Below are 57,671 nucleotides of genomic sequence, written 5' to 3' on the forward strand. Positions count from 1 at the left end.
GGTGCAAGTCACCCTTGGCAATCTTGCTGATAAACTGGGCATCTTTGATGATGCGCTCGCTGAGTGCCTGATGTTGTTCATCATCGCTTGACGCATTCACTGCCGCTAGAATAGCGCCACCAACCAACCATTTGTGGTCTTTCACCAATAATAATGGTGTAGGGCACTTGCGAATAAGGTGCCAGTCGGTGGGGGTAAAGATCACAGATTTTAGGGCATGATGTTGATGTGTGCCCTTGATCACCAAGTCGTACTCATGCTCTAACACCTCACGAATAATGGCTTCAAAAGGACGGTTATGCCACACCACCTTGGTATCGAAGCTGATATCCTGATGCTGCGCCGCCAAAGATTGCAGCCATTGCTCTTTATCGGCTATTACTGCTCTGCGCATGGCTTCGCGCTCATCGCCGCTGAGCATGGTAGTCATTTCATAAGAGAAATCGTAGATGGATAAGAAGGCGGTAATGTTTGCGCCTGTGTTACGCGCTATTTCCGCGGCTCGAGATAAGCTCTGCTGTGCCTCGACGGATGGGTCAACAACTGCAAGTATACGTTTAATTTTATCCATAATGCGCCTCCTTAATACCTAATTTTAAGAGTATTTCAATACAACTATGAGTGTAATAGAAATCCCTGATATTAAAAGGCGCGAATGGATTTAGTTTGAGTCAGATCAACTGCTTGGCGTAGAAATGGCTGCAGCCTGAGCGAGTTGCTGATGATCATTGATGGTAATAAATTTACCGTCGACGCTAATAAAGCCACTTTTCTGAAAACGACTTAATAAACGGCTGATGGTTTCAACGGTTAAACCCAGGTAATTGCCGATTTCGCCCCGGGTCATGGTGAGGCGGAATTCACGAGCCGAGAAGCCGCGCTCGCTAAAGCGACGAGAAAGCGTATGTAAGAAGGACGCCAGACGTTGCTCGGCGGTCTTTTTATTCAATAACAGCAGCATTTCCTGATCATAGTTAATCTCGTTGCTCATCAGGCGCATGATCTGTTGGCGTAACTTGGGCAGGCGTCCGGCCAAATCATCCAAGGTTTCAAAAGGAATTTCACAAACCATGGAGGTTTCCATAGCCTGGGCAAAACTTTGGTGAGTAGCGGTATGAATACCATCGAATCCCACTAAATCTCCTGCCAGGTGGAAGCCGGTGATCTGCTCTTCACCCTGCTCTGAAAGGGTAAAAGACTTAAATGAGCCGCTGCGTACCGCGAAAATGGATTTTAGCTTAGTGCCAGACTCGAACAGGTAATCGCCCTTGTGCAGTGGCTTTTTGCGCTCGATGATTTCATCAAGGCGGTCCATTTCTTCGCCATTTAAGCTAAAAGGAAGGCACAACTGAGAGATAGAGCAGTTGGTACAGCTAATGGTGCAATTCGATTTACCAGCGAATTTACCAGAAAGTTGTGTTTTTACGTCCATTTTACATTCCAAGGTAAGCAAGAGATGAAGTTAAATCTACGTGACTAGCGAGGCACTTGCAATAACCAAGCTATAGAGCCCATACCAAAGTAATAGATTACCCAAGACCAGGCGCACCCACGTTTGGTTAAGTATACCCTTAATGGCGTTGGCACCCAAGCCCAAGGCGAGCAGTGCCGGCAAGGTGCCAAGGGCAAACAAGGCCATAAATAAGGCGCCATCGGCGGCGCTTTGGCTAAAAATAGCCCAGGTTAACGCGCTGTAGACCAAGCCGCAGGGTAACCAGCCCCACAGGGCGCCGTATAACAGGGCTTTTGGGTAGCTGTTAACCGGCATCAGATGACGATTCAACTTGACGATATGGCGCCAAATTGCCCAGTTGCCCAGCTTTTCTATGCCGCCCAAAGGATTAAACAGGCGCATAACGTAGAGGCCAACGAGGATCATAAAGACAGCACTTAGCAGGCTTAGGCCCAGGCTGATATGGTTGTTTTGACTGGCAAATGCGGCGCTAAAGCCGCCGACTAGAGCACCGGCTAAAGCATAGCTGCTTAAGCGCCCGACATTATAGGCAAGCGTGGCGCCGAGCGGCGGCAGATCGCGGCTGGCGAGCTGAAACGTGCCAGCGATACCACCACACATGGCGACGCAATGGCCACTGCCGGCCAAGCCCATTAACAGGGCGGCGGCAAAGTTAATCTCGTTCATTGCTCTTGTCGTGTTCCTCTTTGTCGTCTTCAAAGAGAATACTGTGACCTTGCTTTTCCAAATCGGAAAACTGCTCGCTTCTTACCGCCCAGAAAAAGATACCAATGGCGATAAGCACAAACAAAATGGCAATGGGGATTAGGACGTAGATGATACTCATAAGCGCAGCAACCGTAATGAATTGGTGATAACAATAATCGAGCTTGCCGACATGCCGATCACCGCCATCCAGGGGGCAACCCAGCCCAAGGCGGCAAGGGGTAGAATAGCCCCGTTATAACACAAAGACAGGGTTAAGTTCTGCCTAATAATACGGCGCGTTTGTTTGGCCACGCGGATAAGTTGCGCCACCGAGCGTAAATCGCTGTTGAGCAGCACCACATCGGCGGTGTTTTTAGAAATATCGGCTCCGCTGTCCATGGCGATAGACAGGTGAGCGGCATTAAATACTGGGCTGTCATTGACACCATCACCTATCATGGCGCATACCTGACCTTCGCCATGCCATTTTTGCATTAACGCCAGCTTGTCTTCGGGCAGCAAGGCGCCGTGGTAGGCATCAAGTTCAAGTTGCTCCGCTAGCTGTTTGCCGGCAGTTGAAGGGTCGCCGGTAAGCATCACACGGCTGATGTTTTGCTCTTTCAGCTCAGCTTGCAGTGCCTCGGCATGGTCGCGTACCTGATCTTGCAGATCAAAGGCGGCCACAGGTTTTTGGTCGATAAAAAGCACGGCCTGAGCATTGAGTGCCAACTCATGGGAAAACCAGTTGGCCTTGCCAATATGCACCTTATGCGCTTGCCAGATGCCAGCAACACCAAAGCCGGTATGCACCTCAACCTGCTCGGGCTGCGGGTGAATGGGGGTGATCTCACTAAAGGCTTTGGCGATCGGGTGCTCGGAATAACGCTCTAAACTGGCGGCTAAGGATTTTAATTCCTGTTCGCTGTAGCCGCTATCGAGAATGTCCATTTTGGCGATGGCGAAGCGGCCATAGGTGAGGGTACCGGTTTTATCAAAACCCACCTTGGTTAACTTGGTGGCGGTTTCCAGCACATGTGCCTGCTTTATCAAGACCCCACGCTTGGTGAGGTTGGCCACGGCGCAGGTTAGGGCTGTTGGAATTGCCAGACTTAAAGCACAGGGGCAGGTGGCAACCAATACGGCTATGGTTATCCAAAACGCGTGCTCCGGGTCGATTTGGTACCAGGATAAGGCGGTAATGGAGGCAAAGATCAACAAGCAAGCGACAAACCATTGTGCCACCTTGTCGGTGATTTGGGCGATTTTAGGGCGTTGGCTTAGGGCACTGTGTTGCAGGCGAATAATCTGATTGACCAGGGTATTTTGACCAACCTTGTTCACTTTCAGGGTTAATACCCCGTCATGGTTCACCGTGCCGGCATGGACCTGATCGCCCAATGTCTTGTTAACCGGGTGATGTTCACCCGTCATCATGGACTCATCGACGCTGGAACGCCCGCTGATAACCTGGCCGTCGGCGGCTATGGTTTCACCGGCTTTGACTCGCACCGTATCACCTAGCTTTAACAGCTTGGCGCTAATTAACTGCTCCTCGTTGTCGCCATCGACCACGCGGGCAGTGAGCGGCAGTAGTTGCTGCAGGTTTGCAGTGAACTCGCTGGCTTTAAGGCGAGCACGAAACTCTAAATATTTGCCCAGCAGCAGCAAGAAGGTAAACATACAGATGGACTCAAAATACACCTCGCCGGTGCCAGTGAAGGTGGCATAACCACTGGCAAAATAGGCGCCAAAAATGGCCAGGGAGACGGGCACATCCATATTTAATTTTTTGGCTTTTAAGCCGGTAATGGCGTTACTTAAGAACGGCAGTGCCGAGTAGAAGATCACCGGCGTGGCCAGCGTCAGGCTGATCCAGCGGAAATACTGTTCAAAGTTATCTTCCATGCCTGAGAACATGCCAAAGTACATGGCAAAGGCAAACATCATCACCTGCATGGTCATCAAGCCGGCTACACCGAGACGGCGGACAAAGCTCTTGGCCTGCACCTGCTTTTGTGCCGCTTCGTTATCGGCCTGGAAGGGGTAAGATTTATAACCGATTTCTGCAAGGCTGGTGATCAAGGTACTGAGTTTGGCCTGGGTGTCGTCCCATACGATCATAGCGCGGTGGGTGGAGGTGTTTACATCAACCCGCTTCACCCCGGAGTGAGCCAATAGCTGCTTTTCAATCAGCCAAGCACAGGCGGCGCAGCTTATACCTTCAACGCTGAGCAGCACCTCTTTGTCATTACCCTGATGGGAAATAAATTCCTGCTGGATAGACTCGTTGTCATAACTTTGGATCAGCGCCAGTTGCTCTGGCACCAACTGCTGCACCTTGCCGGCTGATTCGGTGCGGAATTTGTAATAGTCGCTCATACCCTGAGCGATAATGGTCTCGGCCACTGCCTTACAGCCGATACAACACATGGGTTCAGGTTTATTGTTAACCACAACCGATTCATTAAAACCCTTGGGAATGGGCTCAAGGCAATGAAAGCAGGACTGCACACTCATTTAATTATACTCGGGCATTTATTTATACTCGGGGCTCACTTTAATCGTGTCCGCTTGTGGCAGTTGAATGTTTTCTTTCAACTTCCAGCTGTCATCAAATGGAGTGATAAATACCGTATAGGCGCCTTGTTCGATAGGCGTGTCGAGTAGGGTGGTGAACTGGCCATGGGCATTTTTGGTCAGGCGAAAGCTCACGTCTTTATCGCTTAGAGTGCGGTGGTATAAACCTATGTTGAGCGCTGCGACTTTTGAGTCATCGCCCTTGGTAAAGGCAAAGCTGATACGCTCATCCGTGAATTGTAAATCACCGTGCAAATACAAGGCCTTAGCCTTGTCGAACTTGGTTAACTCGAGGTTGATGGCTTTGCCTTTTTTATAATAGTCATCGACCACCATATCAGGGCCATTGCCCACCGCCATGGTGATAAGGCCAATACAGGCAATAATGGTTGTAAGAGGGAAGAAAAGTAAAAACCAAGGCCAAAACTGCTTATACCAGGGAGTAGTGTTCATAATACCAAGTTAGTTGCCATTAAGTTGCGGCTATTTTACGGCATTGGCGGATAAAAACCTAAAAAAAAAGCCTCCAAATAGGAGGCTTTTTTGATTTCGATTAAATTCGTATGCTTACTTGTCTTGCGACAGGCTGTATACGTAGGCGGTTAACAGGTGAACCTTGTCTTCGCCTAGGATATCTTTCCATGCTGGCATCACACCGGCACGACCGTTAGCGATAGATTCTTCTACCGAACGAGCTGAACCGCTGCCGTATAACCAGGTGTTGTCGGTTAGGTTAGGCGCACCGAAAGGTAGGTTGTGAGCCACCGAGCCTTTACCATCTGCACCGTGACAGGCAGCACACATGGCAAACTTAGCTTTACCTGCGTCCGCATCACGTTGGTTAACCGTACGACCAGAAAGGCTTAGTACAAAGGCAGTCATTTCTTTTACGCCTTGCTCGCCACCAAGGGCTGCTTCCCAGCTAGGCATAGCAGCGATACGGCCGTGTAGTATTGTTTCTTTGATCTTGTCTGGCGTACCACCGTATAACCAATCTTTGTCGGTTAGGTTAGGGAAGCCGTCACCACCACGGGCGTCAGAGCCGTGACACTGAGCACAGTTTTGTAGATAAAGGCGTTGACCGATTTCTAGTGCTTGCTCATCTGATGCTAGATCCAATACGTCACGCTGGGCGAAAGATTTGAACATAGGTCCGAATTTTTCGTCTGCCGCACGGTACTCACCATCCAACTGGATGCGGTAGCCATCAGCGTGCATGTCTTCAACCGCTTTCTTAGACTCTTCTAGTGATGTTACGCCCTGGTTAGAGCTCTTCCACTTTAAGAAGCCTTCAAAGTTACCTAGGCCAGGGTAGGCAGCAAGGTAGTACACAGCCCACGCGAAGGTCGCGAAGAACATGTAGGTCCACCACTTAGGTAGCGGGTTGTTAATTTCTTCAATGCCATCAAATTCATGGCCACAGCTCTCGCCTTCTTTAACACCTACGAAGTTCTTTAAGTTCCAAACCAGTAGGCCGAAGAGCAGAACTAGACAGGCCAAGGTTAGAACGATGACCCAAATACTCCAAAAGCTAGTCATTTCTCAGACTCCTTTTCCTCATTAGTGATTGTGCTTTGGTGTTTCTTTTCGTCTTCAAACACCGCGTTGGCGGCATCATCGAAGCGCTTTTTGCTGCGCTTGCTGAAGGCCCACAACACAATCACGATAAAAAGTACCATTATTACCAGAGTTAAAATGCCTCTGAACGTGCCGTAATCCATAATAATTACTTCAAGTGTGTACCAAGTTGCTGTAAGTAAGCGATAAGCGCTTGCATCTCAGTCGCACCTTGGCCGTCGTTCATAGCATTAATCTCGTCAACCTGAGTTTGTAACTCTTCATCTGTACCGTAGCCTAAGCCATTATAGCGGTCAGTATTTTTATCAATACCAAAGCTATCACGGAAGATTTGTAGTTTTTTCAGGGTGTACTCTGTGTCTACTCGATTTTCATCTAACCAAGGGAAGGCTGGCATATTCGACTCAGGAACCACTGAGCGTGGGTCCATTAAGTGCGCATATTGCCAATCGTCAGAGTAACGTCCGCCAACACGAGCCAGATCTGGACCGGTACGCTTAGAACCCCACTGGAATGGGTGATCCCAAACGCTTTCACCGGCTACCGAGTAGTGGCCATAGCGTTCAACTTCGTCACGGAAAGGACGGATCATCTGTGAGTGACAGTTATAACAACCTTCACGTACATAGATATCGCGGCCTTCAAGTTCTAGCGCCGTTAGGGGGCGTAGACCGTCTACCGGCTCAGTGGTGTCTTTTTGGAACATCAAGGGAGTGATTTCCACTAGGGCACCAAAGCTGATAGCAAATACCGTAAGGATGGCCATTAGGCCAACGTTCTTTTCAACAATTTCATGTTTGTTGCTAGAGTTTTTATTGCTCATCATCCTACCCCTTAAGCTACTTGTGCTTGCGCATCGTCTGCAATTGAGCCTTTCTTAGCTGCAATAGTGCGATAGCTGTTGTAGGCCATTACCAGCATACCCGCTACGATGAATACACCGCCTAGGAAACGCATGACGTAGAATGGGAATGAAGCTTCTAGCGATTGTACGAAGCTGTACATAAGCGTACCGTCTTCGTTAACTGCGCGCCACATAAGACCTTGCATTACACCAGAGATCCACATAGCAACTATGTACAGTACAACACCTACAGTGTGTAGCCAGAAGTGGGTGTTAACCAGTTTCACGCTGTACATGCGGCTGTGGCCGAATAGTGCAGGGATCAGGTGGTAAGTCGCACCGATTGAAATCATAGCAACCCAACCTAGGGCACCCGAGTGTACGTGACCTACGGTCCAGTCAGTGTAGTGAGAAAGCGCGTTAACTGACTTGATAGCCATCATTGGGCCTTCGAACGTCGACATACCGTAGAAAGAAAGAGATACAACTAGGAAACGCAGTACCGGGTCGGTACGTAGTTTGTGCCACGCGCCAGATAGCGTCATGATACCGTTGATCATACCACCCCAAGAAGGTACGAATAGAATGACCGACATTACCATACCTAGTGACTGAGTCCAGTCAGGTAGAGCTGTGTAGTGTAGGTGGTGCGGACCAGCCCAGATGTATAGAGAGATAAGTGCCCAGAAGTGAACAACCGATAGACGGTAAGAGTAAACAGGGCGACCCGCTTGCTTAGGTACGAAGTAGTACATCATACCAAGGAAACCAGCAGTCAGTAGGAAACCTACCGCATTGTGGCCATACCACCACTGTACCATGGCATCAACGGCACCAGCATAGATAGAGTATGACTTAGTCAGTGAAACAGGCACTGCCATGCTGTTAACAATGTGCAATACCGCAACCGTAAGAATGAAGCCGGCATAGAACCAGTTGGCAACATAGATATGCGATACTTTAGCTTAACCAAGGTACCAAAGAAAACAACAGCGTAAGAAACCCAAACGACGGCGATTAGGATATCGATTGGCCACTCAAGCTCGGCATATTCTTTCGAGCTGGTAATACCCAAAGGCAGGGTAATGGCGGCTAATACGATAACCAGTTGCCAGCCCCAGAAGGTGAAAGCTGCAAGTTTATCGGAGAAAAGGCGCGTTTGGCAGGTACGCTGCACAACGTAGTAAGACGTTGCGAACAAGGCGCTGGTGCCGAATGCGAAGATAACAGCGTTCGTGTGTAACGGACGCAGTCGAGAGTATGTTAGCCATGGGGTATCGAAGTTCAATGCTGGCCAGGCAAGCTGGGCAGCAATTAATACACCAACACTCATGCCAACGATGCCCCAAATCACTGTCATAATAGCGAATTGGCGAACAACTTTATAGTTGTACTCAGTTTGTGATGCTACTGTTTGGCTCATTGTCAGGTTTCCGCTGCATTATTATGCGATTAGAAATGAAATACCTACTCTTGCGAATAGGGCCTACTGATGGTGTCAAAGCCGGCTACCTAAAACTCTCATTTTACGAAGCGTTTCAGAAAGCAGACTCACAACACTCTTATTATTTGCGGTCGAAATAATAAAATTTTTGACCTCAAAAAGATAGCGCAAATGGCTAAAATAATGACTTCAATCAAATTATCACGTGAAGTTGGGGAATTTTTAACTCATGCCTAGTCAGGACGGATCCCATTGGTTAATATTGGCGCTAAATTAACGTTCAATAAATAACCATGTTGCAGTCGTACCACACCCGTCACTCTCTTGTTTTGCTTTCCCTGTTCACGGCGCTGCTGTCACTGACTGCGTGTAACGACAGCAACCTAAGTATAAACAAAGAGAGTATAGACAAAGATACGCAGCTCACCCATTGTTGTGATTCTCATCCCTTGCATATCGAGCCATTCCACTTTGCGCTCAGTGCTGAGTATGTTCACCCAGAGTCGCCTTTTTCAGTGTCTTTACATATGCCAAACGATGCTCAGATTGAAGGCGCAAAGATGCGGGGTGTGACCATGTACATGGGTACTATTCCGGTGTTTTTTAAGCAAATAGACAAGCATTTATGGCAAGCGGATATCATGGTCGGTGCCTGCTCAGAAGCTCAGATGATTTGGCAACTGAGCGTCGATATTAGCCGTAACGGGCAAATTCGCAGGTTAACTTATCCCATTAAGGTCACTCATCCCTAACACTCATCGCTGATATAACGCTCTGGCCTTGTTGGAAAAAATAAGTTCCTAGTAGATAACCGGGTGAATTTCTAACGCATGTTTTCTTGAATGCTGTGGCAATACCACAGCACGCCGGGGTAATCTTTTTTGCATATAAATTCACCGTATTTGGTTTGAATTATAATCAACTCCCTTGATTTCTTTTTTGACAAGCCCAAAGCCGTATTAGCTCGGCTATTAATTTAACCTGTCTATTTTAAATGTATGAATAACGGCCTGTGTATAAGTTGTAAATTTTCGATTAAGTAAACTTACTCACGATTGATTACATCGGGTTACAAAGTTGTCGCATATAGTTTCAGGTATCAAAAATTGTCGTTTTATTAGTTCCTCACCCCGCATTTTTAAAGGCGTTTTGACGTAAACATTTATAACAAGTGGTTACATGAGTTTAAGCGAGAAGGTGGAGTATTTCATGGTGTTTAATCCCTGGTCGCTCATTCAGTTTTCATTCAGTTAATTAAACCTAAGTTGCTCGGCGTTATGCAGTAACTTCATAAAAATATGAACTGTATAACCACCCTAAACGGGTGAAAATTCAACAAGTAGGGTTTAATATGAAAAAGACACAACTAGGGCTAGCTGTTTTAGCAGCATTGCCTATGTTCTCAAGTGTTCAAGCAATTGCTGCGGATTCTTCAGCCGATGCAATTGAAAAGATTCAAGTAACAGGCTCACGCATCAAGCGTTCTGATATGGAAACCGCTTCTCCGGTTACCCTAATCGGCGCCGATGATATCAAAGCCATGGGTGCGACCAGCATCGACAGTGTTTTACAGAAAATGACCGCAACTGGCGGTGCCATGACTAACCCTGGTGTCAACAATGGTTCAGGTGGTAATGCGCGTATTGACTTACGTGGTTTAGGTGCAAATCGCACCTTGGTACTTGTAAACGGTCGTCGTATGATCGCCTCAGGTACTGGTGCTGCGTCTACAGTTGACCTTAACACCATCCCAGTTTCAATGATCAAGCAAGTTGAAGTACTAAAAGACGGTGCTTCTGCCGTTTACGGTACCGACGCGGTAGCGGGTGTTGTGAACATCATCCTAAAAGATGACTTTGAAGGCCTGGACATGAACCTAAGCGGTGCCATCACAGGTGAAGGCGATGCAGAAGAAACGTCTTTTGATATTACACTTGGTAGCTCATTTGACCGTGGTAACGTGGTTATTGGCCTTCAGTACACAGACCGTGGCGATGCTTCTCAAGCCGACCGTGATTTCTCTAAATGTCCTATTTCAGAAGGTGCTAATGGCCTAAACTGTAATGGTGGCTCAGTTTATTCTGAGGGTGGTCACATTTGGCAAGATGGTATCATTGGCGACATAGACAAGAATGGGAATACTGTAGATAAAGACGGTAACCCAATTACTTCTGGCTTAGCATACAAAGATTCAGGTTTAAGTGGTTTAGGAGGTTTACATCCCTATACCGATGCAGACCGTTATAACTTTGCTCCAGCTAGTTATCTGTACACTCCTATGGAGCGTTTAAATCTAACTGGTGTGGCAAACTTCGAGCTTAACGACGATACGCGCTTGTTTACTGAATTTACTTATACCAAGCGTTGGTCAGAGCAGCAAATGGCACCTCAACCAGTATGGTTCGGCTTCCAGTACACAGAAGCAATGGGGGACTCACTTTTGGATCAAACTTACGTAAGTAAAGTTGATCGTGATGGTGATGGCATTGCTGACCGTGATGCTGACGGAAAGTACATTACAGAAACTGCAAATTACGCTTACGGTGATGATATCTTCTATGGCCGTCGTATGGGCGACACTGGACCTCGATTCTTTGAGCAGTCTGTAGACACTGTTCGTGCGGTAATCGGTGCTGAAGGTTTTGTTGGCGAATATGCTTGGGATGTGTCAGCTAACTTTGGTCGTAATGATTCAGTAGATAAGCTAAGCAATCTTCATAATATGGGAGCTATTCAGGATCAGATCACTGCCGGTACGTTTAATCCTTTAAATCAGAATGACTGGGTATCAGATTCTTTCCGCAAAAATGTATATACCGAAGTAAACAATGGCGGTAGTCAGCTGTTTATTCTTGCTGCATCAGTGTCGGGTGAAATGTTTGAAATGCCCGCAGGCTACTCAGCTTTTGCTGCAGGTATTGAACGTCGTCAAGAAAAAGCTTGGTATACACCAGACTCTTTAACCGCTCAGGGTCTAGCTAATGATCCACCAGTTGAGCCAACGTCGGGTGGTTTCGACGTCAACGAAGCGTATGTAGAGTTTGCACTACCATTACTTGCGGATCTGCCATTTGCACAAATGGTTGATTTAAGCGCTGCGATTCGTGCATTTGATTACAGCACATTTGGTAGCGATGAAACGTGGAAACTTGGTCTAACGTGGAAAGTGAATGATGAGCTAATGTTTCGAGGCGTAGCTTCAACAGCTTTCCGTGCACCTACGGTTTCAGAGCTATACTCAGGCAACTCACCTTCGTTCGAGCAAATAGATTATCCAGGTGCTCAAGACCAAGCAGAAGTTACTGTAGGTGGTAACCAGGATCTAATGCCTGAAGAAGCTGATACGCTAACCGCTGGGATCGTATACGAGCCACAGTGGTTCGAAGGCTTCTCAATGACATTAGATTACTACGATATTGAAATCGAAAATGCCATCACAGAAGTAGATAATCAGTATATTGTTGATACCTGCTTGGCGAACCAAGAGCAGAATGCAGACTTAGCATTATGTAAGTCTGCAGGTGTGACTATAGACTCGACCGGTCGTATTATCTTTAACAACCAATTGCAGAACATTGGTTCTGAGAAAACTAAAGGTTATGACTTAAATCTTGCTTATAGCTTTGAAGCTGCTGGTTTGAACTGGCGCTCTAGCTTAGATACGACTTTCCTAGACGAGTATGTTGTTCAAGCGACTGAAGAGCCAGTAGACTATGCCGGCCTTATCACTTCAGGTACTGGTGGTTACGCAGATATTAAGTCTAACTTCACGCTAAATGTTGCTGGCGACGATTGGGATGCTCAATACCAGGCTCGTTACATTGCTGGGATGGATAGCTTTAGCTGTATTGGTAAAGAAGAAACTTGCTACGCGCCAACTACGCCAAGTATTGTTTATCATGACATCAGTGGTTCATACATTATCAACGATACTGTTAAACTAAGCGGTGGTGTAAACAACTTGTTCGATAAGCAGCCCCCTTACTACACAGGTAATAACGATTCTAACACTGACCCGTACACTTATGACGTACTAGGTCGTCGCTTCTTCGCGAGTGTGAACGTTAAGTTCTAATTGGCCTTAGTGCCTTAGCATTAAAATGCCTGTCAGCGTGCTGATGGGCATTTTTTTTATCCCTGAAAAATAGGTTATACTTTTATTATCAATAAAATATGGGGGTTAATCATTGCACGAAATTGCTACGCTCAAACTTGATGAAGGCTTGCGTTTGGCGTTGGGGCAGTCATTGCACCCTAAATCCCACACCCGTATCGAATTGTTTTTTTGTATCCCCAACGAAATGGGCATTAACCCCAATACCCTGAGTGAAGAGAGCTTTTACTATAACCATATAAAAAGTCATCTGGCCTATAACGCCAGTGGTATACATTTACCCTTGGTTCGTAGTCGTTATGTGAGTAAGGTGCGGGGGGATGATCAAGAATACCGGCAAAATCTGAACTTATATTGCTATCAGGTACGCCTGGCTGTAGATGCTGATATTGCCGAGGCGCTGAGTATTAGTGAGGCTGATGAGTTTTATATACGTTCTCTGGCATTAATGCATGAAACTCAACGGCTTTTAAAACGCTTACGTCGTTATAAACCACAAGATAGAAAGCTATTATCCTTTTATCACAATGCCGATAATTTTCTTAGTTGGTATATAGAGCAAGGACTATTAAAGTTGCTCGATAAGGCACCAAAAACCACCGACTTTGGCCTGGAGCGCTCGCAATTACTACAATATTGCCAAGATGAAAACGAGCACCGCGAAAATGCCCGCTATAATTCTTCTCCGACCTTGGAAGATCCCAACCGCCTTGCCAACAAGATGTTGCTACTACAGCGCTTAATTGAGCATGGCGTGGTGTTGAAAAGGGAGGCAAAAAATCTCGATGCCGTACTTAAACGTATGGTGAAGGGCTTGGTTACCGCAGTGATTATGGCCTTTGTGATGGTGCTGGTGCTCAATACGCGCACCAATTTCACTCAGGTCACGGTAGGCCTGGTGGCTTTATTGGGTGCTATTTATGGTTTGCGGGAAATTTTTAAGGAAGATCTCACCTATTTTATTTGGCGCCGTATTATTCGTGGCCGTGCTAAGTGGCTGAACATATTCTACAACAACACCACACGTACGCGGATAGGTAAACAAAAAGTCTGGCTTGAATATATTCGACCTAAGCGTATACCAAAAGATGTGGCTGCTATATTTTCAAAGCGTCGTCAGCAAAATAAACAGGCGGCTAAGTGGTTATATATGCAGTTTGAAAATGAAATTTTGGTGAATGAGTTCCTGCCTGGCTATGATGCCTTAAATCAAACAACTAGTATTAGTCTGGCACCCATGGTGCGTTATTTACGTAAAGGGGAAGGGAAACTGTATGAATATACCGGCAAGGGGATCCGCAAACATACGGTAGAGCGGCGCTACCAAATTAACCTGGTATTGGTCACTCATACTAGCGCTGGCGAAAAATATGCCCAGCGCTATAAGATCACGGTAAATCGCTCTGCTGTAGTGGCCTTAGAGCCTATAGGTGAGGTGCAACAGAGCTAATGGGTAGCAGCGCCACCGGGCCTGTATTACAGGCCTTTTTCAGAATAAAGGGTTACTTTGTCTGATACCAGAGTAACCTGGATGTTTTTACTTTCTGAGCCCCAGACGCAGTTGGTGTGTAGGGCTTTGTCTTCACAGGCCGATGGGCTGCCTAATAGCGCTTCTACTTCTGCGCGGTCCATGCCCACCTTGATTTGTTCATAGTTTTCCAAGGTTACTTTAGAACAAGCGCTTAAAGTAAGACCTGCAGTGATGGCTAAAAGTAGAGATTTTTTCATGTTATTTTCCTTTTCACTCATTAGTGATTAAAACGTCTAATTTGCACCAGCATGCCAATTTGCGGGTGATCGAAATAATGAATCTCGCCGGAAATGACGCGGCGAAATTGTGAAAACTCACCACTGACCGAGGTATCTGTGTCGCCAATGGCACGGGTTACTAGGTTAGAGGTGATGTATAGATAATGATTCAGGTGCACCTTTAAAAAACCGTCCAGTTGCCACTGCGGTTCATAATGGGTGCTTGGCGATAATAATAGACTATCTTCTGTCAGCTGCTCGGGAAGCTCACTCAAGGTGGCAACCTGCTCGCCGCCGAAAAGGCGAAAACGTGGTGCCGCACGCTTAGATTGCCCAGCGAAACGCCAACCTGTGTGCAACAGAAGTTGCTTACCTTTGCGGCTGAGAGCTTGGCGCTGCTCTTTAAATTGCAGTTGCTCCGGCGCCAACACATAGGGGCTGGCGGTATGGCTTTGGGTTTCGGCATTGGGGATCTTGGGCAAGCGCTGCAGATTTACCAGGTCGGCATTATTGTAATCACAGCCCTCGCTTTGCGTTTGCCCTGAATTTGTAAAAGCGTCTGTAGTACGCTGTGGTGGGCTGATCTGGCCATTATCACATTGATTATTAAGAGTGCGCAGATAAGCTGGGGTCAGCAGGTCGTTATCGTATTGATACTTGTCTAACTCGAGTTCTTCATTACGCAGGGTTTCCGTACTGCCAGTCTGACCTTGTTCAAAAACCAGTATCTCGATTTCAAACCAACGACCGTCCGCGTAACTTGGGGCACTGAGCATGGCCGCCAATATAACTAACATTTTTCTTATCATTAATTTCCTACCTTGGCTTCAAATTCAGTGATCATTGCCGTAATTAATTTAAGTCGCTCTTTGGCGTTGGCTTCACTGATCATAAAGCGTAACCGATTCGCGCCTTCCATTCTATAGTGTTTTGGATCCGCTTGAATTAAACCAATAATAAAGCCCGGACTGACCTTGGTTTGCTGGCTAAATTCAAAATAACCGCCCTTAGGATTGGCTTCAACCTTGGTTATTCCTATTGCACCGGCACGTTGTTTCAACTCCTGCAGGGCGAATAAGTGCTGTGTGGCATCGGGTAACAGGCCAAAACGGTCAATAAGCTCTACCTTAAGCTCGTCCAGAGTTTCCGTATCACCGGCACTGGCGATGCGCTTATAAAGGCCTAAACGCAGATTTACATCGCCTATATAATCATTAGGCAGCAGGGCGGGCAGCTTTAAATCCACTTCTGTGTGGGATTTAAGCAGCTTGTCCAAGGTGGGCTCCTGGCCATTTTTTAATGCTTCAACGGCCTGCTCCAGCATTTCCATATACATGCTAAAGCCGATAGTTTGAATTTGCCCGCTTTGCTCATCGCCCAGCAGTTCACCGGCGCCACGGATTTCCAAATCATGGGTGGCCAGGGTAAAGCCAGCGCCTAGGTCTTCCAGCGAGGCGATGGCCTCGAGACGTTTTTGCGCATCTTTAGACATGGCTTTGGGCGGTGGCGTTAACAAATAGGCGTAGGCCTGGTGATGGCTGCGACCAACACGGCCCCTTAGCTGATGCAGTTGCGCCAGACCAAGGCGATCGGCTCTGTCCATAATAATGGTATTGGCGCTGGGAATATCTATACCGGTTTCGATTATGGTGGTACAGACCAGCACGTTGAAGCGCTGATGATAGAAATCGCTCATCAGGGATTCCAGCTCGCGCTCACGCATTTGTCCGTGGGCTACGGCCACCGTTGCTTCTGGCACGATAGTGCGGATGTCTTCGGCGGTGCGCTCTATGGTTTCAACATTATTGTGCAGGAAGTAAACCTGACCCCCGCGCTTAATTTCCCGCAAAATGGCTTCACGGATCATTTCATCATCGCGCTGACGAACAAAGGTTTTTACCGCCAGGCGTTTTGCCGGCGGGGTGGCGATAATGGAGAGATCGCGCATGCCACTCATGGCCATGTTCAGCGTTCTTGGAATTGGGGTTGCGGTCAGGGTGAGAATATCGACATCGGCACGCAGCGCCTTGATTTTTTCTTTCTGACGTACGCCAAAGCGGTGCTCTTCGTCTACCACTAAAAGGCCTAAATCGGCAAACTCGATGTTTTCCTGCAGCAGCTTGTGGGTGCCAATCACTATATCCACCTGGCCCTCTTTAATCTTGGCCAGGGTGGCATTTTGTTCCTTGGTGGATTTAAAGCGCGATAGGATATCTACCGTTACCGGGAAGTCGGCAAAGCGGTCGCGGAAGTTTTCAAAGTGCTGCTGCGCCAACAAGGTGGTCGGTACCAATACCGCCACCTGCTTACCATCGGCCACGGCAACATAGGCGGCGCGCATGGCGACTTCGGTTTTACCAAAACCTACATCACCACACACCAGGCGGTCCATGGCGTTTTTGCTGCGCATATCTTCAAGCACGGCGGTTATGGCATTTTGCTGATCTTCGGTTTCTTCAAAGACAAAGTTGTCACTGAACTGACGATAGCCGGCCTCATCGAGAGCAAATTTGTAGCCGGGCTTGGCCTGGCGCTTGGCATAAATATCAAGCAATTCGGCGGCCACATCGCGGACCTTTTCGGCGGCGCGTTTTTTGGCTTTTTCCCAGGCATCTGAACCCAGTTTATGTAACGGGGCGCTGGCTTCTTCACCGCCAGAGTAGCGGCTAAGCATATGCAAGGCGGCCACAGGGACGTAAAGCTTGGCGTCGTTGGCATACATTATGGTCACAAACTCGGTGGCCACGCCCGCAGCGTCCAGGGTTTCCAGGCCGATGTAGCGGCCGACACCATGGTCGAGGTGCACTATGGGCTGGCCTTCTTTGAGTTCAGCCAGGTTACGAATAAGGGCGTCACTGCTGACCTGATGCTTGTGTTTACGGCGACGTCGTTGGGAGACGCGAATACCCAGTAATTCCTGCTCTGTGATCAGGCTGACACGGCCGTTTTGATTGAGCACCACGCTTTGCTCAAAGGGCGCGACGATCATGGTGATATCCGCATCGCTAGCGAGCGCCGCATCGAGGTTTTCACAAGGTGTAATTTTTAACCCGCTCGGTTTTAGCAGGGTCAAGAGTGCTTCGCGGCGGCCATCGGATTCCACACTTAAAACGATGCGACCCTTGTTCTGTTTTTCCGCCAGGACATAGTCCAAAAATGCACCAAAGGGAGGCTGTTTGGCATGGTCGATGCGCACCTCGGGCAAGGGCTCTGTGCCCAGGTTAAAATGCCCGGCGCGCAGCGGCAGACTGGCTTGGGAGAGCTCGATTCGCGGATACTGTTTAAAGCGGCTGTTAAGCTCTTCAATGGGCAGATAGAGACGTTGCGGCTCCAACAAGGGGCGCAGCGGGTCAACCTTGCGACTGGTATAACGGCTGTAGACATCCGCTAAGAAACGCTCGGCACCGTGCTGAATATCGCCCATATGCATAAACACGGCCTGCTCGGGCAGGTAATCGAATAAAGTGTCCAACTGCTCAAAAAACAGCGGCAAATAATATTCTATCCCAGGTGGCAATGCGCCCTTGGAGACCTGCATATACACAGAGTCTTGCTCGGCACTGGCGCCAAAGGCTTCACGGTATTGGATACGAAAACGTTCTATGTCCGTATCCGTGGTACCAAACTCATGGGCGGGGAGCAGGTTGATGGCCTTGATTTGCTCGCTGGAGCGCTGGGTATCGACATCGAAATGACTCATGCTGTCGATTTCGTCATCGAATAGATCAAAACGCACCGGCGCATTTTGGCCCATGGCGAAAAGGTCGACAACCGAGCCGCGCACCGCGTATTCACCATGCGCCATCACCTGTTGGGTGTGTATATAGCCGGCGTCGTCCAGCTGTTTGCGCAGCTTGTCGATATTCAGGGTGTCACCGACGCGATAGACGATGGCATTGCCATAGATAAATTGTTTGGGCGATGCGCGCAGCATCAGGGTCGATACCGGCACTATCAACACACCCTGATGCGAGTCGCGCAAGCGGCTCAAGGTGCTTAGGCGGGTGGAGACGATATCCTGATGCGGCGAAAAGTGATCATAGGGCAGGGTTTCCCAGTCGGGAAACACCATGACCTGTTCGCGAGGCAGTAGCGCATGAAGTTCGTGCTCAAGTTTCAATGCCGTGGGCGTATCCGGGGTGACTAACACCACCAATTGCGGGTGTTGCTTCACTGCTTCGCCGACACTCAGGGTCAGAGCGCTGCCGCTTAACTGACCCCATTTGATTTTATCTTGTTGCGTTTTTACCCAAGGCAATTCGATGAACTGCGCTAACTGCATGGAAATCTCCGTTTTAGTCGCGATAAAGTTTGGTTAGGTCGCCATAATGATCGATACGGCGGTCACGTAGATAAGGCCAGATACGGCGTACATTCTCGCCACGGGCCAGATCTAAGTCGGCGCTTAATACTTCGGCCTTGTCATCACTGGCGGTGGCCAAAAACTCACCCTGAGGTCCGGCAATAAAGGAGTGACCCCAGAATTGGATACCGGCACTGTGGCCCGTGGGATCCGCTTCAAAACCTGTGCGGTTGGCACTGATCACATACACACCGTTGGCTACCGCATGGGCACGTTGCGAAATGACCCAGGCATCTTGCTGACGCTTTTGCTCTGCGGCATCGTCGTTAGGATCCCAGCCGATAGCGGTTGGGTAAATCAGAATTTCTGCGCCTTTCGTGGCCATTAGACGTGCCGCTTCAGGGAACCACTGATCCCAGCACACGAGTACGCCCAAGGTGCCCACCGAGGTTTTAATGGGCTCGAAACCAAGATCGCCCGGAGTAAAGTAAAACTTCTCGTAGAAGCCTGGGTCGTCCGGAATATGCATCTTGCGGTATTTACCTGCGATGCTGCCATCGCATTCAAGTACCACAGCAGTATTGTGGTAAAGACCTGCGGCGCGGCGCTCGAACAAGGAGGCAACGATCACTATATTCAGTTCTTTGGCCAGTGCACCCAGGGTATCCGTACTTGGACCAGGAATGGTTTCGGCCAGGTCAAACTGGTTTACGTCTTCGCTTTGGCAAAAATACAGGCCGGTATGCAGCTCTTGCAGCACTACCAACTTGGCGCCATTGGCGGCGGCCTCGCGGATCCCGGCGATGGAATTGTTAAGGTTAAAGTCGCGGTCTGCGGTGTTTTGCTGCTGTATGAGTGCAACGGCTAAGTTCGAAGAGGACATTATTTATTCTCCAAAAAACCATGGGGCAACTGCATGGTAATACAGTGCAGGCTGCCAAATTGTTCAATCAGGGCGCAGCAGTCTACGCCAATTACTTCACGTCCCGGATAGGCCTTGGCTATTTGTGCCAGCGCCACCTGATCATGGCTGTCATTGTAGGTCGGCACCAAGACAGCATCGTTAATAATAAGGTAGTTGGCGTAGGTGGCAGGGAGACGATCGCCTTCGCTGTTGTACACGGCCTTAGGCCAAGGCAGTGCGATTAGCTCATAGGCCTCGTCATTAAGACCACGCAGAGCGACCAGCTCTTCGGCCATTTTGCCAAGCTCGTCATAGTGCTCATCCTGCGGGTCATCGCAGCGCACATACACCAGGGTGTTGTTAGGCGCAAAACGTACCAGAGTATCGATATGAGAGTCGGTATCATCCCCGGCCAAATAGCCGTGCTCGAGCCAAAGAATCTTGTTGGCGCCAAGCAACTCGGCCAATGCCGCATCGATTTGCTCTGCGCTCATGCTGGCATTGCGGTTTTTATTGTGTACGCAGGCGCGGGTGCTTAGCAGTACGCCGTGCTCGTTAATTTCAATGGCGCCGCCTTCGAGGATAAAATCGCTCTGCTGGGTGCGCACGCCTTGATTGAGCGCTTGCGCAAACAGTTGGCCATTAATGGCATTGTCTTTGTCGGCCTGATATTTACCGCCCCAGGCGGTGAATTGGCAATCTATGGCCTTAAGCTCTTGCCCGTCGCTGAGAGTCAGCGGGCCATGATCCCTTGCCCAAGTGTCGTTACAGGGCGCATCAACAAAGCATACCTGAGTCAGGTCGACACCTTGCTCAACCAGCTTGCTGCGGATCTGCGCTTTTAGTTCGGCATTGTCGGCTACGATCAGCAGGCGTTGGCGTGCGCTGATGTGCTTGCTTAATTCAAGATAAACCTGCTCAACGGCAGATAGGTTGGCCGCCCAGTCAGTGTCTTGATGGGGCCAGGTGAGCATTACCGCATCCTGTGGATGCCACTCGGGAAGTAATCTAAAGGTCATTGCTGTCAATCACTGAAAAACAAGCCGCTAGTTTAGCATTAATAGCTTGAATGTCAGCTAAATATCCCGCTTTGAAGGCGGATTGGCGGCAATTTTTGCCGCCTTTTATAGCTGTTTTAAACCAAGCCTTCCTTGGTATCCACATGTTCCTTTTTATGCTGACTGGCAATTTCATCCGCGAGCTCTTGGCGTGAGCGGCGCTCACCGAGGCGACGTTGAGTTAGCCAGTAGAAGAACAGGGGCACAAAGAATACGGCCAGGAAGGTGGCCGCCATCATGCCGCCCATGACCCCGGTACCGACACTGTGGCGGGCACCGGCACCAGCTCCCGAGCTCAGCACCAAGGGCACAACGCCAAGGATAAAGGCCATGGAGGTCATGATAATGGGGCGAAAACGCAGTCGGGCAGCCTCAAGTGCTGCTGCAGCGGCGCTCCAGCCTTGCTGATGTTTCAACAGGGCGTATTCGACGATCAAAATGGCATTCTTACCGGCCAGACCGAGCAAGGTAACCAGACCAATTTGGAAGTAGACATCATTGGTCAGGCCCGCTATCCAAATGGAAATAAGGGCGCCAAAGGTACCAAAGGGCAGGGCCAGCATCACGGACAAGGGCAAAGACCAACGCTCATAGAGCGCCGCTAGGATCAAAAACACCATGATCACCGCCAGGCCCAGCGCCAAGCCGGTCGTACCCGAGCTGCGCTTTTCCTGGAAGGCGGTGCCGGTCCAGTCATAGCTCATATCCGCAGGCAAAACCTGGGCGGCAATACGCTCGATTTCGGCGATGGCCTGACCCGAGCTGTAACCCGGTGCCGCCTCGCCCAGCAGTTTGACCGCCGGCAGGTTGTTGTAGCGACTTAGGCTATCAGGGCCGCGGCTAAACTCCATGGTGGTAAAGGCCGACATGGGCACCATCTCACCTGAGCTGCTTTTAACATAAATACGGCCAATGTCCTGAGGCTGCATGCGATATTGTGCCTCTGCCGACATTAATACCTGCCAGGCGCGCCCAAACTTGTTGAAGTCATTCACATAGTAGGTGCCCAGCGTACCGGCCAGGGTATTAAAGGCCTCGTTAATATTGACGCCCATGGCACGGGCCTGCTCGCGGTCAATATCCACCTTCAATTGCGGTGCGTCCGGGCGCCACAGGGTCTGCACGCCGCCGACTATGGGGCTCTTTTGCGCCTCACTCATCACCAGTTGCATGGCCTGTTGCAGTTTCTCCGGGCCTCCGGCCCCTTTATTTTGAATATAAAACTCAAAGCCGCCCGTGCTTCCTAAGCCGAAAATAGCCGGCGGGTTAAACGCCAGAACAAGAGCCTCATTGATATGGGCGGTTTTGCCAAACAGCTCGCCGACCAGGGCCTTGGTATCTACCTCGCGGTCATCCCAATGGGTTTGGGTGACGAACATGGTCGCGGCATTGTTTTTAAAACCGCCGCCGATAAAGTCAAAGCCAGTAAAGGAGGCAATATTTTCGTTCGCCGGGTTTGATTGCACCGCGGCTATCACCTCATCCACCACCGCGGAGGTGCGCTCTAACGAGGCACCATCCGGTAGGAATACCGCTACGATGTAGAAACCCTGATCTTCATCGGGAACCAGTGAACTTGGCGTTTTTTGCCAGAGACCTATGGTGGCAGTGACCATGGCTACCATAAGCACTAAACCCAGCAGACCACGGCGCACCATAAAGCCAACGGCGCCCACGTATTTATGGGTAATCGCACTAAAGAACTTATTAAACCAGACGAAGAAGCCTGCGGTTTGCTTGTGTTCGTGTTTAAGAATAAGCACGCACAGCGCCGGCGTCATGGTCAAGGCGACCACACCAGAGAGGCTCACGGCGATAGAAATGGTAATGGCAAACTGGCGGAACAGCTCACCCGTCAAACCGCCGAGGAAGGCGATGGGCACAAACACCGAACATAACACCAGGACTATGGCCACCACGGGACCGGAGACCTCGCCCATGGCCTTAATCGCCGCGTCGCGGGCACTGACATGCTCTTCGTGCATAATACGCTCGACGTTTTCCAGCACCACGATGGCATCATCGACGACGATACCGATAGAAAGCACCATACCGAACAGGGTCAAGGTATTAATGGAGTAACCCAACATATACATGCCGGCAAAGGTGCCAAGCAAGGAAACCGGTACCGCCAGCGTCGGAATAAGGGTGGCGCGCCAGTTCTGTAAGAACAGATACACCACCAGGAACACCAAAATCATGGCTTCTATCAGGGTTTTTAACACCTCACGGATGGACACTTCAACAAAGCGAGTGGTGTCGTAGGAGACCACATGCTCAAGGCCCACCGGGAACTGAGGCTTAAATTCGGCCATCACGGCGCCGACTTCTTCGGCGACTTCCAGGGCATTGGCACCGGGCTGCAGGAAAATACCCATCAGCACAGCTTCTTTGCCGTTAAAGCTGCCTTCAAAGTTATAGTCCTTGGCGCCGAGCTCAACCCGGGCTACGTCTTTTAAACGCAGCGAGCTGCCATCGGCATTGGCACGCAGGATAATGTTTTCAAACTCTTTTGGCTCCGACATACGGCCACGAGCGGTGACGCTGTAGACCAAAGATTGCGGCGCCACATGGGTTGGCGTGGCACCTATGTTACCAGCGGCATATTGAGAGTTTTGCTCGCGAATGGCGGTGGTGATTTCGTCCACCGTCACGCCAAGTTGGCTCATTAAGTCCGGTCGCAACCAGATGCGCATGGCATAGTCCTTGGCACCGAATATTTGCACATTGGTGGTGCCTGGGATGCGCTTGATGCGATCCAGTATATTCAAGGTCACATAGTTAGAGGTCCACAGCGCCGAACGACTGTCGTCCGGGGAATAAAAAGCATGCACCTGCAAAAAGCTGGATGAACCTTTTTGTACCACCACGCCCTGGCGACGGGTTTCCTCGGGTAAACGCGCTTCCACTTGCTTAACGCGGTTGTTTACGTCCACCGCGGCCTGATCGGCATCGGTGCCGATTTCAAAGGTCACTTCTATGGTGGTGGTGCCGGCACTGGTGGACGTCGATGCCATATACATCATGCCCTCAACGCCGGTGATGGCATTTTCTATGGGGGCGGCCACGGTTTGCTCAAGCACCTCGGCGGCGGCACCTGGGTAACTGGCGGTCACCTGCACCACAGGTGGGGCGATTTCTGGGTATTGGGCCACGGGCAGGGCGCGCATGGCGGCTAGACCCGCGAGAACTATGACGATGGAGATCACAAAGGCGAAGATCGGCCTATCGATAAAATATCGAGAAAACATAATGCCCTTATCCTTGCTCGTTGATGACGCTAACCGGCATGCCCGGGAAGAAGATACGAGCCATGCCTTCGACGATCACCTTATCGCCGGCGCTCAGGCCGCTACGGATAATCCACAGGTTTTCTATTTGCTCACCCTTTTGTTGGCGATACCATTCGCCGACCTCAACGGGAGCGGGGCGGGCTATGGTGGCGCCTTGCTCATTGGTGGCAGCAAGGTAAACGAATTTGCCGGTGCCATTATCAAGCACAGCCTTTTGCGGGACGGCAAAGGTGCCCTTGTGTTCAGCGCCTAGCAACTCGACCTGCACAAACTGACCTGGGCGAAGACTAAAGTCCGGGTTGGCGACTATGGCCTGAAATTCCGAGGTGCCGGTATTGGCGTTAATGCGCACATCGGTAAAGTTTACCGTGCCCATATGCTCATACAGGCTGCCGTCTTGTAGTTTCAATTGGGTTTGCCACTGGCCATCCGCAGGCAGGGTTAGTTCGCCGCGTTTTTGTGCCTGGCGCATCATCAGCTGTTCGCGCTCGGACAGGCCAAAGCGCACTCGCACCGGATCGAGTGCGGTGATCTGCGTGAGTAATACCTCTGGGCCGGACACATAGGTGCCTTCCGATACCTGTTCACGACCCATAATGCCGTTAACCGGAGCCTTCACTTGGGCATAGTCCAGGTTGAGCTTGGCTTCGCGCAGTTGCACTTCGCTGGCATTGAGATCCGCCTCGGCGATATCGACGCTGGAACGGGCGTTATCATAATCGCGCTGGGAAACCGATTTATCTTCGCGCAGCTTTGCCAGTCGCTTACTTTCTCTTTGTGCCTGCTCTAACCGTGCCTTGGCGGCGACTACGGCGGCATGGGCCTGTTCATAGGCGAGCTGATAGGGTGCTAAGTCAATGGTAAAGAGTGACTGCCCGGCGCTGACCTTTTGCCCTTCCGAGAAGTTTCGAGACTCAAGCACGCCACTGACGCGGGCGCGAATTTCAACTTCTTTAGAGCCCGATACCGTCGCTGGCAATGAGATCACAAAGGGCGCGTCGATAGGGGTGACGGCCAGTACTTCGACCTGAGCTGGAGGCATGGCCTGTTGTTGCTGCTGCGCGCCTTGCTCACAGGCACTTAAGAGTAAGCTGGCAGTGAGCGCCAAAGACGCGGAGCGGGCGAAAGAATTAACTAGGTTAGTGCGCATAAGATAAGCGTTTCCCTGTGCAAGTTATATGGTATTTAGGTGCCGCCGAGGCGGAATACTTGGCATCTTCAGGCTGTTATCGCATGGCAAAAAAGCCACTTTAAAGAAAGCGTAGCGTCAATTCCCCAAAGAATGAATTCACTTTGCTAAATGTAATTATTGTAACCCAATGGTCACCAAGTAAACGAAAGTGTATACTTTTTTTTAATTTAGGTATACTTTTTCGTTTACCAACTATCTTCTTAGTGCAGTTTAGTTATACTGCCGAGCGTTGACATAAGGGGCGGCACATGAGTAGTACAAAACAACAAGCAGTGATCGGCGCAGCCATTGCCTTGTTTGCCCAACGCGGGCTGGCAGGCACGACCATGGAAGCGGTGGCCACTAAGGCCAAGGTATCAAAGCGCACGCTGTACAAATACTACAGCAACAAGGAACAACTTTTTGACGGCGTTGTCGATTTGTTGATTGAGCGTATTCGCCCTCTACAAGACAACCCTTTCTGCATGCAAACGCCGATTAAAGAGCAGCTGCAAAAGTTAGCCGATGTTGCACTGAGGCTGACTCAGGATAAGGACTACTTGACCTTATCCCGTATTATTTTGATCGAATCATTGCGCTCGAAAAAGCGCGCCGCCATGCTCGATGAGCGCTTTAAGCATTGCGAGCAGGGTATCAATGAATGGTTCGAAGAAGCCCACAGCAAGGGCGCGCTTAAGGATATTGCTCCGGATATCGCCGCCGTGGTGTTTTTTGGTGGCCTCAAAGAGCTGGCATTTTGGGAGCAGTTGATAGCCTGGAAACCTCCGGTCGATAAAGCTAAGCTCGACGCCCTGGTCGAACTTAGCAGCAAGATGTTTGTTCAACCGCCGTTGAAATAATCCGGCGTGCCGTGCGCTTCAATGCCTTCACTGAGCCGTTCTAGAGCCACGGCATAGACGGCGTCGCGAAAGTCCATGCCGTGCTTTTCCACCAGATCATTGGCGCGCTTAAAGGCGCGTTGCATTACCTGGCTCAGCTCTTCGCTGACCTTTTCTCTTGGCCAGCGCTGACCACAGCGATTTTGCGTCCATTCAAAATAGCTGACGGTGACACCACCAGCGTTGGCAAGAATATCCGGGATCACTATCACCCCTTTATTTTTCAAAATAGCATCGGCGTCGCTGGTCACCGGGCCATTGGCAATCTCCACTATGTAACGGGCTTGAATGGCTGCGGCGTTTGCAGCCGTGATCACCCCATCGAGAGCGGCGGGGATCAGGATATCGACGTCACTGACCAAGAGTTCGGCATTACTGAGGCGTTGGTGCTCTAGGGCCTCGCACACCGAGCCTTCGCAATACACGGCTTTGAGCTCCTTATGCTGTTGCTTTTGCCGATAAACACTGTCTATATTCAAACCTTCCTGACGATAGATGGCCCCTTGCGAGTCACTGACCGCCACCACCTTATAGCCGTCATTGGCGAGCAGGCGCGCCACATGGTAGCCGCCGCTGCCAAAGCCCTGGACGGCAACGCGGGTTTCTTGTGGCGTAAGCTGGTCGCGTTTTTCCAACTCCTTGATGCACAAATAGGCGCCGCGGCCGGTGGCATCGTCTCGTCCTAAACTGCCGCCGAGGGCGATAGGCTTGCCGGTGATCACCGCGGGGTTTTTTACCCGGGTAATTTTTTCGTATTCATCCATCATCCAACCCATGATCAGGGCATTGGTATAGACATCCGGGGCGGGAATATCGCGCTCCGGACCAATAAAGTCGGCCATGGCACGCACATAGGAGCGGGATAAGCGCTCCAGTTCAAAGGGGGAGAGGGTTTTTGGGTCGACACAGACGCCGCCCTTGGCGCCGCCAAAGGGAATACCCACCACCGCGCATTTTAGCGTCATCCACAGCGCCAAAGCCTGTACTTCATCGGCGTTGACCTGAGGGTGAAAACGTATCCCGCCCTTGGTCGGGCCGAGCACATTATTGTGTTGACAGCGATAGCCGGGGAAGTAGTGAATATGACCATTGTCCATGCGCACCTCAACATTGACGTGCAACATGGCATTGGCATGACTGAGGGCACTGATCACCTGATTAGAGCACTGGGTGAGTGCGCCAATGCGCTTTAAGCGCGCGACCGCATCGTTAAATACCTGACCTAGCATAGCATCTCCCAAACAGCGATTTTTTAGATAGAGGTTTGATTTATCGTCTTTTGCCCATATCTAAGAGTAGATTGCCCGATGTCGAAATAACAACTTAACGGGGCAAGATGATGATTTGTGGGTGAGCTTATTGTGCGTGCATTTTTGATATTCTGGGTGGCTGCCATCACACTTGTTTTTGCAAGTGCGCTCGGTGCTGGTCAGTTTTCGCAGCAGAGTTCCGCGCCGGTGCCAACTGCACTGTGTGCGACGCAGCAAGTGCAAAGTACTGCACCCTGTCTCTCCTTTACGCTTGAAATGGATATGGACGCCAAGCAGCATCAAGCGCCCACCTCTCATCCGGTACAACTGCCCCAGCGGGCCATGGGCTCGCACCCAAGCTATTTTTTACATCCCGAGCAGCAGCCCTTGTATCTGCTCGCCTACACCCTGGCGCAACAAGACGAGCCCAGTCGCCTGGATAAGATCAGGTTGACGCCAAGGACCGACTTACCCTGGTATATGCATACGTGCCTGCCCAACAGTGGCTTGCTTGATAACTGCAAGGCCGCCAATCTCACCTATCGCAGCCGCCTGCTGTACGACTCTCTGCCTGGTTAGCGGCTCGGCTATCGACCCGTTTAACACCCCATTTAGCGGCTGGTTCAAGTATCCAGCAAAGGTTTAATTTCTTGTCCACAGACCGGTTTTAGGCCGTATCTGCTGACAAGGATGGCAATTTTTTACGCTTGTTTTGGCAAGCGTAAGGTAGAGATTATGAATAATAAAAACGGTTCGTTATGGCGAGCCAAGCGTGGCATGGGCGTATTTACCACCCTTGTCCTAATTGTGATATTGGCACTGAGTGCCTTACCCAACTTATACCCCAATACCAAGGTGATTGCTGTCGAGAATCCCGAGGGAGCGCAGGCCTTGGTTCAGATCGAGCGCTTGCTCGATAATCAAGGTTTCCCTGTACAAGGTGGCCACTTTGACCCCCAGGCTCAGAGGTTATTGCTGACCCTGGAAAGACCGAATAACAGCGCCGCGGCGGCCGGGGTATTACGACAACAATTAACGGACGCCAACGTCAAGGTGCAAACACGAGCGACCACACCGAGCTGGATGCAAAGTCTTGGCTTAGCGCCGATGAAACTGGGTTTGGACTTAGGTGGCGGTGTGCTTTTTGTCCTGCAAGTCGATACCGATCAAGCCATGGCGCAGCGTATTAAATCCATTGCAGCGGATGCCACTACCCTCCGGCGTACCCTTGGATTGCGAGGCGTGAGCATAGACACTGGGGATCATGCCCTAGTGCTGCGCTCCCCACTGCGTTCGGCGGCTCAGGGCGAGCAATTACAAGATCAGCTACAGCAGCTGTATCCACAACTGCATGTCACGCGTGAGCAAAAGGGGGATTTTGTATATAGCAGATTGCATTACCCTGCGGCCCAACAGCAGCTTTTCGCCCGTGAGGACATGGCTCAGGCCCTGGCCACCTTGCGCAAGCGCATTGAAGAGCTGGGGATCACCGAGGCTGTGGTGCAGCGTCAGGGCGAGCAGGGCATTCGCATTGAGTTGCCCGGCGTCCAAGACCCGGGCGAGGCCAAACGTATCATAGGTGCTACCGCCCAGCTGTCGTTTCACGGCTTGCAGCAGCAAGGTGGCAAGCCGGTGTTAACCCAAGAGGGAGACCGAGTGGCCATCGATGCCAAGGCCATATTTACCGGCAATGATATTACTGGTGCACAGGCCGGACGCGATGAATGGGGCCAACCCATGGTGCAGTTGCAGCTCTCATCCCAGGGCGGCGATAAAATTAATCGTTTCTCGCGCGCCCATACCGGCGAGCCCATGGCCACCTTGTACAGCGAGTATGTGCAAGGCGCCGATGAAAATGTGCATAGACGTGAGGAGGTGATCTCAATTGCCACCATCAATGAAGCCTTGGGAACGCGTTTTAGTATTACCGGTCTGGGTTCCTGGCAGCGGGCGCAGGATCTTGCCCTGGTGCTGCGCGCCGGTTCTTTGGAAGCGCCGATACGCATCATCAAGGAACAAACCATGAGTCCGAGCCTGGGCGAGCAAAATATCAGTAATGGCCTTAATGCCTTATTGCTTGGCTTTGCGTTGACCCTGGGCTTTATGCTGTTTTGGTATCGCCGCTTAGGTGTGGTGGCTAACCTGGCGTTGATGGTTAATGTTGTCAGTTTACTTGGGCTGATGTCGCTGTTGCCCGGGGTGGTGTTAACGCTGCCGGGGATCGCCGGTTTGGTCCTAACCATAGGCATGGCGGTGGATACCAATGTCATCATCTTTGAGCGCATCAAGGAGGAGCTACGCCTGGGGCGCACTCGTTTGCAGGCACTGCAGCGAGGTTATCAACACGCCATGAGCAGTATTATCGATGCCAATCTCACCACCTTTATCAGCGCCTTGGTGCTGGTGGGGGTAGGTTATGGTCCGGTCAAAGGCTTTGCCATCACCCTGGCCCTGGGCATTGCCACCAGCGTATTTAGTGGTGTACTGGTATCCAAATACCTTTCTTATTTGTTGTTTAACTGGGCGAAAGAGACGGCTAAGCACCCGACCAAGGAGATCCATCATGGTGAGTAATTTTAAATCCGTACGCAAATTTGGCCTGTGGTTGAGTGTTTTGCTTATGGTAGTGAGCCTGTTGATCATCACTCTTAAGGGCGTACCCTTGGGGCAGGATTTTACCGGCGGTTATGTCAGCGAATTTGCTCTGCCTCAGTCGGTCGCCCAAGAGCCGTTACAGCAAGAGCTCGGCAACTATATTGATGGGCCATTTCGCTTAACCGAGCGTGGTCCGGGGCAATGGTCAGTGTTTCAAACGCCCGAGGCGGGACGCGCCAGCGGCGATTGGCTGGCGAGCTGGTCGGTGCACAGCGGTGCAACCGTGCTTGATAACAGCTTCTTGGGTGCCGCCGCCGGCGATGAACTGATAGAGCAGGGAATGATGGCCTTGTTATTTGCTACCCTGGCGGTGATGCTTTATCTCCTTGGTCGTTTTGAATGGCGCTTAAGCGTGGCGGCAACCCTGGCGCTGGCCCATGATGTGATTATCACCCTGGCGCTGTTAGCCTTGTTTGAGGTGGAATTTACCTTAACCGTGCTGGCGGCTATTTTGGCGATCATCGGATACTCCCTCAATGACTCCATAGTCATAGGCGATAAGGTGCGCGAGATAGTGCGCGCTAAACCCGAGCAAAATGTGTCCAGAAGCGTGAATGAGGCCATTTTTGCCTCCATGAGCCGAACCCTGATCACCTCCTTGACTACCTTAACCACCATTATCAGTATCTGGATGATGGCAGGGGCGCCGCTGCGTGGCTTTGCCATCACCTTGTTTGTTGGCGTCCTGGTGGGTACCTGGTCGTCGGTATTTATCAGTGCCACCTTGCCGCAAAGCCTGGGGTTAAGCAGTGATAATTATCTGCACAAGGACAGTGAAGAGATCAAAAGGCAATTGGCTGAGCCTTAAGCGGGTATAAAAAGGGGAGCCTAGGCTCCCCATTTTTTTGAATTAGTCGCTGCCACGCCCAAGCATACGACTTAAGGTTTTATCTTTATCGATAAAATGGTGTTTGATGGCCGCGGCGATATGTACCAACAGGGTCACAAGCAACAACCAGGCCGCCGGGCCATGAATATCGTGTCCAAGGCTTCCCATCCATTCGATTTTTTCACTCTCGGGATAGAGCTCGAAACCAAATAAGGCCGCACCATGGCCGCCGCCGATACTCATCATTAATCCGGATATGGGCATTAACAAGGTGCCTATCAGCAACACCATATGCACGCTCTTAGCGGTTAACTCCTGGACTTTGCTAAGCTCGGCAACATGGGTAATTTCACCCTCTTTAAGGCGCCAGAGCAAGCGCGCAAAGGCAAAACAAAGCACGGTAATGCCAAAGGATTTATGCAGTGTCAGCATCTCTAGCTTTTCATCCCCCTTGGGCAGCTCCTCAACATACAGGCCAAATGCCAATACGCCGATAAACAACAAGCCGGTAAGCCAATGCAATACTATGGTGGGGGTCGAGAGTTTATTATCCATATTTAATTCTCAGGTTGAGCGAAACTAAAATCCAGTATGGGTGAGATTTGTGTCAATTTCGACAGCATTTAGCGTAAATGTGTGTAAATTTTACGCAAAGAGGATCTGGATCATATTTTCCTAGGCGTTGAGTTTCAATTGACGCCGATGGGCCCAAACAAGCGAATGGCCAGCATAAAGGTAATGGCCATAAATAGGGTGGAGATCATAGATACCACAATGGGGATGGCGATAACTTGCCATAGCTTTAGGATCAGTACTTTTCTTAATACAAAGGCAAAGAGGATCACCGAAGCGATAAGGGTTGTGGGCTCGACAAAATTTAGCAGGTTGCTCACCCAGCCGCAGGCGAGTTGAATGGCTAAAAAACTGATCGTCAGTGCAATGGCCCTTTTATTGACTTCGTCTTTCACCCGTAGATAAGCCAGGACAAAACGAAAGCCAATAAAGGTGCCAATAAAAAAGGTGAGTAAAAAAAGTGGCTGTAGCACTGAAGGGAAAGCCCCGATCGCTTAGTTAAGTTGCTTAAGACTAAGGATAGACAACAAAAGCGAGTTTATTACCATCGCTATCGCGCACATAGGCGGCATAAAAGCCCTCGCCATATTGGGGTCGATAACCCGGCTTACCAACATCTCTGCCGCCATTTTCCAAGGCCATCTTGTGCAGGGCCACAACCTGCTCCGGTGATTGCAGCCTAAATGCCGTCATGGTGCCATTGCCGACGCTGGCGGCACCACCATCGAATGGGTAGCCGATAAAAAAGCGTGGCACCGACTCATCATCGACAATACCAAAAGAGGCGCAGGTATCGCCTTGCCAACATATTTCCATGCCCATTTGCGCAAATAATGGCTTGTAGAAATCTATCGCCATGGGTAAATCGCTTACTCCTATCATGGTATAGGCAATCATTTAATTCTCCTTCGTGGCCTAGTGCACAATCGTAGAGTGAGTATATGCAAGGGGTTGAATTTGTTGTAGAGAATTATCAGTTTTACGGTCGGGGAGGAAACTTTTCCGGCGTTTTGCCGAGCATCATACATACTATGAAGGGAGAAATTTATGCGTCCGCTTGGAGATGTCGCTTGAAAAGGCCGCTAGAAACAGTCGGCTTTGTCCGCTATAGGTTAATCCTAATAAAAATGTAAAGGTGCGAGCTGCACCAAGGAGAATAAACATGAGTTATGTAGATGGTTTTGTCTGTGCTGTGCCTACGGAAAAACGCGAAGAGTATCGTGAACATGCGGCAAAGGCCGCGGTGTTTTTTAAAAAGTATGGTGCCGATCGTGTGGTGGAAAATTGGGGCAGTGATGTACCCGATGGCAAACTGACGTCTTTCCCCATGGCGGTGCAATGCAAAGACGATGAAACCGTGGTGTTTTCCTGGATCCACTGGCCGTCAAAAGAAGTGCGTGATCAGGGCTGGGCAGAATTTATGCAGGACCCCAGTTGCCAGGAGCAGCTTAACCCCATGCCGTTTGATGGTAAGCGGATGATTTACGGTGGTTTTGATACCTTGCTTGATGAGTAATGGAATGCTATTGAGCTAAAAATAACAAAGGGGCAGGCGCCCCTTTGTTATTTGGTCAAATCAAGAAACCAGCTCTTCGTTTTCCACGCGGATCCAGTCTTTTTCATCTACCCAGTTTTGCTTGCCATCGCCCAAGGTACGAATAGGAACTATATAGTCACAGCTGATCTGCGGTTTAACCGAGGCAAAGATGGGCACAAAACCGAAGCTTAACGCGGTTTCGATAATAGCCTGCTGGTTTTGCGGGTCGATATCGGCGGCCTCATCAATATACAGGGGCACTCGGTACTGGCTTTTCTCTTTATCCGAAAGCAGATGGCGAATAAACAACATGCCGCATAACAGCTTGATGGTAATACGGGTACCGTTTGAACCGGCCGAGTCGATTTTATCGAAATACTCGGTGTCGCCAGCGCGGTTAACCACCTCAAAGCGGATATCAAAAAGATCGCTCAGCGTCAGTCCCGCCTTGTCGGAAGCGAGCTTAATCAATTGATCTTTGGCCTCATTCACCTCACTTTCGTGTACATGCTGCTCCGCCAATAAATCCAGGCTATCCCCTTGCTCATAAAGATCTGAGGTAGCAAGGATAGTATCTATGCTTTGCACCAACATTTTTCTTGGCACCACCTCAATCTTAAAGCCTTTGAGGTTTGAGATCTGGTGCTCGCTGATCCCCTGATTAAACAGGCGCATTTCCGATGTTAAGCGGTTTAAGTCCTGGCGCAGCCCCTTAATGGTGGCGGCCACATCGGTCAATGCCACTCGAGCCTGGCGATTGACCGCCTCGCGCTCGTTATCCAGGTTGTGATAGGCGCTGATCAGCTTTTGGTATTTGCTCAGCTCGTCGCTTTCGTTATCAAATTTGGTGATCCCGGCGTTGTAGATATGCAAATAGGTATTGCGCACATTGATATCGAAGTTGCGCAGCTCCTGACAATCCTTGTTAAAGCCGTGAATGGTGTCGGCCAGGGCATCAAGATCAAAGGTGATATCGATAAGGTAGGGGGTTACCTTACCGCTGATAAAGTCCAGGGTGTGATCCAAGCGCTCGCTCTTAACCTGTTGCAAGCGGGCTTTTTGACGCTCCAACGCCTCTTTTTTGGAGTTAATAATGGCGCGGCGATCGGCAATGCCGGCGGCATTTTGTTGCACTTCACTGAGATGGGCATCCACTTCTTCCTGCTCACCATTAAGGCTTTCCTGCAAGGCCTGTTGGGCATCACAGGAGCGTTGCATCACTTGGTATTGCTCAAAGCGTTTTAACGCCGCTTCCTGGGCCATAAGTTGCTCATACAGAGCATCGCGCTCGGCTTGTTTACCGGCGACATCGGCGGCAACGTCACGTTGGGCCTTAAGGTCATTCAGTGAGCGCTCAAGGGATGCCAGCTGCTCGCTTAGTTGCGCCTTATCGGCGCCGCTTTGCATCTGTACTACCGGCAGCTTCTTCAGGGAAATGGTCGCGCCCGGTACCACCAGCTCACCGCCGCGCACGGCCTGGCTTAGCTCGGATAAAAATGCGCCAAAGGCATCCTCATCGTCAATATCGATCTCGCCGCCATTACTGGTGGCAAAAGAGAGCAGATCCGGATTGAGGATGCGCGAAATTTCTTCCACTTCTTTGAGCGATAAGTCCTCGCGCATGCGGGTAAAGAGGTTGTACTCCAGGTTTTTCAGCTGAAGTTTCAGGCTCTTGATCTGCTTTTGCGTCTCTTTAATACGAAAATCCAGGGTATGCAGGCTCTGGCCCTCGGCGCTTTTAAGCGAGTGGGACAGGGCTTCATACTCTTGTTTAAGCGCTTTTAGCTCGCTTTGCAAGGTGGCGCTGTTGGTCAGCTCAAACTCAGTATGCAGGGCGTCGAAATCGTTAAACCAAGCCGCCAGCTCGGTGAGCTTGCGCTCGATATCCCGTGATTGTTGCACGTAGAGGCGTTGCTTTTGCTCGAATTCTTCCTTCTCCTGAGAGATTTCTTCAAGTTGCTCGGCCAAGGTGGCGTGCTGATCCTCATAAAAGGTATCGAACTCGGCCAGGGCCAAGTCGATTTTTGGCGCATAGGCACCTAGCTTGCCTTTAAGGGCACTTTGGTGCTCCAACATACTTTCCAGCGCGGCGATGGGCTCTTGCATGGTTTCCAAGGCATTGAGCTCACGACGGGCGCGATTAACCTTGTCGAATGCCCGCTGCCAGACCTCATAAAAGTCGACGTTAGCGTTGGACATATGGCGCTCAAACACACGCATCATAAAGCGTTTTACATCGCTGGCGCCGAGCTTGTGCAGGTTAAGCATGCGACGGAAGATTTCTTTATAGGTGGCGGCGTCGCTGACATTATTGAGCGGGATCATGCGCAGGTTGATGTCGCCATCGAACGGCGTTGCGCCGCCTATCAATAAGGCATTGAGTTCCTGCGCCTTGAGTTCGATGGGGCTAAAGCCCTTGCCCTTAAGATGATTGAACAATCGGGTGTATTTGACGATGCGCTTGTTATCGGTAAAGTCATCGAGGTTCAGCGCGCCGTTATAACAAAAGAACTGATGGGCAAAGCCGGCTATTTTGCCAAGGCCCGCCACACCTATGACCACCTTGCCATGGGGCAGGTCGGCCTCAAGCAAGATATAGGACTGGTCGGAATTAAAATAGAATTTGCGGGTTTCTTCTAAATCATGGCCATCCCATTCGGTCAGGCGCAAGTCATTGATAAGGGGAAACTGCAGGGCGTTTATTACCGAGCTTTTCCCCGTGTTGTTTGGCGCGCAAATAGAGCTGCTTTTATCCAGCGGGATCACGCATTTGGCATAGCCAGCGGTATTTAACAGGGCTAGTTTACTCAGACCGTGTAATTGCTGCATTTATAGCTCCTCGGCGCTTTCAAGCGCGTCTTCATTTACTTCTAACAGGGCATCGAGATAGCGGTGAATGGGGGCGAGTAAACGAAACACGCTTTCCTTGTCTTTGGCCTTGGCCATCCCCAGGCGCACCATGCGCATCAGCACATCCTTGCGTAAATCGGTGCCGGAGAAGATCTCCAACTGGTCATAGAGCACCTTGTTGTGTAACACCAGCTCCTGACACAGCTCCAGGTCGACGTCTTTGTCGAACAGGGCGCGCATGGGATCCTGGCCCTGGTTGGCGTAGTGCTCGATCAGGGTATAGATAAAGAGCGCAATGGCTCGGGAGATCTTACCCATGTTGGCGGTGCCTTCATCTGTGGCAAAATGGAAAAAACCACGGGCATCGTGCACTAGGGTGTGACCTAGGGCACTAAAGAGGGCGGCGTATTGCTCTTGTTGTTGGTCGAGCTCCTGCCAGGCAAGGTTGTCCTGCTCGCTGATATGATAGCCGCTGACCAGTTTTTTATTTATGTAGTGCAGCTGGGTAAGCTGGGTTAAGTCTATGTTGGTCATAATTCTTCGCTACTTTTTGTTGTTGTCGCATCACTGGCATCGATAAAGGGATACAAGGCAAAGCGCTTGCCGGCGATGGTTTTAGTTTCAAGCTGTTCGCTTTGACTCAGGGTCAGCGAGGGGTCGTTAATCAGTTTTTGATACAGGTATAACAGCTCGTCGGACTCCAGCTCAGGATAATGGGTATCGAGCACATCAATAAGCTGCTGCTTACGGGCTTTGCTGTTGCCCTTGGCGGGTTTAAACAGGGCGCGAACATCTCTAAAGCTGGGAATATTTGGGGCGCGATAGGGCTCGGCAGCGCTGGCGTCGGGCATTTCAAAGTCATGCTCTTCAAACTCGCTTAAACCGGCCATATAGGCCACTAATTGTGCATTACTGCCGAGTTGGTGATGCATGGGCTCGCTGGCAAAAAACGGCTGATGGGCGCTCATCACGCTATCCAAACCGCGCTTACGAATAAGCCCCAGTATCTTGGCGGCCTGGCGGGTGACTAGGGTGTTTTGTCTTAACTCTTCGCGCAGTGGCATCAGCATGTCGGCACTTTGGCGCAGACTTTCGCGGCCAATATGGTGCATATCGAGGATGCGGGTGCGCAGCTGTTCCAGCATGCGAATGGTATTGGCGTCGCGGCCGCTTTGTTTTAGGTGCAACAGGTGTTCGGTAAGGCTCAGCTCAATGGTGTCGAAGCAAATTTGAAAGGCACCGCTGATATCGAGCATTTCCAGCATGGGCTCTATGTATTCGTCAAAGGCTTCAATCACCGCCTTATAACGCTTGCTCAGAGACATGCTTGAACCATTGGCCTTGGCTTGCTCAACCAGATTGTAAATGGCGTTTTCATTGTGCTGGTAGAGTTTGACGATTTTACGTACCCGTTCATCCATAATCCGGGTGTAGCGACTGATATCACCGTAATCATCATCACCGACCGCCTTAGTGAGCTTAGCGCTTAAGCGCTCTAAGTCGTCTACTAAAACATGAATTTCAGCGGCCACGCCCAAGCTTTCATCTTGCAATAAGTAGGCGGCAAAATCACTCACCGCACGGTTGATTTCCAATTGCGATGATTTTGCTAAGGGAACAAGAATGTCTTGGCTAAGCAGGCGGTTGGTTTCTTTGTAAATCTGAGCGCCGGAATAATGAGGAAAGTGCTGCTTTATGATGCTTTGCACTTCCTTGATGCTAAAGTCGCCCATTTTGAAACGTTTCATCAGGGTCTCAAGCACCGGCCATAGCTCAGTCAGCGTATTGAGCACGCGTTTCGCTATTATCATTATGTTGTTTCTTTGTGCTTGGCAATAGGCAGGGATTATAACTAAAGGTACAAAAGGGGAAAATAGCTTTTCACTGTTACATTATCTTTACGAAAAGCGTTGTATTTGGTTGACAAAAAATATGTAAAGAAATTGTCACTTACAACGAATTGGTAATAGCTCCTTGGGCATATGAATGTTAGAATTCGCGCCGCTTGCAGACTGTAATTGTCTGCAATTAACCCATGGTATCGCTAAGTTTGTTATTTGTACATCTGGGTGTAATTTGTACCACCAATAAACTTAGCCGTACTTTTTTAAATCGCTTGTCGCAAGGAATAATACTCAAAATGGTCAGTGCGCTCATCTTGACGCTCATTGCCGTGGCGTTTGTGCTTATTGTTGTGGAAGACGTCATCCATGTAAATAAGGCTAAAACCACGCTTTTTTTCGGCACTTTGTGCTGGATTATCCTCTTCATCTCGCCCCTTCACGGTCATTCCCTTGATCATATCAAAGATGAACTTAATGAGAACATTTTAGAAATAGCGACCCTGTGGCTGTTTTTAATGGCGGCTATGACCTTTGTTGCCTATCTCAACTCTAAAGGGTTCATTCAAAATTTGGTACAAAGGGTACTGCCAAGTAAGATTAGCGAGCGCAAGCTGATGTTCCTTATTGCTGGTTTTGCGTTTTTATTCTCATCGATTTCCGACAATATTACCGCGACCTTAGTATCGCTGGCTGTGGTGATGTCGTTGAAACTTGATGGCCGCAAGCTGGTAAAATACGCGACCTTGATTATCTTTGCGGTTAACTCCGGCGGCGTGTCGCTGATCACAGGTGACGTAACCACCTTGATGATCTTCCTGGCCGACAAGGTGACCATAGGCAATCTGTTGTTATTGATTGCTCCTGCGGCCTTTAGCGTACTGGTGCTGGCGACCTTGTTATCGATGAAGATGCGCGGCACGGTGACCTTTTCTCTAGGCGAGCGCAAACCCATAGAAAAAACCGACATTACCATAGCGGCTATTTTCCTTTCGACAATCGTCGGCACCCTGACCATGAGTGTGCTGTTTCAAATTCCGCCCTTGTTGACGTTTTTATTCGGTCTATCGCTGATGTTCCTAACTGCGCAATTCTTGATGCGCAAAAAGGACGTAAACAAGCAGATCATCGACTATATCCGTGAGATTGAGTACGACACCTTGTTGTTCTTCGTGGGTGTATTGTTACTGGTTGGCGCTCTAAAAGAAGTGGGCGTGCTGGCCCAGTTTACTCATCTGTATGAGGTGTTAGCGCCAAGTCAGGCCAACTACCTGATGGGTCTACTGTCGGCAGCGGTCGATAACGTACCTTTAACCGCGGCACTGCTTAAAGCAGATATTCATATGGATACGCAAAACTGGCTGGCATTTACCTATGCGACCGGTGTAGGTGGCTCCATGTTAGTAATAGGCTCGGCGGCGGGTATTATCGCCATGAGCAAGGTGCGCGATTTAACCTTCGGTAGCTACCTGCGTAATAGCTTCTATCTTTTGATAGCTTATTCTGTGGGTTATGTGGGCGCTTTCTACATGGGTTCATTCGTGTAACGGCGACGGCATCCGCATTTTCTTTAAAGACCATCTAGGCTTAAACCCAGGTGGTCTTTTTGTTTCTGCCGTTGCTCATACACATTAGTACAATTAAAATTCTATCGATCATTGCCGCGAGCTTAAACTTACAGCACTATGAACATATCAGGTAACTTATTGACCAGGTTAATAAAGGTGACTTATGCGTATTGCGGTTTTTGGTGCCGGTTCAACGGGGTGTTATTTGGGCGCGTTATTAAGCGCGGCACAGCTTGATGTATCCCTGATATGCCGGGCACGGATTAAAGACGCCATTATTGCTAATGGCGGCATTCATATCAGTGACTACCAGGGGCTGGATAAAACTGTGATGCCGGATGAGCTTATCACCGAGCCTGGCGAGCAGCTGTTTGATGTGGTTTTTGTCACTTTGAAGTGCCATCAATTGCCCCAGGCACTGCCCCAACTGCTGGCTATAACCCATAAGTCTTCCGAGCTGGTCTTTATGCAAAATGGCCTAGGTAGCTTTGAGGCAATCCAAGATAGGCTAGCGGAGCGCACCTGTGTGTTTGGCATTACCCCGTTTAACGTATTGCAACAGGGCGCGCATTTTCATAAGGGCACCGAGGGCGAATTTGTATTTGCTAAAACCCCAGGCACGGAGCATATCGCCAAGACTTTGCGTGAGCACGGCTTTAACTGCGAATTAAAGGCGCAGATGACGCCAGTGATCTACGGCAAGCTGCTGTTAAACCTTAATAACGCCCTTAATGCGGTGGCGGATATGCCCATCAAGCAGGAGCTGGAAAATAAAGCCCTAAGACGTGTGTTAGCGGCGGCCATGAAGGAATGGCTGGCGGTATGTAAGGCCATGAATATTGAGCTGGCGCAATTTACCAAGGTTAAACCTGCCTTAGTGCCCCGTGTGTTGAGCTTACCCAATTGGTTATTTAGGCGCCTTGCCTCTGCCATGTTGGATATCGACCCCAAGGCGCGCTCGTCCATGTGGGAAGATATTCAGGCGGGACGCAAAACGGAAATCGCCTATCTCAACGGCGCCGTGGTCGCACTTGGTCAGCGCCACGGGGTAGCCACTCCCGTAAATTCGGCCATTGTTGCCTGTATTGAAAAGTTAGAGCGGGGCGGTGTTGTTAAGCTTGCCGATTTGCTGCTGGCCAGGAATACCAATTCACTTAAATAGCTAATCATTCTAGCGGGCTAAATATCATGCTCACTGTGTTGGAATTTTTCGATGTAGAATAACTACATAAGAAAAATTCCGCCTTGTGATCATATCAATTATCCAGCGCTATCTCTGATCACATACTTAACAGAATTGGTATAAGCAAAAATTAAGTGCCCATGCTCGACCTAAGGGTGATTGACATCCAGCCATCCAAACGTTAAATTCCTAGCTCGGGTTTGCGGCTCATGCCGTAAATCTGTAGCAGAAGAGGTGCGATAGCTAGGTAGTAGACGCGAGGCAGACGTAGGCCAACGACCGTTTATGAGGGAGACTATCGCCGAGGAAGTACATTGCTCGTCACAATGGCTTTCGGTTCTTGAGGCTGAATCCTCGGAACTGTCACCTGTTTGGGTGGAGGGCTTCTGGCAATGGACATACCTTTCTTTTAGTCTTGCCAAGTTCTCCTGATTGTATTTGAAAAATAAGCTATTTTTCATCTCGGAGAGAAAATGAATCAGGAATTTACCGTCGCCAAATCGGCGGCACCTCAGTAGCCGATCATGAAGCGATGAGCCGTTGTGCCGGTATTATTGCTGCCGACTCACACGTGCGCATCGTGGTTGTTAGTGCCAGCGCCGGGGTTACCAATCATCTGGTGGCCTTGTGTCAAACCGGGCTTAGCAATGAAGAGCGCCAAGCGCATATTGATGGTGTTATTGCCATCCAACTCAATATTATTGAGTGCCTGAGTCTGGATGCGGATCTTGCCCATGGCTTCGATACTACCCTCAATGATTTTAAACACAGCGCCTCGAACTCTACGCAAAACGTGCCACTAACCAATGTCCAGCGCGATGAGTTGCTTAGTTTCGGCGAGCGTTTATCTTCGTATTTATTTACCCAGGTGCTGCGTGATAAAGGCGTGGCCTCAAGTCGCTTTGACGTGCGATCGGTACTTAAAACCGACAGCCAGTTTGGTAAAGCGCAACCGGATATCACCCAAACCCGAATTAGGGCCCAGGCTGAGTTGGTGCCACTGCTTAGCGAGCAGGTGGTGGTGACTCAGGGCTTTATCGGCTCAGATGAATACGGTGAAACCACCACCTTGGGCCGTGGCGGCTCGGACTACAGCGCGGCCCTGTTGGCGGAGGCCTGTGGTGCCAGTAATATTCATATTTGGACCGATGTAATAGGTATATACAGCACAGATCCGCGTTTGTGTAATAAGGCCAAGCCGATTGCCCACCTGACCTTTGACGAGGCCGCGGAAATGGCAACCTTCGGCGCCAAGGTATTACACCCGGCGACTATTTTACCGGCTGCGCGCAGCGGTATTGGCGTATTTGTGGGCTCCAGCCAGGACCCGCAAGGGGGTGGTACCTGGATTGAGAAGGTGCCCAGTAGTGAATTGATCGCCGGCGTACGCGCCGTGACGCAGCGCAAGAACCAGCTGCTATTGACGCTGAAAAGCCCGGAAATGCTCTTGGCCAGTGGTTTCTTGGCGCGGGTGTTTACTATCCTCAGCGAATATAAAATTTCTGTTGATCTGGTCACGACTTCTGAGATCAGCGTTGCCGTTACCCTGGATAATGCGCCGAACGCCAGTCGCCCCGAGCTTGATCAGGAAGCGCTGGAGCGTTTAGGTGAGTTTTGTCATGTCAGCGTGGAAACCAATCTTGCCTTGGTGGCCCTAATTGGCTCTGAGATTCAGCTGCGCCAAAGCGAGCTAAATCTGATGCGGGTGCTGAGCGGCTTTGATATTCGCCTGATCTGTCATGGCGCTTCAAAGCACAACCTGTGCTTCTTGGTAGAGCAAGGACAATCGGATCAGGTGGTGCAGGCTATTCACCAGCAGCTGCTGGAGCAAGCCTGATCACTTCTACCTCGGTTTTGGCGGTGATCAAACTAAGATCAAATTGCCGCCATTGCTGACAATAAACCTGTGCCGGGCAGCGTTCAAGCAAGGGCAGTATAGGCTGGCTAAGCAGCGTACTGATACTTTGTTTAGCGGCCTTGGCATAGGCTTCTTTTAACGTCCACACTCGAAAAAAAGTATCGACGTTATTGCCTATATCCCGGGCTTCCACCTCAGGGTAAAAATGCGCCGCCAGCTTTTCAAAGCGCCGGCTTGCATCTCGCTTTTCGATATCCACGCCCAATAAAGATTGCTGGCCCTGAGTTATGGCCACGGCAATATGGCCGTGGGAGTGACTGATCACCACATTAATATCCAATAACTGCCCGTCGATAAACAGCTGCAGGGCTCGTTCCTGTTCGTTAAAAACACTCTGCCAACTTGCCAGTGGCGCCTGCGCGTATTGAGGAAACAGGCGCTGTGCCAGGGTCTTGATAAAATAGCGGCTACTTAGGTATTCGCGTTTGGCCTGGGGTTGTTTACGCCTGTTGAGTACCTCGAGTTCACCTGGGTGCAGATGGGCTTCATCGAGCTCAATGGCGGCACTGAGGCTCAGTAATACTTTTTCCGATATCGGCACAGATGGCGTGGTCTTTGGTAATGCGGGAAAGCGATAAGCTGCATTAAACATGGGATGAATGGTCCGATATGGTTGGCGGCGACTACTTTGTTAATGGTAAGTGTGGTTTAATAGCGGCAAAACAATAACAGATATCAATAAGAATGACGAATAATCGTGACGGCTTTCAAAGTCGCATAGGATTTGTGCTGGCGGCTGCCGGCGCCGCAGTGGGTTTAGGAAATATATGGGGATTTCCAACTCAAGCTGCAAACCACGGAGGCGGAGCCTTCCTACTTGTTTACTTTATCGTAATTTTTGCCCTGGCATTGCCGGCGCTCTTTACCGAGTTATATTTGGGCTATGCGGCGCAAGCCAACCCGGTGCAGGCGCTTAAACGTGCCTGGCATACCAAGGCTCCAAAACTCGGTGCCGGAGCCGGTTATCTTGGCCTTGGCGGCGCCGTGGTGATGCTGAGCTTCTATTCCATCGTTGCCGGTTGGATGCTGGCCCATGCCTTGGCACCCATCGCGCAAATGCTGGACCTGCCTAAGGTCGCCGAATTTCTAAGCAATGACTCCCTGACTCGTAATCTGGTCTTTACACCCTTGATGCTGCTGCTGACCGCCAGCATTATTTTGCAAGGGGTGAAGTCCGGCATTGAGGCCTGGTCGCGACGCCTTATGCCCTTATTGCTGGTGCTCTTGGTGGGGCTGATCTTCTATATTGGCTCCCTTGATGGGGCGGCCGAAGGCTTTGCCCATTATCTTAAGCCCGACTTTGATAAAGTCTGGGATGCGGACTTAATCATTGCCGCCATGGGACAGGCGTTTTTCTCCCTGTCGCTAGGTGTGGGCTGTATGATGATTTACGGCTCCTACCTTAAGCCCGGCGCTAACCTTGGCAAATTAACCTTAAGCGTGGCCGCACTCGACACCTCGGTGGCATTTTTAGCCGGTTTGTTGATTGTTCCAGCTATTTTTGTGGCCAGCCATAACGGCGTTGAAGTCTTTGCCAACGGTAAGCTGATCGGCGAAGGACAGCTTATCTTTGCGGTCTTGCCGCAACTGTTTGAAGCCATGGGCGCCATGGGCCTAGTGATAGCTTTAGCGTTTTTCGTGCTGATGTCTATCGCGTCTGTAACCTCAACCATTTCTTCGACTGAGATCCCGGTGGCCTTTTTGGTTGAAAATCACGATATGGACCGCAAGCGCGCGACCGCCTTGGTGACCTTAGTGGTAGCTATCGCCTCAGGCACCATCATTATGAACTTTGACTGGCTGTTTGGCTTGGTGATCCAGGTCTTCACCCAGTACCAGTTGCCGCTGATGGGCTTATTCTACTTCCTTACCCTAGGCTGGGTGTGGAGCCGCGGCAATAAACTGGCTGAGTCGAACCATCCGGGCATTAAAGCCCTGTTGTGGTATATCCGTTTGGTGTGCCCAATTTTGATGACCGCCGTGTTTATTAATGTAGCGCTGAAATAATCCTACAAAGCCAACTAGAACGAAAAAAGGGATATGCTGTCATATCCCTTTTTTTTGTGCCTGCTGAAAAGTTTAAGGCCTACATATCGAGTACCTGATTGGTCAGGGCCTCGCCCTCGGCGAATTGGCTGAGGTTAAAGTAAGTGGTTTCCACTATCTGTGCCAGTGCTTCCTGAGTAAAAAAGCCCTGATGGCCAGTGATCAACACATTCTTAAAGGTGAGCAGGCGGGCAAACACATCGTCTTGAAGAATTTCCTGCGATCTGTCTTTAAAAAACAATTCAGATTCCTGCTCATACACATCTAAACCCAAATAACCGAGTTTTCCGCTTTTTAGGGCGCCGATACAGGCCTTGCTATCGAGCAAGGCGCCGCGTCCTGTGTTAATGAGCATGACGCCGGGCTTCATTGCTGCCAGGGCGGACTTATCGATTATATGATGGGTTTGCTCGTTGAGCGGGCAGTGCAGGCTGATAATATCGCTGTTGGCCAGCAGTTCGCTTTGCTGCACCAGGGTAAAGTCACCTTTAGGGCTGGCGGGGTCGCATACCAATACCTTGGCGCCAAAGCCGTTTAAAATCCTCACCATGGCCTGGCCGATTTTACCGCAGCCGATAAGACCCACGGTTTTATTGTGCAGGTTAAAGCCAAGCAGGCCGTTGAGGTCAAAGTTCTCCTCCCGCACCCGGTTATAGGCCTTATGAATTTTACGCGACAGGGTTAAGATCAGCGCGATGGAATGCTCGGCCACGGCCTCCGGGCTGTAGGCGGGCACCCGGGCTACGGCAATCTTGTGCTTTTTCGCCGCCGCCAAATCGACATTATTAAAACCGGCACAGCGCAGTAAAATTAGGCCGACACCATAATCGGCCAGCCTGGCTATGACCTCGGCGCTTAGGGTGTCGTTGACGAATACACAAACGGCATCAAAGCCTTTGCTGAGGGAGCAGGTATGGGCATTAAGGCTGACATCGAAATATTGGATATCGACATCTGTTGGGCAGAGTTCATTAAATGCAGTTTGTTCATACCTTTGCGAGCTGAATAGGGCTAATTTCATCAAGTTGACTCTCTATTACCGATCTAAGTGTATCGGGCTTGGTACGTGGTGCGTAACGATTTACCAGCTGTCCTTGAGAGTTTATGAGAAATTTAGTGAAATTCCATTTTATTGCCCGATTTTGGGCTATACCACGGGTATGCTCTTTAAGGTAGTTAAACAGAGGGTGGGCGTCCGGACCATTGACCATCACTTTGCTAAACAGAGGAAAGCTCACATTAAAGGTGTTTTCACAAAATTGCTTTATGGTGGCGTTATCGGCAATTTCATGACGCCCAAATTGATTGCAGGGGAAGCCAAGAATAACCAGCCCCTGATGTTTATAGTCTTGATACACGCGCTCCAGTGCGCCGTACTGGTGGGTGAAGTTACAGCTGCTGGCGGTGTTGACGATCAGCACCACACGTCCTTGTAATTGTTTGAATGAATAGGGTTGGCCGTCGATAAGTGTGGCGTTGAAATGGTAAATACTATCCATTGAGTGCTCCCTTGCTAAAACCAGACGTTTTTAGCCTTTGCCTTTGATATACTGTGTGCGTTTTTTCGAGGCTAGCAGGCAAATAGGTCAGAAATATGTCAAAAAAATGTACCTTTATCGGTCTAGGGGTTATGGGCTATCCCATGGCGGGTCACTTACAACAAGCGGGATACGATGTTTGCGTGTATAACCGCAGCGCCGAAAAAGCGCAAAAATGGGTTGAGCAATACGGTGGACGCAGTGCGGCAACACCCGCACAGGCAGCCAGCGACGCCGAATTTGTATTCGTGTGTGTGGGCAATGACGATGATGTGCGTAGCGTGATTTACGGTGATGATGGTGCCCTTGCGACCATGGCGCCGGGCAGCTATTTAATCGATCACACTACCACTTCGGCGCTATTGGCCCGTGAACTAGGTGAAGCGGCCCAAGAAAAGCAGGTGGCCTTTATCGATGCACCGGTTTCCGGTGGTCAAGCGGGCGCCGAAAACGGTGTATTGACCGTGATGTGTGGCGGCGAGCCTGAAGCGTTTGCCGCGGTGCAGCCGGTGATGGCACCGTTTAGCCGTTTTAGCGAATTGCTCGGTCCCATCGGCAGTGGCCAGCTATGTAAAATGGTCAATCAGATCTGTATCGCCGGTGTGGTTCAGGGTCTGGCCGAAGGTTTACACTTTGCCAAAAAAGCCGGCTTAGATGGTGAAAAAGTAGTGGAGACCATTTCTAAAGGCGCGGCAGGCTCTTGGCAGATGGAAAACCGCTACAAGACCATGTTGCAGGGTGAATACGAGTTTGGCTTTGCCGTTGACTGGATGCGCAAAGACTTGGGCATCGCCCTGGATGAGGCGCGTAACAATGGCGCGACCCTGGCGCTGACGGCCTTGGTTGACCAATATTATGGCGATGTACAGGCTATCGGTGGCAATCGTTATGACACCTCCAGCCTGTTGGCCCGCTTGGAGAAGCTAAACCCTAGCGACTAAGCTGGGTTTGCTCTTGCGCCCAGGCCGTTTTTTTACAGGCTTTGGGCGTAATGATACAGGGCTTTGAGCACCGCCATATTGCGCTCATTGCTCTCGTTTTCATGCACCAGATTTTCAAGGCTGAGCATAAAGTCCTGAGCATTGATAGACGGGCTGTCTTCTCCGTGCATTAGTTTGTTCTGGCAGTATTTACGCCATGAATCCAGCTCCGCTGGGGTCAGGCTTTCCGGCCAGTTACGAGCGCGATAACGAAACAGCATGGTGGCGAATTTCGGGTCTTCAAAGTCCAGCTCCAGGTTCCCCAGCTCCAGCGGTGAGGTGCTGCGGATAACATCGAACTTGGCCTTATCGCCATTGCTGATAAAGCCACTGTATAGCTGATAATCCACATTGGTGGTGGCGGCAAATTCACGGCTTTCATTAAATACCTCGGCCACCTTGTCACGCAACTCGGGATGCGCCTTTAAAAACTTCAAATGCTCCAGGCATTGCTCTCTGTCTATGCCCAGACGTTCGGCGTTTTCCGGCAACAGGGTTTTTGCCGGCGCGAGAATAGGGCACTTGTTTACATGCACCAGCTTTAAGCCGATGGGCGCCTGACCTTCGGGCAGCTCGTCACGGCGGGTATAAAGGTACTCGCGCAGCTGTTCGACGGATAAATCGAGCAAGGGCTGCGGATCTTGCGTCAGGTCAAAGCAGACCACGGCGTTTTTGTTGCTCGGATGAAAGCTCATGGGCGCAATCCAGGTGGTGCAGCCCTGCGTTGCCGGAATACGCGACGAGGTATGCACCAGGGGCGTCATATTGAATACGTCCACCATCTGCAACAGCGCTTTTTTATGGCGCAGGCCGAAAAAGAAGTTGTATAGCTTGGGCTGGCGCTCTTTAACCAGCTTGGCCAGGGCAATGGTGGCCTTAACATCACTTAAGGCATCGTGGGCATCGGCGTGCTCTATGCCGTTGGCCTTGGTGAGTTCTTCTAGGCGAAAGCTAACGCTGCCGTCTTCCTTACGCGGCCAGTTGATACCCTCAGGGCGTAGGGCGTAGCAGGCGCGCACCAAATCAATAATGTCCCAGCGGCTATTGCCGTTTTGCCACTCTCTTGCATAGGGGTCGTAGAAGTTACGATACAGGGTGTAGCGAGTGACCTCATCATCGAAACGAATACTGTTATAACCGGCCACACAGGTATTGGGTTGGCTAAATTCTTCGTGGATCTTGGCGATAAATTCCGCCTCACTGAGGCCGTGGCGCAGCGCATGTTGCGGGGTAATGCCGGTAACTAAACAGGCCTCTGGGTGAGGCAAATAATCCGGCGCCGGACGACAGTATTCAATCAGCGGCTCGCCGATAATATTCAAATCGAGATCGGTACGAATACCGGCAAACTGGCTCGGCCTGTCTTTTTGCGGGTTCGCCCCCCAAGTCTCATAGTCGTGCCAGTAGATTGTGCTCTGCTCGTCGCCGTTATGCGCCATTGTCGATCCTTTCGCCTAACTTGTCTGTAACCGCGTAACTGCATGTTACTTATGATTTCCGTCATTATTACATAGCAAGTCATAGTCACAAAGGATAGAGCTAAATCTCAATATCAATAATGTCGATGAAGCTGCTGCAAAGAGAGCTTCAGGTTTTATAACTAAGCGAAAAACACTAGTAGAACACTACAAAATGCATTAACCACACTAACAAGGTTGGCGAAGAAAATTTCAGCACTCCAAGCGACACCTGCCAAAAAGATTAATATGCAGATGAATAAATAAAACCCGTTTGATTGTCCATTCATGGGTACCCTTCCTTATTTAAAAATTATTTCGATTCTGCTTAATCAAGTTTGCCTTGTTTGCTTTTCATGAAACTATCAATTTGCTCTTGAAGAGTGTTTTTGTTTGTACTCATATTTTCTTTAATTTTTGTGATGGACTTAATTTTAATACTAGCGTTCCCTGAAGCATGTTCCCAAGGTGCGGTGAAGCTTTTATCGTCATCAGGCATCAAATAAGTAAGTTCATCAATTTTTGGCTCATTAATACTTTTTAACTTTGCCACTACATTGTGGATAGAATAGATAACTAGTTGTAGTATGAGAGCCGTCTTTTGAGCACTCCAATTCACAGAGCTACGCGTAACGCGAAGGCTTCTTTCATCGTCCTTGGAACTTATTCTTTCTAATTTTAACGTTGTAGTACCGTTTTCAGAATATATGTAAGGTTCAAACTTCTTTTCACTAAAAGCTCCTTCCATACTAGTTGCGATATCCAAAGCTGTGCCACCAGAGCGGATCCTCAGGCCATGCTTTATGCTGTTATATTCATCATGGTGAACACTTTTCAAAAATTCATTTGCAAGCTTTGCCCATAGTTCAGAATACAAGCCAACTACTTCTTTGTACCGTTCAGTGTTTTTGTTAAATCCAATAAACACAGTCTGTGCTAAGTTAGTCCACGTTACCCTTTCTATATTCAAAGAGGTAAAAATGTCGGTTTCTTCTTTGTTGACACGCTCAACGAAACTTTTTAGTTGATGGGTCTTATATTTTGCGATCCAAGCATAAGGACAATTGGGTGCTTGTATAAGCGCGCCAATTAAAGAGAATAGAGTTTCAAGTGCATGGTGGAATGCTGTTCGCAATGCTAATGCTGCCCGTTCATTAGTTCTATTTGACTCGAACATATCTACGAAGAGTGAGAAATATTCAGTATCAATCCCACTTAAAAACTCCTTATTTCGGTCTTTCAGGTCTTCATCCCATAAGCAAAATGGCTCATTGTTTACTACGAAGATGTTATTCTTCATAGCGACTTTCCAGTAAACACGACCTTACCGACTATGGTGCAGTTGCCGTTGATGGGCATGAGGGGATCAGGCCAGTTGGGGTTGAGGGCTTTTAAGAACTTTTGGCCGCCTTCAATGATCAGCTGTTTGAACGTGGCCTGGTTCTCGTTATCCAGGCTGATGGCTTCATCTGGAAGGTATTTTGGGTACTTTTCAGTATTTATAACGCTGATATCACTATGTGCCATATTAAGTCCTTTTACGTAACTCTTGCCGTAACCGTATGTTAATTATCTTTTTCGTCATTATTACATAGCCTCTCACACCCGCAAACCATGGGCTACACTTTGCTAGGACGTGAATAATAATTAACCAGGAGATATTTATGGAATTACACGGAAGCTGCCTATGTGGTGGCGCCAGCTACAGCGTCAGCGGTGAGGTGTGCGGTTTTTATCTTTGCCATTGTCACCGCTGCCAAAAAAGCACAGGCTCGGCTCATGGTGCCATCGTTTTTATGGATGCGGCCCAGCTTGATTGGTTACGTGGCGAACATTTATTGACTCGTTATCGTGTTGACGACAGCCGCCATGAAAAGTGTTTTTGCAGCGTATGTGGTTCATCATTGCCTTTGCTTGTGGAGGAGCGGGGAGTGGTGATGGTGCCCGCCGGCAGTGTCGATAATGGTGAGCTGCCCCAGCCCAATGCCCATATTTTTACTTCGCGCCAACAAGGGTGGCAGCAATACATTGCCTTGTTACCGGGTTATGAGGAATATCCGCCCAAAGAGAGCAACTAACTGAATACTGTCATTATTCTGTTATGTAACAATGATATAAGCTTCCCTAATTTTTTAGCATAAAGAATGGTGTTGCGGTCGTATGCAGTGGCCGTGACCTAGGAAGTAGTGTGCGTCTTATTCTTGTAGTTATGTTTTTATCTCTGCCAGCCTACGGCAAACTTGATGTCAGGCAGAGTACACAAAATTATCCCGTTTACGCCGATGTGCTTGGTGAGTTACTGAATACTTTGGATGCCGCGTCCCCGGTTAAGCGCGATGGTAAGGTAGAGCATGGTCATATCCAGCATCAGATTGGCTGGGAGTTTTTATTTAATGGCCGGACTCGTCAGTGCCAAGTGGAGAAGTTAACAACGACGGTGGAAATTGAATACACCTTACCCAGGCTCGATAGCTACAGTGAAGCGGTAAAGCAACTTTGGTCGCGCTGGTATCCGCATCTGGCCGAATATCAACGTAAGCAGGGCTTGATGATCATCGCCGCCGCCGAGCGTCTCGACCAAAAATTGGCGGCACTGCCTCAGATAGGTAATTGCCGCATCTTGAAAAAGCAAGCGCAGCGAATTGGTGAGCAGGTGCAAGGTGAATTGAGTTTAGCGCTGCGGCAATTGCAACAAGAAACTGAGTTTGGGCGCACCGAAAATGCCTGGCTGGTGGATCATTTAAACTAGCTTGAGGCATGAACTCCTTTTCTAGGCGCTCTCTCTAAGCCCTTTTTTATCTAGGGTCTGTTTATCTTTGCGGTTTACTTTATGTTCAATCTAAACGCATTCTGATGAATGTCATCACTGATTTATGTGGTTTAATTCATCCGTGAAGCTTGGTTACATCGCGCATCCATGCGCTCACCTCGCTAAGCTGCGAAGCATTGCTTCGGTCTTGCTCGCCTATGTTCATAGCGAGTAACACAGAGCAGGATGCGTTTAGATGAACCCGCAGGGCAGCGCTTGTAGCGCATTTCTACTGTGTTGTTACATGTTTATGTAGAATAACTACACCACACATGTGCCGCCTTGTATAAATACACTACAAACTGCTGCAGAAACAAACAACAAAGGTCAACAGACCCTAGGATTGGCTCCGCGCAGGGCGGAGCATACGTCCGACACGCATAAGTGCCAGCACCATTAACACAAACAAGGCCTCAATCGTCCAACTGACTATTAGGGCAAAAATAACCGCGCTGGCCAGGGCTTCAAGATTAAGCTGGATTTGCGGCGTGTAATTATGCCAGACCTGAGTGCCTATGCTTTGCACCGGGGAGCGAACTAGGTGCAGGTAGGGGTGTTGGCTAAACTCTTCAAGGGCCAATTCCAAGGTGTTACTACGCTGTAACAGTGTGGCAAGATTATCGCCACCTTTGGCATACACAGGGTCGTTGCTTTGTTGATAATGGGCTAACAACTGGGAGAGGGAACCGCCAAAAAATTGTGCGGCATCTTCCTTAAAAGGCGCTACGGCGGCGTTGGTTTCAACCATTGCCGCGCGCAGCGCATGTCCATAATCATCTTTAAATCCTGGCACCTGTAGGCCAACCAAGGCGGCAATAAAAAACACACATAAGCGCAGGTAATTACGGCACCAACGGATAATCTTTAGCATAGGTTTACGAGAACTTAAGGTGAAGTAACAGATTGCTCCAGTGTGTCATTTTTCACCATTAATTGCGAGGCCAGCAGCTCTTGCTCCTCAGAATACTGTCGGTAGCGATTACGCAAAATATCTATGCGCTGAACAAAAGCGCGGGTTTGTTTAAACGGTGGCACGCCGCCATAGTGCACCACTCTGCTGGGGCCAGCATTATAGGCTGCGGCCGCGAGTTTGGCGTTGCCCTTAAAACGTTTTAACAAATGGGCAAAGTAGGCGCTGCCAGCGGCAATATTTTCTGCCGGATCGAAAGGGTCGTTAATATTGAACTCTTTTATCAGCAGGGGCATAAGCTGCATTAAGCCCTTGGCTCCCCTGTTGGATTCGGCCTTGGGGTTAAAGTTAGACTCGGCATGTACTATGGCCTTGAGCAGCGCCAGGTCGATGCCGTTCTCTTTCGCTGCGGCGACTAGGTGCTGATGATATTTATCTGTATACAGTGGGGTTCTGTGCCAGGCTGCTAGTTGCTGATCGCACTGGTCACATTTTAATTCTACAACCTCAAAGCCTTTAACCTTGGGCTTGGCATCGGTGAAAACCGCGATCCCTTGTTGGTTGTAGTAGTGATAGATGGTGGATTGTGCCTGAACTGCAAATGTTGTCCCTAATAAGGCAAATAATACAAACACTTTCAAGGCATTAAGTTTTGACAAAAGTGGTCTTTCCATGTGGTGTGCTCGCATTTTGATTCACCTTTAAGCCTAGCACAGGGTCATGATTTAGGATGAGAATTTGTAGTATAAATGAATTTTCACTTAACGGACATAGAGTTAGCTTTTTACCCACCTTGCTTTTAAATGCTATCTACGGGGCTAAAACACATTTTGTGTACATTTATCTAACAAAGGTGTTCTGCGCTTGCTAACAGTTGGCATTGTTTATGCGGTGGTTCTGCTAGGACGCAGTAAATTCGGGGTTAACAACCAAAATTGCACTATTTTGGCGCTCGGCTTGCACTGTAATAAAGCGTCCATATTAGGCTGCTAGCCTAATTCAAACTTTGCAAAACACACCGATTTGCTTAGCAGTATCCATGGCACATTGATGTGGCGATCGAATATTCAACCTTATTTGGAGCCCAGCTATGCTAAAAAAACGCTTTTTTAAAACCAAAGAAGAAGCAGAAGTCACCTTTGAATATATGCATCCGGATGCCGAAGCTGTGGCCTTAGTCGCCGAGTTTAATCAGTGGCAACCGCTGGCGATGCAATATTCGAAGAAGGATCAGTTATTTCGTACCAAGCTGCGCTTACCGAAAAACAGCGAGTTTCACTTTCGCTATTTGATCAACGACGAGCAGTGGGATAACGACCATCAGGCCGATGCCTATGTTGCCAATGATTTTGGCACTGACAATAGCGTTGTTTCGACTTACTTAGGTTAGTGCCGTGGATGTCTTCGCGCAAGCCTGTTACCTCATGGGTGTTGGCTATGAATACCATAGCTATGAAGGCGAGTTGCTGCGCTTTAGTGATGCGGTGCGCAGCCAAGCCCTGACGGCCATGGGTGTGGACGGCGCGGATTTAGCGGCGCTGGCCGAGCTTAATTTTCGCCTGGACGCCGCGCCTTGGCTGCAATTGGTAGATAACACCAGCCTGGTGCATGAGCAGCATCCGCGCCTTTTGGTGCGGTTGCCTCAGTCTTTGTATCAAGACAACCAGGCGAGTGTGCATTTGCTGTTAAGCGACAGCGACAAACACCTGGATTGGTCATTGGCCAAGGGTGAGATTGTCGGCGACTATTGCCTCGACCATGAGATTTATGTGCAACTGGCCTTTAGCTTGCCGCAAAACTGGCTCGCACCCGGGTTTTATGATGCCCAGGTGACAATAGGCGAGCAAGTTGCAGATACCCAATTATGGTGGGTGCCCACAAACAGCTATCAGGTTCCTTGTTTTACAAAGTCCACAAATGTGGCGGCGCCAAAGCTGCTGGGTTTGTCCTTTGGTCTGTACACCCTGACAAGCGAGCGCGGTGTCGGCATCGGCGACTTTTCTGATTTAGCCGCCATAGTTGTTGCCGCCGCAGAGCAGGGGATAGATTATTTGCTGCTCAACCCGTTACACCTGCTCGACACCAAAGACGCAAAGGCCGCCAGCCCTTATAGCCCTGTGAGTCGGTTGTTATTACACCCCCTTTATATCAGTATCGAACTCAGTGAAGATTGCGATCAAGGGCTTCGCCAGGCCTTGAGCGAGGCGCATGAACAATATCAAAGCCTTGCCAGTGCCACCTGGCTCGATTACGAGCAGGTGTATGCCTTGAAATGGCCCTTGCTCCAGCGTCTCTATTCGAATTTTTGTGCATCCGCCTGTGATGAGCGTCGCAGCGCCTTTAAGCATTTTCAATACGCCCAGCGCGATGCTCTGGATACCTTGCCAACCGACAGTAGTGAACAGGATGAATATTGGCAGTGGCAGGCCTGGTTGCAACGCAAACATTGCCAGCAACTGGCCATCACCAGCGGCATGCGCATAGGGCTTATTAACGACTTGGCCGTGGGTGTTACGCGCGCTAGCGGCGAATATCGCCAGTATCAATCGCACTTTACTCAGGGCGCCGAAATAGGCGCGCCGCCGGATCCCTTTGCCCGTCAAGGACAAAACTGGGGCATGCCCGCACTTCACCCCAAACGCATGGCAAGGGAGCACTTTGGCTACTTTAAAAGCCTGCTTGGCGCCAATATGCGCGATGTTGGGGCGCTGCGTATCGACCATGTGATGGCGCTGCGTCGTTTATGGTGGTGCCTGTCAGAGCAAGCAGGAAAAGAGGGCGAGCAACAGGGTTGCTATGTGTATTACCCCTTTGAAGAGTTGCTGGCGGCGGTGAAAATCCTCAGTCATCAATATCGCTGCGCTGTGATTGGCGAAGACCTGGGCGTGGTACCGCCGCAGGTGCAAACAGCGCTGGCCCAATCGCAAGTGCTTACCAATACCGTCTTCTATTTTTGTCGCGACCAGCATGGCTTTTGGGCGCCTGAGCATTTGCCCGAGCATACCCTCTTGATGATAAGCAATCACGATTTGCCGCCCTTTGCCGCCTGGTGGCAAGGTGGTGATATCGAACAGGCGCAAAAACTGCAGCTCGTTAGTGAAGAGCAAGTACAAGATTTATATCGCCAAAGGCAGCTGCTGCGTGAGCAATTATTAGCGCTGCTCGCTAAGCATAACCAGGTTCACAGTCAAGAATCCACAAGTGAGGAAGTATATGCGGCCTTGTGTCAGGTGTTGGCCAAAGGGCCTAGCCGCTTGCTGACCCTGCAACTGGACGACCTGGATAACCAGCAGGTGGCGGTTAATGTTCCCGGCACCCATACTCAATATCCCAATTGGCGGCGACAACTAAGCACCCAGGGCGGTGCGATTTTGGCGCGTCGGGCGTCCCTTCTTCAGCAATTAGGTAGAACTAGAAATGGCACGTAGCGCAAAAAAAGTAGAGTTTCCGGTTAATTTAGATGCAGCCCTCGCGGCCCTTGAGCAGGCTAAAGTGGGCGAGCCTCGCCAGCTATTGGGTCATCAGTGTATCGAGGGTGCCTGGTTTATCCTTGCCTATAAACCCGGCGCCGAATCCGTGGCTGTGGTGTGTGCATCGGGCACAATTCAGGCGCAGCGTTATGGCGATTCGGATCTGTTTTTGGCGCCCAGCCAGGCACAATTCGAACCTTATGAGCTGCAAGTACGTTACCCGCATTTAGAGCGCCAGGAAGCGGATGTGTTTAGCCTGGGGCTGGGATTGAGTGCCGCGGACCTTTTTTACTTTCGCCAGGGCCAAGAGCAGCAGGCGCAGCGTCATTTAGGCGCGCACCCCATGGATATCGACGGAATTAGTGGCGTACGCTTTAGTGTCTGGGCACCCAATGCTCAGGCGGTCAGCGTGATTGGCGATTTTAACCATTGGGATAGGCGTCAACACCCCCTAAGCCGTGTTGATGACAGCGGCGTATGGGCCATTTTTATTCCCTCAGTGCCAGTGGGCAGCTGTTATAAATTCTCCATTTACAGCGCGCTGGGCGAGCACCTGGTAAAAGCCGATCCGTATGCGCTGGCCATGGAAAAACCGCCGGCCACCGCCTCGGTAGTTGCGCAAATACCAACACTTGTGCCGCTCAGCCCAGATTATTATCAGCAGCGCAGCGAGCGCAATGCCATTGATGCGGCCATTAGCATCTATGAGGTGCACCTGGGCTCTTGGCGCCGCGGCGAAAACAATGAGTATTTAACCTATCGTCAACTGGCAGAGCAGTTGCTGCCCTATGTAGAAGAAATGGGCTTTACCCATATTCAATTGATGCCGATCAGCGAATATCCCTTCGACGGCTCCTGGGGCTATCAGGGTATAGGCCTGTTTGCACCGAGTGCGCGCTTTGGCAGTGCCGAGGACTTTGCTTACTTTTGTGCCCAGTGCCGCGCTGCGGGTATCGGCCTGCTGCTCGACTGGGTGCCCGGTCACTTTCCCGGTGACAGCCATGGTCTGGCTCGTTTTGACGGCACGCACTTGTATGAGCATGCGGATACCCGCCAAGGCTTCCATCCGGATTGGCACACCTATATTTACAATTATGACCGCCAGGAGGTGCGCAGCTTCTTGGTGTCAAATGCCACTTACTGGCTGGAGCAATTTGCCGTGGATGGCCTGCGTGTAGATGCCGTCGCTTCCATGCTATACCTAGATTACAGCCGGCAAAACGGTCAATGGCTGGCGAATAAATTTGGTGGTCGCGAAAACCTCGGCGCCATAGATTGTTTGCAGCAGATCAACAGCGTTTGCTATGCCCGCAATCAGGGGATCATGATGGTGGCTGAAGAGTCCACCGCCTGGCCCGGGGTCACTAACAGCGTAGAGCATGGAGGCCTGGGTTTTGGTTATAAATGGAATATGGGCTGGATGAACGACTCGCTCAAATATATGCAGCTTGACCCCATCTATCGCCAATATCATCACCATGAAATGACCTTCTCGCTGGTCTATGCCTTTAGCGAAAACTTTATTTTGCCGCTGAGCCACGACGAGGTGGTACACGGCAAAGGCTCGTTGTTACATAAGATGCCCGGTGATCTGTGGCAGAAATTCGCTAACCTGCGCGCCTATTACGGCTTTATGTGGGCTCACCCGGGTAAAAAACTTCTCTTTATGGGCGGTGAGTTTGCTCAGCATGACGAGTGGAACCATGATAACTCCTTGCAATGGGATTTACTTGTGCACGCCAGTCATCAAGGTATCCAGGACTGGGTGCGTGATTTAAACCTGGTGTATCGCCAATACCGGGCCTTGCATGATAACGACCGCGACCCCAGCGGCTTTACCTGGCTTGATGGCGATAACAGTGCCCACAGTATTTTCAGCTTTGTGCGCACGGCTAAGGATGGCGGCCAAAAGGTGATTTGCGTGCATAACTTTACTCCTCAGGTGCACCATGATTTTCGCTTACCCGTGCCTGCAGCGGGCAAATACAGGGTGTTACTTAACAGCGACGACCAAGCCTATGACGGCAGTGGTGTAGCCGTTATTGAGGATGAAAATACGTTTATTGAGGCCGAGCCCGTGCCCTGGTTGCAGGAGTCTTATTCGCTGCAATTAAGTCTGGGGCCTCTGGCCAGCATTTATTTGTTGTGGGAGTGCGATGCGG

48 protein-coding genes, 2 pseudogenes and 1 riboswitch (2 of these 51 cut by a window edge) are annotated in these 57,671 nt (G+C 50.0%); of the genes and pseudogenes, 18 read left to right on the forward strand and 32 right to left on the reverse strand.

Annotated features, from left to right (window positions below; translation table 11 throughout):
- The 10 genes and pseudogenes from uspE to ccoN form a co-directional block, all read right to left on the reverse strand.
- On the reverse strand, positions 1 to 571 hold the 5' portion of the coding sequence (uspE, locus tag C2M17_RS05245) for a universal stress protein UspE (protein ID WP_105199823.1). Its footprint begins 353 nt before the window's first position; 571 of the gene's 924 nt are visible here — the first part of the coding sequence; the start codon lies at positions 569 to 571; its stop codon lies beyond the left edge, outside the window.
- A gap of 105 nt (positions 572 to 676) precedes the next feature.
- A complete protein-coding gene (locus C2M17_RS05250; RefSeq protein ID WP_105199824.1) occupies positions 677 to 1,432 on the reverse strand; it encodes an FNR family transcription factor in 756 nt (251 codons plus the stop codon).
- 36 nt (positions 1,433 to 1,468) lie between these two features.
- Entirely contained in the window at positions 1,469 to 2,140 is a 672-nt protein-coding gene (locus C2M17_RS05255; RefSeq protein WP_105199825.1) for a sulfite exporter TauE/SafE family protein, read from the reverse strand.
- Positions 2,127 to 2,300: a cbb3-type cytochrome oxidase assembly protein CcoS gene (gene ccoS / locus C2M17_RS05260; protein ID WP_105189569.1), complete on the reverse strand. Its 174-nt coding sequence runs from the start codon at positions 2,298 to 2,300 to the stop codon at positions 2,127 to 2,129. The genes C2M17_RS05255 and ccoS overlap by 14 nt, the downstream gene beginning before the upstream one ends.
- On the reverse strand, positions 2,297 to 4,678 hold the full coding sequence (locus tag C2M17_RS05265) for a heavy metal translocating P-type ATPase (RefSeq protein WP_105199826.1): 2,382 nt from the start codon (positions 4,676 to 4,678) through the stop codon (positions 2,297 to 2,299). Before C2M17_RS05265 ends, ccoS begins: the two co-directional genes overlap by 4 nt.
- Positions 4,679 to 4,696: 18 nt before the next feature.
- Positions 4,697 to 5,191 carry a FixH family protein gene (locus C2M17_RS05270; protein WP_105199827.1) on the reverse strand — a complete coding sequence of 165 codons (495 nt, stop codon included), beginning with the start codon at positions 5,189 to 5,191 and terminating at the stop codon, positions 4,697 to 4,699.
- Between the two features lie 114 nt (positions 5,192 to 5,305).
- Positions 5,306 to 6,277 carry a cytochrome-c oxidase, cbb3-type subunit III gene (gene ccoP, locus C2M17_RS05275; protein WP_105199828.1) on the reverse strand — a complete coding sequence of 324 codons (972 nt, stop codon included), beginning with the start codon at positions 6,275 to 6,277 and terminating at the stop codon, positions 5,306 to 5,308.
- Positions 6,274 to 6,459, reverse strand: a complete 186-nt coding sequence (locus C2M17_RS05280) for a cbb3-type cytochrome oxidase subunit 3 (RefSeq protein ID WP_105189573.1) — start codon at positions 6,457 to 6,459, stop codon at positions 6,274 to 6,276. Before C2M17_RS05280 ends, ccoP begins: the two co-directional genes overlap by 4 nt.
- Positions 6,460 to 6,464: 5 nt before the next feature.
- The gene (gene ccoO, locus C2M17_RS05285; protein WP_105199829.1) at positions 6,465 to 7,139 is read right to left on the reverse strand and encodes a cytochrome-c oxidase, cbb3-type subunit II; all 675 of its coding nucleotides are present in this window, start codon (positions 7,137 to 7,139) and stop codon (positions 6,465 to 6,467) included.
- Positions 7,140 to 7,150: 11 nt separating this feature from the next.
- Positions 7,151 to 8,583, reverse strand: a pseudogene (ccoN, locus tag C2M17_RS05290) (cytochrome-c oxidase, cbb3-type subunit I).
- 314 nt (positions 8,584 to 8,897) lie between these two features.
- Between ccoN and C2M17_RS05295 the strand changes: the two are divergent.
- The 3 genes from C2M17_RS05295 to C2M17_RS05305 all read left to right on the forward strand — a co-directional run bounded on the left by C2M17_RS05295 (position 8,898) and on the right by C2M17_RS05305 (position 14,168).
- Positions 8,898 to 9,356, forward strand: coding sequence for a hypothetical protein (locus C2M17_RS05295; protein ID WP_105199830.1), 459 nt, complete (start codon positions 8,898 to 8,900; stop codon positions 9,354 to 9,356).
- Positions 9,357 to 9,955: 599 nt separating this feature from the next.
- Complete coding sequence (locus C2M17_RS05300) at positions 9,956 to 12,679, forward strand: TonB-dependent receptor (protein ID WP_105199831.1); 2,724 nt, start codon at positions 9,956 to 9,958, stop codon at positions 12,677 to 12,679.
- A gap of 112 nt (positions 12,680 to 12,791) precedes the next feature.
- Positions 12,792 to 14,168 (forward strand): hypothetical protein, encoded by a 1,377-nt coding sequence (locus C2M17_RS05305; RefSeq protein ID WP_442792597.1) that lies wholly within the window; start codon positions 12,792 to 12,794, stop codon positions 14,166 to 14,168.
- Positions 14,169 to 14,194: 26 nt separating this feature from the next.
- On the opposite strand, the gene bamE is transcribed toward C2M17_RS05305, so the two are convergent.
- The 7 genes from bamE to C2M17_RS05340 form a co-directional block, all read right to left on the reverse strand.
- Complete coding sequence (gene bamE, locus C2M17_RS05310; RefSeq protein WP_105199921.1) at positions 14,195 to 14,446, reverse strand: outer membrane protein assembly factor BamE domain-containing protein; 252 nt, start codon at positions 14,444 to 14,446, stop codon at positions 14,195 to 14,197.
- 20 nt (positions 14,447 to 14,466) lie between these two features.
- The gene (locus tag C2M17_RS05315; protein ID WP_158677927.1) at positions 14,467 to 15,264 is read right to left on the reverse strand and encodes a CsiV family protein; all 798 of its coding nucleotides are present in this window, start codon (positions 15,262 to 15,264) and stop codon (positions 14,467 to 14,469) included.
- A gap of 11 nt (positions 15,265 to 15,275) precedes the next feature.
- Positions 15,276 to 18,749: a transcription-repair coupling factor gene (gene mfd, locus C2M17_RS05320; protein ID WP_105199833.1), complete on the reverse strand. Its 3,474-nt coding sequence runs from the start codon at positions 18,747 to 18,749 to the stop codon at positions 15,276 to 15,278.
- A gap of 13 nt (positions 18,750 to 18,762) precedes the next feature.
- On the reverse strand, positions 18,763 to 19,656 hold the full coding sequence (locus C2M17_RS05325; protein WP_105199834.1) for a carbon-nitrogen hydrolase: 894 nt from the start codon (positions 19,654 to 19,656) through the stop codon (positions 18,763 to 18,765).
- Complete coding sequence (locus C2M17_RS05330; RefSeq protein ID WP_105199835.1) at positions 19,653 to 20,693, reverse strand: agmatine deiminase family protein; 1,041 nt, start codon at positions 20,691 to 20,693, stop codon at positions 19,653 to 19,655. The genes C2M17_RS05325 and C2M17_RS05330 overlap by 4 nt, the downstream gene beginning before the upstream one ends.
- A 116-nt stretch (positions 20,694 to 20,809) precedes the next feature.
- The gene (locus C2M17_RS05335; protein WP_105199836.1) at positions 20,810 to 23,983 is read right to left on the reverse strand and encodes an efflux RND transporter permease subunit; all 3,174 of its coding nucleotides are present in this window, start codon (positions 23,981 to 23,983) and stop codon (positions 20,810 to 20,812) included.
- 7 nt (positions 23,984 to 23,990) lie between these two features.
- Positions 23,991 to 25,175: an efflux RND transporter periplasmic adaptor subunit gene (locus C2M17_RS05340; protein ID WP_105199837.1), complete on the reverse strand. Its 1,185-nt coding sequence runs from the start codon at positions 25,173 to 25,175 to the stop codon at positions 23,991 to 23,993.
- 290 nt (positions 25,176 to 25,465) lie between these two features.
- Between C2M17_RS05340 and C2M17_RS05345 the strand changes: the two genes are divergently transcribed.
- The gene (locus tag C2M17_RS05345) at positions 25,466 to 26,056 is read left to right on the forward strand and encodes a TetR/AcrR family transcriptional regulator (protein WP_105199838.1); all 591 of its coding nucleotides are present in this window, start codon (positions 25,466 to 25,468) and stop codon (positions 26,054 to 26,056) included.
- Here C2M17_RS05345 and C2M17_RS05350 read toward each other — a convergent pair.
- Positions 26,038 to 27,324 (reverse strand): Glu/Leu/Phe/Val family dehydrogenase, encoded by a 1,287-nt coding sequence (locus C2M17_RS05350; protein ID WP_105199839.1) that lies wholly within the window; start codon positions 27,322 to 27,324, stop codon positions 26,038 to 26,040. The two genes, C2M17_RS05345 and C2M17_RS05350, sit on opposite strands and share 19 nt — an antisense overlap.
- Positions 27,325 to 27,456: 132 nt before the next feature.
- Between C2M17_RS05350 and C2M17_RS05355 the strand changes: the two genes are divergently transcribed.
- The 3 genes from C2M17_RS05355 to secF all read left to right on the forward strand — a co-directional run bounded on the left by C2M17_RS05355 (position 27,457) and on the right by secF (position 30,808).
- Positions 27,457 to 27,924: a hypothetical protein gene (locus C2M17_RS05355; protein ID WP_158683980.1), complete on the forward strand. Its 468-nt coding sequence runs from the start codon at positions 27,457 to 27,459 to the stop codon at positions 27,922 to 27,924.
- 156 nt (positions 27,925 to 28,080) lie between these two features.
- Positions 28,081 to 29,919, forward strand: a complete 1,839-nt coding sequence (gene secD, locus C2M17_RS05360; RefSeq protein ID WP_105199922.1) for a protein translocase subunit SecD — start codon at positions 28,081 to 28,083, stop codon at positions 29,917 to 29,919.
- On the forward strand, positions 29,909 to 30,808 hold the full coding sequence (gene secF / locus C2M17_RS05365) for a protein translocase subunit SecF (protein WP_105199841.1): 900 nt from the start codon (positions 29,909 to 29,911) through the stop codon (positions 30,806 to 30,808). The genes secD and secF overlap by 11 nt, the downstream gene beginning before the upstream one ends.
- A gap of 42 nt (positions 30,809 to 30,850) precedes the next feature.
- Here secF and C2M17_RS05370 read toward each other — a convergent pair whose 3' ends face one another.
- From C2M17_RS05370 to C2M17_RS05380, 3 genes are all read right to left on the reverse strand, one after another.
- Entirely contained in the window at positions 30,851 to 31,384 is a 534-nt protein-coding gene (locus C2M17_RS05370) for a cytochrome b (protein WP_105199842.1), read from the reverse strand.
- A 134-nt stretch (positions 31,385 to 31,518) separates the two neighbouring features.
- Positions 31,519 to 31,875: a hypothetical protein gene (locus C2M17_RS05375; RefSeq protein ID WP_105199843.1), complete on the reverse strand. Its 357-nt coding sequence runs from the start codon at positions 31,873 to 31,875 to the stop codon at positions 31,519 to 31,521.
- Positions 31,876 to 31,915: 40 nt separating this feature from the next.
- The gene (locus tag C2M17_RS05380; protein WP_105199844.1) at positions 31,916 to 32,299 is read right to left on the reverse strand and encodes a VOC family protein; all 384 of its coding nucleotides are present in this window, start codon (positions 32,297 to 32,299) and stop codon (positions 31,916 to 31,918) included.
- A gap of 265 nt (positions 32,300 to 32,564) precedes the next feature.
- Here C2M17_RS05380 and C2M17_RS05385 point away from each other — a divergent pair, with 265 nt between their 5' ends.
- Complete coding sequence (locus tag C2M17_RS05385; RefSeq protein WP_105199845.1) at positions 32,565 to 32,918, forward strand: DUF1428 domain-containing protein; 354 nt, start codon at positions 32,565 to 32,567, stop codon at positions 32,916 to 32,918.
- A gap of 60 nt (positions 32,919 to 32,978) precedes the next feature.
- Here C2M17_RS05385 and C2M17_RS05390 read toward each other — a convergent pair whose 3' ends face one another.
- The 3 genes from C2M17_RS05390 to C2M17_RS05400 are packed head-to-tail and all read right to left on the reverse strand — an operon-like array spanning position 32,979 to position 37,600.
- A complete protein-coding gene (locus C2M17_RS05390) occupies positions 32,979 to 35,768 on the reverse strand; it encodes an ATPase (protein ID WP_105199846.1) in 2,790 nt (929 codons plus the stop codon).
- Positions 35,769 to 36,323, reverse strand: coding sequence for a condensin complex protein MksE (locus C2M17_RS05395; RefSeq protein WP_105199847.1), 555 nt, complete (start codon positions 36,321 to 36,323; stop codon positions 35,769 to 35,771).
- A complete protein-coding gene (locus tag C2M17_RS05400) occupies positions 36,320 to 37,600 on the reverse strand; it encodes a hypothetical protein (RefSeq protein ID WP_105199848.1) in 1,281 nt (426 codons plus the stop codon). Before C2M17_RS05400 ends, C2M17_RS05395 begins: the two co-directional genes overlap by 4 nt.
- 329 nt (positions 37,601 to 37,929) lie before the next feature.
- Between C2M17_RS05400 and nhaD the strand changes: the two genes are divergently transcribed.
- The 3 genes from nhaD (at position 37,930) to lysC (ending at position 42,218) form a co-directional block, all read left to right on the forward strand.
- Positions 37,930 to 39,177, forward strand: coding sequence for a sodium:proton antiporter NhaD (gene nhaD / locus C2M17_RS05405; RefSeq protein WP_105199849.1), 1,248 nt, complete (start codon positions 37,930 to 37,932; stop codon positions 39,175 to 39,177).
- A gap of 184 nt (positions 39,178 to 39,361) precedes the next feature.
- Positions 39,362 to 40,360 carry a 2-dehydropantoate 2-reductase gene (locus C2M17_RS05410; protein ID WP_105199850.1) on the forward strand — a complete coding sequence of 333 codons (999 nt, stop codon included), beginning with the start codon at positions 39,362 to 39,364 and terminating at the stop codon, positions 40,358 to 40,360.
- Between the two features lie 242 nt (positions 40,361 to 40,602).
- Positions 40,603 to 40,775: riboswitch (Lysine riboswitch) on the forward strand.
- A gap of 138 nt (positions 40,776 to 40,913) precedes the next feature.
- A complete protein-coding gene (gene lysC / locus C2M17_RS05415; protein ID WP_199775995.1) occupies positions 40,914 to 42,218 on the forward strand; it encodes a lysine-sensitive aspartokinase 3 in 1,305 nt (434 codons plus the stop codon).
- Here the strand turns inward: lysC and C2M17_RS05420 are convergent.
- Positions 42,187 to 42,891: a 4'-phosphopantetheinyl transferase family protein gene (locus tag C2M17_RS05420; RefSeq protein ID WP_105199851.1), complete on the reverse strand. Its 705-nt coding sequence runs from the start codon at positions 42,889 to 42,891 to the stop codon at positions 42,187 to 42,189. The genes lysC and C2M17_RS05420 overlap by 32 nt on opposite strands.
- A gap of 92 nt (positions 42,892 to 42,983) precedes the next feature.
- Here C2M17_RS05420 and C2M17_RS05425 point away from each other — a divergent pair, with 92 nt between their 5' ends.
- Complete coding sequence (locus C2M17_RS05425; protein WP_105199852.1) at positions 42,984 to 44,306, forward strand: sodium-dependent transporter; 1,323 nt, start codon at positions 42,984 to 42,986, stop codon at positions 44,304 to 44,306.
- A 79-nt stretch (positions 44,307 to 44,385) separates the two neighbouring features.
- Here the strand turns inward: C2M17_RS05425 and C2M17_RS05430 are convergent, their stop codons facing one another.
- Together C2M17_RS05430 and C2M17_RS05435 are read right to left on the reverse strand one after the other, a co-directional pair.
- On the reverse strand, positions 44,386 to 45,366 hold the full coding sequence (locus C2M17_RS05430) for a 2-hydroxyacid dehydrogenase (RefSeq protein ID WP_105199853.1): 981 nt from the start codon (positions 45,364 to 45,366) through the stop codon (positions 44,386 to 44,388).
- Positions 45,332 to 45,844 (reverse strand): glutathione peroxidase, encoded by a 513-nt coding sequence (locus C2M17_RS05435; protein ID WP_105199854.1) that lies wholly within the window; start codon positions 45,842 to 45,844, stop codon positions 45,332 to 45,334. Before C2M17_RS05435 ends, C2M17_RS05430 begins: the two co-directional genes overlap by 35 nt.
- 95 nt (positions 45,845 to 45,939) lie before the next feature.
- Between C2M17_RS05435 and C2M17_RS05440 the strand changes: the two genes are divergently transcribed.
- Entirely contained in the window at positions 45,940 to 46,824 is an 885-nt protein-coding gene (locus C2M17_RS05440; protein ID WP_105199855.1) for an NAD(P)-dependent oxidoreductase, read from the forward strand.
- Between the two features lie 32 nt (positions 46,825 to 46,856).
- Here the strand turns inward: C2M17_RS05440 and sbcB are convergent, their stop codons facing one another.
- From sbcB to C2M17_RS05455, 3 genes and pseudogenes are all read right to left on the reverse strand, one after another.
- On the reverse strand, positions 46,857 to 48,302 hold the full coding sequence (gene sbcB, locus C2M17_RS05445) for an exodeoxyribonuclease I (protein WP_105199856.1): 1,446 nt from the start codon (positions 48,300 to 48,302) through the stop codon (positions 46,857 to 46,859).
- Between the two features lie 346 nt (positions 48,303 to 48,648).
- The gene (locus tag C2M17_RS05450) at positions 48,649 to 49,620 is read right to left on the reverse strand and encodes a hypothetical protein (RefSeq protein WP_105199857.1); all 972 of its coding nucleotides are present in this window, start codon (positions 49,618 to 49,620) and stop codon (positions 48,649 to 48,651) included.
- Positions 49,617 to 49,775, reverse strand: a pseudogene (locus tag C2M17_RS05455) (S24 family peptidase); the annotation flags it as partial. The gene C2M17_RS05450 and the pseudogene C2M17_RS05455, both read right to left, overlap by 4 nt.
- Before the next feature lie 209 nt (positions 49,776 to 49,984).
- Between C2M17_RS05455 and C2M17_RS05460 the strand changes: the two are divergent.
- Positions 49,985 to 50,398, forward strand: coding sequence for a GFA family protein (locus C2M17_RS05460; RefSeq protein WP_105199858.1), 414 nt, complete (start codon positions 49,985 to 49,987; stop codon positions 50,396 to 50,398).
- 110 nt (positions 50,399 to 50,508) lie between these two features.
- The gene (locus C2M17_RS05465; protein WP_158677926.1) at positions 50,509 to 51,069 is read left to right on the forward strand and encodes a DUF922 domain-containing protein; all 561 of its coding nucleotides are present in this window, start codon (positions 50,509 to 50,511) and stop codon (positions 51,067 to 51,069) included.
- Between the two features lie 397 nt (positions 51,070 to 51,466).
- Here C2M17_RS05465 and C2M17_RS05470 read toward each other — a convergent pair whose 3' ends face one another.
- Both C2M17_RS05470 and C2M17_RS05475 read right to left on the reverse strand, forming a co-directional pair.
- Positions 51,467 to 52,000, reverse strand: coding sequence for a DUF2937 family protein (locus C2M17_RS05470; protein ID WP_105199860.1), 534 nt, complete (start codon positions 51,998 to 52,000; stop codon positions 51,467 to 51,469).
- Between the two features lie 14 nt (positions 52,001 to 52,014).
- Positions 52,015 to 52,713: a lytic transglycosylase domain-containing protein gene (locus C2M17_RS05475; RefSeq protein ID WP_158677917.1), complete on the reverse strand. Its 699-nt coding sequence runs from the start codon at positions 52,711 to 52,713 to the stop codon at positions 52,015 to 52,017.
- 416 nt (positions 52,714 to 53,129) lie between these two features.
- Between C2M17_RS05475 and C2M17_RS05480 the strand changes: the two genes are divergently transcribed.
- The 3 genes in view from C2M17_RS05480 to glgB are tightly spaced (at most 4 nt apart) and all read left to right on the forward strand, a layout consistent with a single transcriptional unit that may run on beyond the window.
- Positions 53,130 to 53,429, forward strand: coding sequence for an isoamylase early set domain-containing protein (locus tag C2M17_RS05480; protein WP_105199862.1), 300 nt, complete (start codon positions 53,130 to 53,132; stop codon positions 53,427 to 53,429).
- Positions 53,430 to 53,433: 4 nt separating this feature from the next.
- Positions 53,434 to 55,467 carry a 4-alpha-glucanotransferase gene (gene malQ / locus C2M17_RS05485; RefSeq protein WP_105199863.1) on the forward strand — a complete coding sequence of 678 codons (2,034 nt, stop codon included), beginning with the start codon at positions 53,434 to 53,436 and terminating at the stop codon, positions 55,465 to 55,467.
- Positions 55,457 to 57,671, forward strand: the 5' portion of a protein-coding gene (glgB, locus tag C2M17_RS05490; RefSeq protein ID WP_105199864.1) for a 1,4-alpha-glucan branching protein GlgB. 20 nt of this gene lie beyond the right edge of the window; the window shows 2,215 of its 2,235 coding nt (coding positions 1-2,215); its start codon is at positions 55,457 to 55,459; its stop codon lies off the right edge, out of view. Before malQ ends, glgB begins: the two co-directional genes overlap by 11 nt.

The organism is Pseudoalteromonas sp. T1lg10 (assembly GCF_002964545.1).
Classification (GTDB): Bacteria; Pseudomonadota; Gammaproteobacteria; order Enterobacterales; family Alteromonadaceae; genus Pseudoalteromonas.

What these genes read in the sequence shown, in the direction of transcription:
- C2M17_RS05250 (WP_105199824.1), bottom strand. Translation starts at nt 1,432, where the DNA reads ATGGACGTAAAAACACAACTTTCTGGTAAATTCGCTGGTAAATCGAAT.
- C2M17_RS05255 (WP_105199825.1), bottom strand. Translation starts at nt 2,140, where the DNA reads ATGAACGAGATTAACTTTGCCGCCGCCCTGTTAATGGGCTTGGCCGGC.
- ccoS (WP_105189569.1), bottom strand. Translation starts at nt 2,300, where the DNA reads ATGAGTATCATCTACGTCCTAATCCCCATTGCCATTTTGTTTGTGCTT.
- C2M17_RS05265 (WP_105199826.1), bottom strand. Translation starts at nt 4,678, where the DNA reads ATGAGTGTGCAGTCCTGCTTTCATTGCCTTGAGCCCATTCCCAAGGGT.
- C2M17_RS05270 (WP_105199827.1), bottom strand. Translation starts at nt 5,191, where the DNA reads ATGAACACTACTCCCTGGTATAAGCAGTTTTGGCCTTGGTTTTTACTT.
- ccoP (WP_105199828.1), bottom strand. Translation starts at nt 6,277, where the DNA reads ATGACTAGCTTTTGGAGTATTTGGGTCATCGTTCTAACCTTGGCCTGT.
- C2M17_RS05280 (WP_105189573.1), bottom strand. Translation starts at nt 6,459, where the DNA reads ATGGATTACGGCACGTTCAGAGGCATTTTAACTCTGGTAATAATGGTA.
- ccoO (WP_105199829.1), bottom strand. Translation starts at nt 7,139, where the DNA reads ATGAGCAATAAAAACTCTAGCAACAAACATGAAATTGTTGAAAAGAAC.
- C2M17_RS05295 (WP_105199830.1), top strand. Translation starts at nt 8,898, where the DNA reads ATGTTGCAGTCGTACCACACCCGTCACTCTCTTGTTTTGCTTTCCCTG.
- C2M17_RS05300 (WP_105199831.1), top strand. Translation starts at nt 9,956, where the DNA reads ATGAAAAAGACACAACTAGGGCTAGCTGTTTTAGCAGCATTGCCTATG.
- bamE (WP_105199921.1), bottom strand. Translation starts at nt 14,446, where the DNA reads ATGAAAAAATCTCTACTTTTAGCCATCACTGCAGGTCTTACTTTAAGC.
- C2M17_RS05315 (WP_158677927.1), bottom strand. Translation starts at nt 15,264, where the DNA reads ATGTTAGTTATATTGGCGGCCATGCTCAGTGCCCCAAGTTACGCGGAC.
- mfd (WP_105199833.1), bottom strand. Translation starts at nt 18,749, where the DNA reads ATGCAGTTAGCGCAGTTCATCGAATTGCCTTGGGTAAAAACGCAACAA.
- C2M17_RS05330 (WP_105199835.1), bottom strand. Translation starts at nt 20,693, where the DNA reads ATGACCTTTAGATTACTTCCCGAGTGGCATCCACAGGATGCGGTAATG.
- C2M17_RS05335 (WP_105199836.1), bottom strand. Translation starts at nt 23,983, where the DNA reads ATGTTTTCTCGATATTTTATCGATAGGCCGATCTTCGCCTTTGTGATC.
- C2M17_RS05340 (WP_105199837.1), bottom strand. Translation starts at nt 25,175, where the DNA reads ATGCGCACTAACCTAGTTAATTCTTTCGCCCGCTCCGCGTCTTTGGCG.
- C2M17_RS05345 (WP_105199838.1), top strand. Translation starts at nt 25,466, where the DNA reads ATGAGTAGTACAAAACAACAAGCAGTGATCGGCGCAGCCATTGCCTTG.
- C2M17_RS05350 (WP_105199839.1), bottom strand. Translation starts at nt 27,324, where the DNA reads ATGCTAGGTCAGGTATTTAACGATGCGGTCGCGCGCTTAAAGCGCATT.
- secD (WP_105199922.1), top strand. Translation starts at nt 28,081, where the DNA reads ATGAATAATAAAAACGGTTCGTTATGGCGAGCCAAGCGTGGCATGGGC.
- secF (WP_105199841.1), top strand. Translation starts at nt 29,909, where the DNA reads ATGGTGAGTAATTTTAAATCCGTACGCAAATTTGGCCTGTGGTTGAGT.
- C2M17_RS05370 (WP_105199842.1), bottom strand. Translation starts at nt 31,384, where the DNA reads ATGGATAATAAACTCTCGACCCCCACCATAGTATTGCATTGGCTTACC.
- C2M17_RS05380 (WP_105199844.1), bottom strand. Translation starts at nt 32,299, where the DNA reads ATGATTGCCTATACCATGATAGGAGTAAGCGATTTACCCATGGCGATA.
- C2M17_RS05385 (WP_105199845.1), top strand. Translation starts at nt 32,565, where the DNA reads ATGAGTTATGTAGATGGTTTTGTCTGTGCTGTGCCTACGGAAAAACGC.
- C2M17_RS05390 (WP_105199846.1), bottom strand. Translation starts at nt 35,768, where the DNA reads ATGCAGCAATTACACGGTCTGAGTAAACTAGCCCTGTTAAATACCGCT.
- C2M17_RS05395 (WP_105199847.1), bottom strand. Translation starts at nt 36,323, where the DNA reads ATGACCAACATAGACTTAACCCAGCTTACCCAGCTGCACTACATAAAT.
- C2M17_RS05400 (WP_105199848.1), bottom strand. Translation starts at nt 37,600, where the DNA reads ATGATAATAGCGAAACGCGTGCTCAATACGCTGACTGAGCTATGGCCG.
- nhaD (WP_105199849.1), top strand. Translation starts at nt 37,930, where the DNA reads ATGGTCAGTGCGCTCATCTTGACGCTCATTGCCGTGGCGTTTGTGCTT.
- C2M17_RS05410 (WP_105199850.1), top strand. Translation starts at nt 39,362, where the DNA reads ATGCGTATTGCGGTTTTTGGTGCCGGTTCAACGGGGTGTTATTTGGGC.
- lysC (WP_199775995.1), top strand. Translation starts at nt 40,914, where the DNA reads ATGAGCCGTTGTGCCGGTATTATTGCTGCCGACTCACACGTGCGCATC.
- C2M17_RS05420 (WP_105199851.1), bottom strand. Translation starts at nt 42,891, where the DNA reads ATGTTTAATGCAGCTTATCGCTTTCCCGCATTACCAAAGACCACGCCA.
- C2M17_RS05425 (WP_105199852.1), top strand. Translation starts at nt 42,984, where the DNA reads ATGACGAATAATCGTGACGGCTTTCAAAGTCGCATAGGATTTGTGCTG.
- C2M17_RS05430 (WP_105199853.1), bottom strand. Translation starts at nt 45,366, where the DNA reads ATGAAATTAGCCCTATTCAGCTCGCAAAGGTATGAACAAACTGCATTT.
- C2M17_RS05435 (WP_105199854.1), bottom strand. Translation starts at nt 45,844, where the DNA reads ATGGATAGTATTTACCATTTCAACGCCACACTTATCGACGGCCAACCC.
- C2M17_RS05440 (WP_105199855.1), top strand. Translation starts at nt 45,940, where the DNA reads ATGTCAAAAAAATGTACCTTTATCGGTCTAGGGGTTATGGGCTATCCC.
- sbcB (WP_105199856.1), bottom strand. Translation starts at nt 48,302, where the DNA reads ATGGCGCATAACGGCGACGAGCAGAGCACAATCTACTGGCACGACTAT.
- C2M17_RS05450 (WP_105199857.1), bottom strand. Translation starts at nt 49,620, where the DNA reads ATGAAGAATAACATCTTCGTAGTAAACAATGAGCCATTTTGCTTATGG.
- C2M17_RS05460 (WP_105199858.1), top strand. Translation starts at nt 49,985, where the DNA reads ATGGAATTACACGGAAGCTGCCTATGTGGTGGCGCCAGCTACAGCGTC.
- C2M17_RS05470 (WP_105199860.1), bottom strand. Translation starts at nt 52,000, where the DNA reads ATGCTAAAGATTATCCGTTGGTGCCGTAATTACCTGCGCTTATGTGTG.
- C2M17_RS05475 (WP_158677917.1), bottom strand. Translation starts at nt 52,713, where the DNA reads ATGGAAAGACCACTTTTGTCAAAACTTAATGCCTTGAAAGTGTTTGTA.
- C2M17_RS05480 (WP_105199862.1), top strand. Translation starts at nt 53,130, where the DNA reads ATGCTAAAAAAACGCTTTTTTAAAACCAAAGAAGAAGCAGAAGTCACC.